This is a genomic window from Burkholderia sp. AU44665, assembly GCF_030504405.1.
GTDB classification, from domain to species: domain Bacteria; phylum Pseudomonadota; class Gammaproteobacteria; order Burkholderiales; family Burkholderiaceae; genus Burkholderia; species Burkholderia semiarida.
On record NZ_JAUJRI010000034.1, the window covers coordinates 1 to 50,790 of the forward strand.

48 protein-coding genes, 1 other RNA gene and 1 pseudogene are annotated in these 50,790 nt (G+C 67.3%); 23 read left to right on the forward strand and 27 right to left on the reverse strand.

The genetic code is table 11. From position 1 onward, the window contains the following. Both dnaX and ffs read right to left on the reverse strand, forming a co-directional pair. Positions 1–1,168, reverse strand: a 1,168-nt coding sequence (gene dnaX / locus QZM15_RS32280; RefSeq protein WP_302107934.1) for a DNA polymerase III subunit gamma/tau, incomplete at its 3' end; no start/stop codon positions are given. Positions 1,169–1,295: 127 nt separating this feature from the next. Further along, positions 1,296–1,394: signal recognition particle sRNA small type (gene ffs, locus QZM15_RS32285), an RNA gene on the reverse strand. Between the two features lie 389 nt (positions 1,395–1,783). Between ffs and trxA the strand changes: the two genes are divergently transcribed. From trxA to QZM15_RS32325, 8 genes are all read left to right on the forward strand, one after another. Next, positions 1,784–2,110 (forward strand): thioredoxin TrxA, encoded by a 327-nt coding sequence (gene trxA / locus QZM15_RS32290; RefSeq protein ID WP_006402348.1) that lies wholly within the window; start codon positions 1,784–1,786, stop codon positions 2,108–2,110. A 195-nt stretch (positions 2,111–2,305) separates the two neighbouring features. Further along, positions 2,306–3,568 carry a transcription termination factor Rho gene (gene rho, locus QZM15_RS32295; RefSeq protein WP_006753675.1) on the forward strand — a complete coding sequence of 421 codons (1,263 nt, stop codon included), beginning with the start codon at positions 2,306–2,308 and terminating at the stop codon, positions 3,566–3,568. 129 nt (positions 3,569–3,697) lie between these two features. Continuing rightward, positions 3,698–4,198 carry a MerR family transcriptional regulator gene (locus QZM15_RS32300; RefSeq protein ID WP_124861746.1) on the forward strand — a complete coding sequence of 167 codons (501 nt, stop codon included), beginning with the start codon at positions 3,698–3,700 and terminating at the stop codon, positions 4,196–4,198. Then, positions 4,195–5,751, forward strand: a complete 1,557-nt coding sequence (locus tag QZM15_RS32305; RefSeq protein WP_089464813.1) for an MFS transporter — start codon at positions 4,195–4,197, stop codon at positions 5,749–5,751. The genes QZM15_RS32300 and QZM15_RS32305 overlap by 4 nt, the downstream gene beginning before the upstream one ends. A 38-nt stretch (positions 5,752–5,789) precedes the next feature. Then, entirely contained in the window at positions 5,790–6,623 is an 834-nt protein-coding gene (locus tag QZM15_RS32310; RefSeq protein ID WP_059585298.1) for a zinc-dependent peptidase, read from the forward strand. Positions 6,624–6,780: 157 nt separating this feature from the next. Next, the gene (locus QZM15_RS32315) at positions 6,781–7,044 is read left to right on the forward strand and encodes a type B 50S ribosomal protein L31 (protein WP_040144297.1); all 264 of its coding nucleotides are present in this window, start codon (positions 6,781–6,783) and stop codon (positions 7,042–7,044) included. 145 nt (positions 7,045–7,189) lie between these two features. Then, positions 7,190–9,022, forward strand: coding sequence for a glycosyltransferase family 39 protein (locus QZM15_RS32320; protein ID WP_089464815.1), 1,833 nt, complete (start codon positions 7,190–7,192; stop codon positions 9,020–9,022). A gap of 2 nt (positions 9,023–9,024) precedes the next feature. After that, positions 9,025–10,377: an MATE family efflux transporter gene (locus QZM15_RS32325; RefSeq protein ID WP_302107935.1), complete on the forward strand. Its 1,353-nt coding sequence runs from the start codon at positions 9,025–9,027 to the stop codon at positions 10,375–10,377. 9 nt (positions 10,378–10,386) lie between these two features. Here the strand turns inward: QZM15_RS32325 and lipA are convergent, their stop codons facing one another. The 6 genes from lipA to QZM15_RS32355 all read right to left on the reverse strand — a co-directional run bounded on the left by lipA (position 10,387) and on the right by QZM15_RS32355 (position 16,488). Then, positions 10,387–11,352 carry a lipoyl synthase gene (lipA, locus tag QZM15_RS32330; protein ID WP_124861756.1) on the reverse strand — a complete coding sequence of 322 codons (966 nt, stop codon included), beginning with the start codon at positions 11,350–11,352 and terminating at the stop codon, positions 10,387–10,389. Positions 11,353–11,354: 2 nt separating this feature from the next. Then, the gene (locus tag QZM15_RS32335) at positions 11,355–12,470 is read right to left on the reverse strand and encodes an acetoin dehydrogenase dihydrolipoyllysine-residue acetyltransferase subunit (RefSeq protein ID WP_059585294.1); all 1,116 of its coding nucleotides are present in this window, start codon (positions 12,468–12,470) and stop codon (positions 11,355–11,357) included. Positions 12,471–12,474: 4 nt separating this feature from the next. Further along, positions 12,475–13,479, reverse strand: coding sequence for an alpha-ketoacid dehydrogenase subunit beta (locus QZM15_RS32340; RefSeq protein WP_059585293.1), 1,005 nt, complete (start codon positions 13,477–13,479; stop codon positions 12,475–12,477). A gap of 54 nt (positions 13,480–13,533) precedes the next feature. Further along, positions 13,534–14,517, reverse strand: a complete 984-nt coding sequence (locus tag QZM15_RS32345; protein ID WP_059585292.1) for a thiamine pyrophosphate-dependent dehydrogenase E1 component subunit alpha — start codon at positions 14,515–14,517, stop codon at positions 13,534–13,536. A gap of 77 nt (positions 14,518–14,594) precedes the next feature. Then, positions 14,595–15,371, reverse strand: coding sequence for an SDR family NAD(P)-dependent oxidoreductase (locus tag QZM15_RS32350; RefSeq protein ID WP_059585291.1), 777 nt, complete (start codon positions 15,369–15,371; stop codon positions 14,595–14,597). A 58-nt stretch (positions 15,372–15,429) separates the two neighbouring features. Beyond that, positions 15,430–16,488, reverse strand: a complete 1,059-nt coding sequence (locus tag QZM15_RS32355) for an ATP-NAD kinase family protein (protein WP_099316468.1) — start codon at positions 16,486–16,488, stop codon at positions 15,430–15,432. A 524-nt stretch (positions 16,489–17,012) separates the two neighbouring features. Here QZM15_RS32355 and QZM15_RS32360 point away from each other — a divergent pair. Beyond that, positions 17,013–18,947, forward strand: coding sequence for a sigma-54-dependent Fis family transcriptional regulator (locus tag QZM15_RS32360; RefSeq protein WP_060316466.1), 1,935 nt, complete (start codon positions 17,013–17,015; stop codon positions 18,945–18,947). Positions 18,948–18,956: 9 nt separating this feature from the next. Here the strand turns inward: QZM15_RS32360 and QZM15_RS32365 are convergent, their stop codons facing one another. After that, positions 18,957–19,391, reverse strand: a complete 435-nt coding sequence (locus QZM15_RS32365; RefSeq protein ID WP_302107936.1) for a carboxymuconolactone decarboxylase family protein — start codon at positions 19,389–19,391, stop codon at positions 18,957–18,959. Beyond that, entirely contained in the window at positions 19,375–19,836 is a 462-nt protein-coding gene (locus tag QZM15_RS32370; RefSeq protein ID WP_059645674.1) for a MerR family transcriptional regulator, read from the reverse strand. Before QZM15_RS32370 ends, QZM15_RS32365 begins: the two co-directional genes overlap by 17 nt. A gap of 286 nt (positions 19,837–20,122) precedes the next feature. On the opposite strand from QZM15_RS32370, the gene QZM15_RS32375 reads away from it, so the two are divergent. Both QZM15_RS32375 and QZM15_RS32380 read left to right on the forward strand, forming a co-directional pair. After that, positions 20,123–20,734 carry a helix-hairpin-helix domain-containing protein gene (locus tag QZM15_RS32375; RefSeq protein WP_124861762.1) on the forward strand — a complete coding sequence of 204 codons (612 nt, stop codon included), beginning with the start codon at positions 20,123–20,125 and terminating at the stop codon, positions 20,732–20,734. 88 nt (positions 20,735–20,822) lie between these two features. Beyond that, on the forward strand, positions 20,823–21,254 hold the full coding sequence (locus tag QZM15_RS32380) for a YidB family protein (protein ID WP_059585284.1): 432 nt from the start codon (positions 20,823–20,825) through the stop codon (positions 21,252–21,254). 119 nt (positions 21,255–21,373) lie between these two features. Here the strand turns inward: QZM15_RS32380 and clpB are convergent, their stop codons facing one another. Both clpB and QZM15_RS32390 read right to left on the reverse strand, forming a co-directional pair. Then, positions 21,374–23,971, reverse strand: coding sequence for an ATP-dependent chaperone ClpB (gene clpB / locus QZM15_RS32385; protein WP_059585283.1), 2,598 nt, complete (start codon positions 23,969–23,971; stop codon positions 21,374–21,376). A gap of 158 nt (positions 23,972–24,129) precedes the next feature. Continuing rightward, a complete protein-coding gene (locus tag QZM15_RS32390; RefSeq protein ID WP_302107937.1) occupies positions 24,130–24,648 on the reverse strand; it encodes an Rrf2 family transcriptional regulator in 519 nt (172 codons plus the stop codon). A gap of 252 nt (positions 24,649–24,900) precedes the next feature. Between QZM15_RS32390 and QZM15_RS32395 the strand changes: the two genes are divergently transcribed. Further along, positions 24,901–25,461 (forward strand): group III truncated hemoglobin, encoded by a 561-nt coding sequence (locus QZM15_RS32395; RefSeq protein ID WP_302107938.1) that lies wholly within the window; start codon positions 24,901–24,903, stop codon positions 25,459–25,461. Positions 25,462–25,523: 62 nt separating this feature from the next. On the opposite strand, the gene QZM15_RS32400 is transcribed toward QZM15_RS32395, so the two are convergent. The 6 genes from QZM15_RS32400 to QZM15_RS32425 form a co-directional block, all read right to left on the reverse strand. Next, positions 25,524–26,000: a molybdenum cofactor biosynthesis protein MoaE gene (locus QZM15_RS32400; protein ID WP_060316491.1), complete on the reverse strand. Its 477-nt coding sequence runs from the start codon at positions 25,998–26,000 to the stop codon at positions 25,524–25,526. An 11-nt stretch (positions 26,001–26,011) separates the two neighbouring features. Next, positions 26,012–26,269, reverse strand: a complete 258-nt coding sequence (gene moaD, locus QZM15_RS32405) for a molybdopterin converting factor subunit 1 (RefSeq protein ID WP_059585279.1) — start codon at positions 26,267–26,269, stop codon at positions 26,012–26,014. A 19-nt stretch (positions 26,270–26,288) separates the two neighbouring features. Then, on the reverse strand, positions 26,289–27,536 hold the full coding sequence (gene glp / locus QZM15_RS32410; RefSeq protein WP_059585278.1) for a gephyrin-like molybdotransferase Glp: 1,248 nt from the start codon (positions 27,534–27,536) through the stop codon (positions 26,289–26,291). 234 nt (positions 27,537–27,770) lie between these two features. Beyond that, positions 27,771–29,222, reverse strand: a complete 1,452-nt coding sequence (gene thrC / locus QZM15_RS32415; protein ID WP_302107939.1) for a threonine synthase — start codon at positions 29,220–29,222, stop codon at positions 27,771–27,773. A 14-nt stretch (positions 29,223–29,236) separates the two neighbouring features. Beyond that, positions 29,237–30,565 (reverse strand): homoserine dehydrogenase, encoded by a 1,329-nt coding sequence (locus tag QZM15_RS32420; RefSeq protein WP_302107940.1) that lies wholly within the window; start codon positions 30,563–30,565, stop codon positions 29,237–29,239. Between the two features lie 52 nt (positions 30,566–30,617). Further along, complete coding sequence (locus tag QZM15_RS32425) at positions 30,618–31,856, reverse strand: pyridoxal phosphate-dependent aminotransferase (protein WP_059585275.1); 1,239 nt, start codon at positions 31,854–31,856, stop codon at positions 30,618–30,620. Positions 31,857–32,171: 315 nt separating this feature from the next. Between QZM15_RS32425 and QZM15_RS32430 the strand changes: the two genes are divergently transcribed. The 9 genes from QZM15_RS32430 to QZM15_RS32470 all read left to right on the forward strand — a co-directional run bounded on the left by QZM15_RS32430 (position 32,172) and on the right by QZM15_RS32470 (position 40,551). Continuing rightward, a complete protein-coding gene (locus tag QZM15_RS32430) occupies positions 32,172–32,546 on the forward strand; it encodes an Mth938-like domain-containing protein (protein WP_059645648.1) in 375 nt (124 codons plus the stop codon). Between the two features lie 124 nt (positions 32,547–32,670). Beyond that, positions 32,671–34,347, forward strand: a complete 1,677-nt coding sequence (locus QZM15_RS32435) for a glycosyltransferase family 39 protein (protein WP_089464829.1) — start codon at positions 32,671–32,673, stop codon at positions 34,345–34,347. Positions 34,348–34,360: 13 nt separating this feature from the next. Beyond that, the gene (locus tag QZM15_RS32440) at positions 34,361–34,732 is read left to right on the forward strand and encodes an EamA family transporter (protein ID WP_059585272.1); all 372 of its coding nucleotides are present in this window, start codon (positions 34,361–34,363) and stop codon (positions 34,730–34,732) included. 130 nt (positions 34,733–34,862) lie between these two features. Beyond that, positions 34,863–36,014 carry a DegT/DnrJ/EryC1/StrS aminotransferase family protein gene (locus QZM15_RS32445; RefSeq protein WP_059585271.1) on the forward strand — a complete coding sequence of 384 codons (1,152 nt, stop codon included), beginning with the start codon at positions 34,863–34,865 and terminating at the stop codon, positions 36,012–36,014. A gap of 6 nt (positions 36,015–36,020) precedes the next feature. Next, positions 36,021–37,073, forward strand: coding sequence for a glycosyltransferase (locus QZM15_RS32450; RefSeq protein WP_059585270.1), 1,053 nt, complete (start codon positions 36,021–36,023; stop codon positions 37,071–37,073). Continuing rightward, positions 37,070–38,017 (forward strand): formyltransferase, encoded by a 948-nt coding sequence (locus QZM15_RS32455; RefSeq protein WP_302107941.1) that lies wholly within the window; start codon positions 37,070–37,072, stop codon positions 38,015–38,017. Before QZM15_RS32450 ends, QZM15_RS32455 begins: the two co-directional genes overlap by 4 nt. Then, positions 38,014–39,069, forward strand: coding sequence for a bifunctional UDP-4-keto-pentose/UDP-xylose synthase (locus QZM15_RS32460; protein ID WP_006478632.1), 1,056 nt, complete (start codon positions 38,014–38,016; stop codon positions 39,067–39,069). The genes QZM15_RS32455 and QZM15_RS32460 overlap by 4 nt, the downstream gene beginning before the upstream one ends. Positions 39,070–39,082: 13 nt before the next feature. Further along, positions 39,083–39,979 (forward strand): polysaccharide deacetylase family protein, encoded by an 897-nt coding sequence (locus QZM15_RS32465; RefSeq protein WP_059645627.1) that lies wholly within the window; start codon positions 39,083–39,085, stop codon positions 39,977–39,979. 110 nt (positions 39,980–40,089) lie between these two features. Then, positions 40,090–40,551 carry a peroxiredoxin gene (locus tag QZM15_RS32470; protein ID WP_059645625.1) on the forward strand — a complete coding sequence of 154 codons (462 nt, stop codon included), beginning with the start codon at positions 40,090–40,092 and terminating at the stop codon, positions 40,549–40,551. 213 nt (positions 40,552–40,764) lie between these two features. On the opposite strand, the pseudogene QZM15_RS32475 reads toward QZM15_RS32470, so the two are convergent. After that, positions 40,765–40,991: pseudogene (locus QZM15_RS32475) on the reverse strand (hypothetical protein); the annotation flags it as partial. Here QZM15_RS32475 and QZM15_RS32480 point away from each other — a divergent pair. Next, positions 40,887–42,698 carry a PhoH family protein gene (locus QZM15_RS32480; RefSeq protein ID WP_059645620.1) on the forward strand — a complete coding sequence of 604 codons (1,812 nt, stop codon included), beginning with the start codon at positions 40,887–40,889 and terminating at the stop codon, positions 42,696–42,698. The pseudogene QZM15_RS32475 and the gene QZM15_RS32480 overlap by 105 nt on opposite strands. Positions 42,699–42,932: 234 nt before the next feature. Next, positions 42,933–44,024, forward strand: coding sequence for a C40 family peptidase (locus tag QZM15_RS32485; RefSeq protein WP_302107942.1), 1,092 nt, complete (start codon positions 42,933–42,935; stop codon positions 44,022–44,024). 122 nt (positions 44,025–44,146) lie between these two features. On the opposite strand, the gene QZM15_RS32490 is transcribed toward QZM15_RS32485, so the two are convergent. The 8 genes from QZM15_RS32490 to QZM15_RS32525 form a co-directional block, all read right to left on the reverse strand. Next, positions 44,147–45,157 carry an inorganic phosphate transporter gene (locus tag QZM15_RS32490; protein WP_059585265.1) on the reverse strand — a complete coding sequence of 337 codons (1,011 nt, stop codon included), beginning with the start codon at positions 45,155–45,157 and terminating at the stop codon, positions 44,147–44,149. A 9-nt stretch (positions 45,158–45,166) separates the two neighbouring features. Then, on the reverse strand, positions 45,167–45,793 hold the full coding sequence (locus QZM15_RS32495) for a DUF47 domain-containing protein (RefSeq protein WP_059585264.1): 627 nt from the start codon (positions 45,791–45,793) through the stop codon (positions 45,167–45,169). Between the two features lie 138 nt (positions 45,794–45,931). Continuing rightward, positions 45,932–48,355: a replicative DNA helicase gene (gene dnaB / locus QZM15_RS32500; RefSeq protein WP_302107943.1), complete on the reverse strand. Its 2,424-nt coding sequence runs from the start codon at positions 48,353–48,355 to the stop codon at positions 45,932–45,934. A 140-nt stretch (positions 48,356–48,495) separates the two neighbouring features. Continuing rightward, positions 48,496–48,948, reverse strand: coding sequence for a 50S ribosomal protein L9 (gene rplI, locus QZM15_RS32505; protein WP_006486256.1), 453 nt, complete (start codon positions 48,946–48,948; stop codon positions 48,496–48,498). Between the two features lie 27 nt (positions 48,949–48,975). After that, positions 48,976–49,251 (reverse strand): 30S ribosomal protein S18, encoded by a 276-nt coding sequence (gene rpsR / locus QZM15_RS32510; protein WP_004193360.1) that lies wholly within the window; start codon positions 49,249–49,251, stop codon positions 48,976–48,978. Positions 49,252–49,255: 4 nt separating this feature from the next. Further along, on the reverse strand, positions 49,256–49,555 hold the full coding sequence (gene priB / locus QZM15_RS32515) for a primosomal replication protein N (RefSeq protein WP_302107944.1): 300 nt from the start codon (positions 49,553–49,555) through the stop codon (positions 49,256–49,258). A gap of 40 nt (positions 49,556–49,595) precedes the next feature. Then, the gene (gene rpsF / locus QZM15_RS32520; RefSeq protein ID WP_006486255.1) at positions 49,596–49,970 is read right to left on the reverse strand and encodes a 30S ribosomal protein S6; all 375 of its coding nucleotides are present in this window, start codon (positions 49,968–49,970) and stop codon (positions 49,596–49,598) included. A gap of 230 nt (positions 49,971–50,200) precedes the next feature. Then, positions 50,201–50,790: anti-sigma factor (locus QZM15_RS32525; protein ID WP_367883045.1), on the reverse strand; the 590-nt coding region annotated here is incomplete at its 5' end.

Consider the following 50,790-nt stretch of genomic DNA (forward strand, 5'->3'; position numbering starts at 1 on the left):
GTGCCGCGGCCGCGGCCGCGCGCGGGGCCGGCACGGCGCGCGGCGGCACGGACGGCTGGCCGCCCGGCGCACTGCCGGCGCCAACGGCCGGCTCGAACGCGAGCATCCGCAGCAGCGTCATCGTGAATCCGGCGTATTCGTCCGGCGCCAGGCCGAGCTCGGCGCGCCCGACCGTCGCGATCTGATAGAACAATTGGACTTGCTCGGGGCTCAGCGTCTGCGCAAAACGGCGCAGATCGGCCGCTTCCGGCCACTCGTCGAGCACCGAGCCCGGCGCGAACTGCGCCCACGCGATCCGGTGCAGCAGGCTCGCGAGATCCTGCAGCGCGGTCGAGAACGACAGGCTGCGCAGCGACATCTCGTCGGCAATCGCGAGGATTTCCGGGCCGCTGCCGGCCGCGAGCGCGTCGAGCAGGCGCACCATGTAGGTCTGGTCGAGCGCGCCGAGCATGCCCGACACCGCCGACTCGGTCACCTCGTTCGCCGAATAGGCGATCGCCTGGTCGGTCAGCGACAGCGCATCGCGCATGCTGCCTTGCGCGGCGCGCGCGAGCAGGCGCAGCGCCTGCGGCTCGAACGTGATCCGCTCTTCGCCGAGGATTTGCTCGAGATGCGACACGATGTGCCCGGCCGGCATCTGCTTCAGGTTGAACTGCAGACAGCGCGACAGCACGGTGACGGGGATTTTCTGCGGATCGGTCGTCGCGAGGATGAACTTGACGTGCGGCGGCGGCTCTTCGAGCGTCTTCAGCATCGCGTTGAACGCGTGGTTCGTCAGCATGTGCACTTCGTCGATCATGTAGACCTTGAAGCGCGCATCGACGGGCGCGTACACCGCGCGCTCGAGCAGCGCGGCCATTTCATCGACGCCGCGGTTGCTCGCCGCGTCCATCTCGACGTAATCGACGAAACGGCCCTCGTCGATCTCGCGACAGGCGCGACACACGCCGCACGGCTGCGACGTGACGCCGGTTTCACAGTTGAGCGCCTTCGCGAAGATCCGCGACAGCGTCGTCTTGCCGACACCGCGGGTTCCGGTAAACAGATAGGCGTGATGGAGACGCCCGCCGTCGAGCGCGTGCGTGAGCGCCCTGACGACGTGCTCCTGGCCGACGAGCGAAGCGAAATCCTTCGGACGCCACTTGCGTGCGAGAACTTGATAGGTCATCGGGAAATTGTATCAGTAACGCTGCGTCGCGCCGACACGCGAAACGGTGCGGAACACGGGCAACGCGCAGGTCGAACGGAGTGTGACGCGGAAATAAAAAACGCCCGGCGAACGGGGCGAGAAGGAAGGTGACGAGCCCAACCCTCGGCACTGGCGGAAAACGATTGTGGCTGCTTCGTTCCCGACCTGACCAGGTTCACCGCCCCACCATGCGAGGAGGCCCGTCACGGCATATTCTATCACCGCTTCCGGACGAATGCGACCGTTTGTTCGCATCAATGCGAATGTCGCCGGGCAAACCGGCGCGTCGTCCATTCGGATACGTTGCATGCGGCGCGCCCCTTGCAATTGGCGAACCGGCCTCCACCTGCGTGGCACGACGGTCGAACGTCGCGTCGTACCCCTACTCGCGTAGCGGCTACTATCGCCGCCCGCAGCAGATAGCAATTTAGGCTAATATGACGCCCGAACGACCCGCGAGCCGCGGATGCAGCGCTTACGCCCCTCCTTTCCGGAAAGGCGGAGTGACCTGCCGCGGCGGCCGGCAGCCTACGGCGGCCGGTTCGCCGCAACGCGCAAGCAGGCAGTCCCCGAACCGTAAGAGGTATTGACCCAATGAGCGAACAGATCAAACACATCAGCGACGCATCGTTCGAACAGGACGTCGTCAAGTCCGACAAGCCCGTACTCGTCGATTTCTGGGCCGAATGGTGCGGCCCGTGCAAGATGATCGCCCCGATCCTCGACGAAGTCGCGAAGGACTACGGCGACAAGCTGCAGATCGCGAAGATCAACGTCGACGACAACCAGGCCACGCCCGCGAAGTTCGGCGTGCGCGGCATCCCGACGCTGATCCTGTTCAAGAACGGCGCGGCTGCCGCGCAGAAGGTCGGCGCGCTGTCGAAGTCGCAGCTCACCGCATTCCTGGACAGCCACCTGTAATACCGGCAGATCCGCGGACGTGTTGTCAGTCGGCAACACGTCCGCCGCCAAGCCGCCGGTCGCTCGCTCAAGCGCGAATCGGCCTATGCTAGAATTAAAAAACGTCGGCAAGACGCATTTAAGTCTCTGAGCGCTTCCGCTCGCCCTCCTCCCTTATTTTCTTTCGTCGCTTCTCCTCCCTGGCGGGTTCTCCGTATGCATTTATCCGAGCTCAAGTCTCTGCACGTGTCCGAACTGATCGAAATGGCCAATGGCCTGGAGATCGAAAACGCGAACCGCCTGCGCAAGCAGGAGTTGATGTTTGCCATTCTCAAAAAGCGCGCCAAGACGGGAGAGACGATCTTCGGCGACGGTACGCTCGAAGTGCTGCCGGACGGCTTCGGCTTCCTGCGCTCGCCGGAAATGTCGTACCTCGCGAGCACCGACGACATCTATATCAGCCCGTCGCAGATCCGCCGCTTCAACCTGCACACCGGCGACACCATCGAAGGTGAAGTCCGCACGCCGAAGGACGGCGAGCGCTACTTCGCGCTGGTGAAGGTCGACAAAGTCAACGGGCAGCCGCCCGAGGCCTCGAAACACAAGATCATGTTCGAGAACCTCACGCCGCTGCACCCGAACAAGCCGCTGGCGCTCGAGCGCGAGATGCGCGGCGAGGAAAACGTCACGGGCCGCATCATCGACATGATCGCGCCGATCGGCAAGGGCCAGCGCGGCCTGCTGGTCGCGTCGCCGAAGTCGGGCAAGACGGTGATGCTCCAGCACATCGCGCACGCGATCAAGCAGAACCACCCGGACGTCGTCCTGTTCGTGCTGCTGATCGACGAACGCCCCGAAGAAGTGACCGAAATGCAGCGCTCGGTCGCCGGCGAAGTCATCGCGTCCACGTTCGACGAGCCGGCCACGCGTCACGTGCAGGTCGCCGAAATGGTGATCGAGAAGGCCAAGCGCCTCGTCGAAATGAAGCACGACGTCGTGATTCTGCTCGACTCGATCACGCGTCTCGCACGCGCTTACAACACCGTGATCCCGGCATCGGGCAAGGTGCTGACGGGCGGTGTCGACGCGAACGCGCTGCAGCGCCCGAAGCGCTTCTTCGGCGCGGCGCGCAACATCGAGGAAGGCGGCTCGCTGACGATCATCGGCACCGCGCTGATCGAGACCGGCAGCCGCATGGACGACGTGATCTACGAAGAGTTCAAGGGCACCGGCAACATGGAAGTGCACCTCGAGCGCCGCCTCGCGGAAAAGCGCGTCTATCCGTCGATCAACCTGAACAAGTCGGGCACGCGTCGCGAAGAAATGCTGATCAAGCCCGAGATCCTTCAGAAGATCTGGGTGCTGCGCAAGTTCATCCACGACATGGACGAAGTCGAGGCGATGGAATTCCTGCTCGACAAGATCCGCCAGACGAAGAGCAACTCCGAGTTCTTCGACCTGATGCGCCGCGGCGGCTGATCGCCCTCGCCGCACGACACGGCCGCCCGCGCATTCCGCCTGGCGGCCGTTTTTCGATCCCAACCTGTACGTGAACGTACACGTTGACCTATAATCGCGTCATCCTTCCGCCGAAATCCGCCACCTCCGATGCCGAACGACGCCTCCGCCCCGTTATTGACCGTCAGCGACGCCGCGTCGCGGCTCGGCGTCACGCCGCGCACGCTCAAATATTACGAGGAGCGCGGGCTCGTCACGCCGACGCGCAGCGAAGGCCGCTACCGCCTCTACGACGAAACCGACCTCGAGCGCTTCGCGCGCATCCTGCGGCTGCGCGCGCTCGGGTTCTCGCTGCACGGCATCACCGAAATGCTGAAGCGCCCGCTGGAAGAAACCGGCGACGGCCGGCGCCGCTATTCGGATGCATCGCTGCGCGACATCCGCGCCGGCCTCGCCGAGCAGATCGATACGCTCGACCGGCGGATCGCGGCCGTCCAGCGCGAGCTGAAGGAAGCCGTCGCGCTGCGCAAGGAACTGCAGCACGACATCGACTACGTCGAGCGGCGCCTCGCCGGCGAAAACGCCGATGCGCTGATCGCGCAGCGGCGGGCGGAAGCCGGCGCGCGGCGCGCCCGCAAGGATCGCGAATGAACGCGGTGCCCGGCCGATCGCCGCTGTGGAGCCGCGCGAACCTGCGCGCGGACTTGTTCCCATGGGCGCTCGCGCTCGTCACCGGCATCGACTACTTCGACAACGCGGTCTTCTCGTTCTTCGCGAGCTACATCGCGGGCGGCATCAACGCATCGCCCGACGAACTCGTGTGGTCGTCGAGCGCCTACGCGGTCACGGCCGTGCTCGGTATCCTGCAGCAGCAATGGTGGGTCGACCGGCTCGGCCATCGCCGCTACGTCGCGGGCTGCATGCTGATGTTCTCGTTCGGGGCGGTCGCGTCGGCGCTGGCCGACACGTCGCTGGCGCTCGCGTTCGCGCGCGGTTTCCAGGGTTATTTCATCGGCCCGATGATGGGCGCGTGCCGGATCCTGATCCAGATCAGTTTCAAGCCGCAGGAGCGGCCGCCCGCGACCCGCGCGTTCCTGATCATGATCCTGCTCGGCAGCGCGCTCGCGCCGATCGTCGGCGGGCTGCTGGTCGCGCATTCGACGTGGCGCGCGCTGTTCGCGTGCACGGCGCCGGCCGGCATCGCGTTCGCGATCCTCGCGCTGCTCACGCTGCCCGATTCGGGCCGCGCGCCGGACGACGAACGCGGTTCCGGCCACTTCTGGCCGTACGTCCTGTTCGCGCTCGCGCAAGGGGCACTGCAGATCGTGCTGCAGCAGGTGCATTACCAGCTCTACAGCGGCTCGCCGATGCTGATCGCGCTGACGATTGCCGGGCTCGGCGCGCTCGCGTGGTTCGCCTATCACCAGTGGCATCACCCAACGCCGCTCGTGCGGCTGCATGCGTTTCGCGAGCGGACGTTCCAGATCGGGCTGCTGCTCTACATGTTCTATTACTACGAGACGACGGGCTTCAGCTACCTGACGTCGCGGTTTCTCGAGGGCGGGCTCGGCTATCCGGTCGAGAACGCCGGGCGCCTGGTCGGCACGATGTCGCTGATCTCGGCCACCGCGCTGTTCGCCTATCTGCGCTACGCGAAATTCGTCACGCACAAGAAGTGGTTCGTCGTGCCGGGGTTCGCGATCGCGGTCACGGCCGCGCTGTGGATGACGCGGATGACGCCGCAGGTCGGCGAGGCGGCGCTGATCGTCCCGCTGCTGCTGCGCGGGTTGCTGCTGCTGTTCATCGTGCTGCCGGTCGCGAACCTCACGTTCCGCATCTTCGCGATCGACGAATACACGCACGGCTACCGGCTCAAGAACATCGTGCGGCAACTGACGATCTCGTTCGCGACGTCGTCGGTGATCATCGTCGAGCAGCACCGGCTGGCCGTGCACCAGACACGGCTCGTCGAGCGCGCGAACGTGTTCGACCCGCTGTTCCAGCAGACCGCCGATGCACTCACGCGCGGCTATGCGGCCGCCGGCCACGCGCTGAACGACGCGCACGGCCTCGCGATCGCGTCGATCGCGCGGATGGTGGCGCAACAGGCGTCGTTCCTCGCGTCGCTCGACGGTTTTTACTTCCTCGCGGGCGTGGCGCTCGTCGGCGGCCTCTTCGCGGCATGGCAAAAACAGATCGATTGAGTTAAAAGACAGGCTTTGGATTTTCGTCCGCAGCCTCCATGCTTTCGAAACTGACCCGCTGGTTCGACGACCGCCGCCGCGACCGCGCGCTGCGCAGCCATCCGATTCCCGACGCGCTATGGCGCGAAACCGTCGAGCGGCTGCCGTTCCTGGCCAATCTCCCGCCCGGCGCGCTCGTCCGGCTGCGCGAGATGACGAGCCTGTTCGTCGCGAAAAAATCGTTTTCGACCGCGCATGGGCTCGAGTTGACCGACGCGATGATCGTCGCGATCGCCGCGCAGGCCTGCCTGCCCGTGCTGAATCTCGACCTGTCGCTGTACGACGGCTGGGTCGGCGTCGTCGTGTATCCGGGCGAATTCGTGATCCGCAAGACGGTGCAGGACGAGGACGGCGTCGTACACGAAGTCGAGCAGGATGCGAGCGGCGAGGCATGGGAAGGCGGACCCGTGATCCTGTCGTGGGAAGACGCGCAGATGACGGACGGCCGGGATGCATACAACGTGGTGATCCACGAGTTCGCGCACAAGATCGACATGGTCAATGGCGCGGCCGACGGCTATCCGCCCCTTTTTCGCCGCTGGCATGCGCCGCACCTCGACGCGCAGGCGTGGGCCGACGTGTTCGAACATGCGTACGACCAGTTCTGCGCGCGCGTCGACGCAGTGCCGGAGCGCGCGTGGGCGCGCTTCGAGCGGGACTCGCTGATCGATCCCTATGCGGCCGACCACCCGTCGGAATTCTTCGCCGTATGCAGCGAGGCGCTGTTCGTGCGGCCGAAAGCGTTCGAGTCCGAATTTCCGGAGCTGTACCGGCTGCTCGCGCGCTACTACCGGCAGGATCCGGCCGGCACCGGCGCGCTCGACGCACCATGAAAATTATTCGTCAACCGTCTGATTTTCTGGCATAATCGCCGTTTTTCGACCTTAGGCAAGTGGCTCGCGCCGGGCTTGACGTCAGCCGAAACGCTCCCATCGGGGCGGCACGGCCGGCCAAGCGGCGGGTTGGCTACCGCTATCACCAAGGAAAATCATGAAACCTGGCATTCACCCGGACTACCGCGAAGTCGTCTTCCAAGACATGTCGAACGGCTTCAAGTTCATCACGCGCTCGACGATCCAGACGCGTGAAACCATCGAGCACGAAGGCAAGACCTACCCGCTCGCCAAGATCGAAGTGTCGTCGGAATCGCACTCGTTCTACACGGGTCAGCAAAAGATCATGGACACGGCAGGCCGTGTCGAGAAGTTCAAGAACAAGTTCGGCGCACGCGCCAGCGGCAAGGTCGCGAAGTAAGCTTCGCACCGCATCCGGTGGTTGCAACGCACCGGTACCGCACGAAAGGGCAGCCCAGGCTGCCCTTTTTTGTCTCTGCTCGCCCGGAAAGGCGCCGCCCGGCGCCCGGGCAACGACCTGACGCACAACAGCGGGCGCGACTACAATGCCGGATGCTCGAAACCGGCTCGACCGCGCGCAGCCGCGCCGGCCGCCCGCCCATAACAAATCGCTCATCTGCATGAAGCCTGTCGTCCGTCTCACCGCCTCCGCCACGCGTGCGCTGCCGCGCTGGCTGCTGCTCACGCTCTGCCTCGTCTACGCGGCGTTCGGCCTGTTCGGCCGCGACCCGTGGAAAAACGAGGACGCGGCGGGCTTCGGCGTGATGTGGACGATGGCCAAGGGCGGCTGGCACGACTGGCTGCTGCCGAACCTGGTCGGCAAGTTCATCACGACCGACGGGCCGCTCGGCTACTGGCTCGGCGCACTGTCGATCCGCGGCCTCGGCCCGTGGGTCGACGCAAGCAACGCGTCGCGCGTCGATACCGGCGTGCTGTTCTGCGCCGCGTGCGCGTTCGTCTGGTACGCGGCCTACCTGCTCGGCCGGCGCGCCGAGGTTCAACCGTTCAAATACGCATTCGGCGGCGAGCCCGAGCCGCGCGACTACGGCCGCACGCTCGCGGACGGCGCGCTGCTGGTGCTCGTCGCCTGCTTCGGCCTCGCGGAACGCGGGCATGAAACGACGCCGCAACTCGCGCAATTCGCGTGGATCGCGATGCTCGTGTACGGGATCGTGCGCGGCATCGACAAGCCGCTGCAAGGCGCACTGTGGTGGGGCCTCGCGATGGGCCTCGTCGCGCTGTCCGGCAACCCGGTGCTGGTCGTCGCGCTGCTCGCGGGCACGGCCGCGCTGTGGCTCGTCACGCCCGAGATGCGCAACCTGCGCCTGCCGCTGGTCGGCCTGCCGCTCGCGGCCGCGATTTTCGCGCTGTGGCCGATCGCCGCCTTCGTCGCGGCGCCGGACGACGCCGCATGGTTCTTCAACCAGTGGATCCACGGCAGCCTGATGCGCTTTTCGGGCCCGCCGACGGCCGTGCTCGGCTATGCGGCGAAGAACCTGCCTTTGTTCACGTGGCCCGCCTGGCCGCTCGCGATCTGGGCGTGGTGGAGCTGGGCCGGCATGCGCCGTCGCGCGCACATCGCGATTCCGCTGTCGGTGGCCGTGCCGCTCGTCGCGCTCGTGATCCTGCAAAGCCAGCAGTCGAACCGCATGTACATGCTGCTGCTGCCGCCGCTCGCGGTGCTGGCGACGTTTGCGCTGCCGACCCTCAAGCGCGGCGCGATCAACGCGATCGACTGGTTTGCCGTACTGAGCTTCACGATCCTCGGCACCTTCGTGTGGCTGGTGTGGCTCGCATCGCTCACCGGCTTCCCGCATCCGCTCGCGCGCAACCTCGCGCGTCTCGTGCCCGGCTACGAGCCGCATTTCAAGATCCTGTCGTTCATCTGCGCGGTGATCGTCACCGTGTGCTGGTGCTTCATCGTGCGGTGGCGCGTGTCGCGGCAGCCGAAGGTGCTGTGGCGCAGCGTCGTGCTGTCGGGCGCGGGCACGACGCTGATGTGGGTGCTGCTGATGACGCTGTGGCTGCCGATCGTCAACTACGGCCGGACCTATCGCGACGTCGCGCAACAGATCGCCGTGCACCTGCCGTCCGACTACGAATGCATCTCGCCGGTGCGGCTCGGCGACGCGCAGATCGCGACCTTCGCGTACTTCGGCGACATGCACTTCGATTTCTCCGGCGACTGCGACGTGATCCTGCGCCAGGACCGTGCCGACTTCGGCGAGCCGAGCGCGATGTCGCAATACGTGTGGCGTCTCGTCTGGGAAGGCCGCCGCGTCGCCGACCGCGACGAGCGCTTCCGCCTGTACGAGCGCATCGAACGGCCGAAGACGCCCGTCAAGCGGCGTCCGCCGCGCCGCCGGGCGGCCGATTGACGATGTTCGGCGACATCCGCCGGATCGTCGGTCTCGCGTGGCCGGTGCTGGTCGGCCAGCTCGCGATCATCGCGTTCGGCGTGATCGACACCGCGATGGTGGGCCGCTACTCGGCCGCCGATCTCGCCGCGCTCGGGCTCGGCTCGTCGATCTACGTATCGATCTATATCGGTCTAACCGGCATCCTGTCCGCGCTGCAGCCGATCACCGGGCAACTGTACGGCGCGCGGCGCTATGCGGAAATCGGCGAGGAAGTGCGCCAGGCGCTGTGGCTCGCGCTGCTGCTCGCGATTCCCGGCTTCCTGCTGCTGCATTTTCCCGAGCCGCTGTTGCGCATCGCGCATGCGCCGGCCGCGCTGCACGAGCGCACCGTCGACTACCTGCGCATCCTGTCGTACGGGCTGCCCGCGAGCCTCGTATTCCGCATCTACAACGCGCTGACCAACGCGGCCGGCAAGCCCCGGCTCGCGATGATCCTGCAGATCGGCGCGCTGCTGCTCAAGTTTCCGCTGAACGTCTGGTTCATCTTCGGCGGCTTCGGCGTGCCGGCGCTCGGCGGCCCCGGCTGCGGGCTCGCGAGCACGCTGATCAACTGGGCGCTCGCGCTGATCGGCTACACGCTGCTCGCGAAGCTCGACGTGTTCGCGCCGCTCGCGATCTTCTCCCGCTTCTGCTGGCCCGTCTGGGCGCGCCAGAAGGCAATCCTGAAGCTCGGCGTGCCGATGGGCCTGTCGTATCTGATCGAGGTCACGTCGTACACGTGCATGGCGCTGTTCATCGCGCAGTTCGGCACGACGACGCTCGCCGGCCACCAGATCGCCGGCAACATCGGCGCGGTGCTGTACATGACGCCGCTGTCGATCGGCGTGGCGGCGTCGACGCTGGTCGCGCGCGCGCTCGGCGCCGGGCACGCCGAGGAAGCCCGGCTGCTCGGCCGGCACAGCGTGATGTTCGCGTGCGGCGTGGCGGCTGCCTACGGCGTGCTCGTGTTCGCGCTGCGCCCGCTGATCATCGGCGGCTACACGCCGAACCCGGCCGTCGCCGCGGCCGCGATGCCGCTCGTCGCGATCGTCGCGTGCTACCACGTGTTCGATGCGCTGCAGGTCACGTCGGCGTTCGTGCTGCGCGCGTACAAGGTGGCGGTCGTGCCGACCGTGATCTATGCGGTCGCCCTGTGGGGCGTCGGACTCAGCGGCGGCTACCTGCTCGGCTTCGACGTCGGCGGGATCGCGCCCGCGTGGCTGACCGGCGCGCGCGGCTTCTGGTTCGCGAACACGGTCAGCCTGATGCTGGCGGGCGCGGGGCTCGTGCTTTACCTGCGCCGCATCGGCCGCGCGCACGCCGCCACAGCCTGACGCGACGCGCTACGCGCCCTCCAGCACGTCGGCTGCGTGATAGGAGGACCGCACGAGCGGGCCGGCGACCACTTCCCTGAAACCGAGCGCAAGCGCCTCGTCGCGCCACGCGGCGAACGCGTCCGGGCTCACGTGGCGCCGCACGGGCAAATGGTGCGCCGACGGCGCCAGATACTGGCCGAGCGTCAGCACGTCGACCTCGTGCGCGCGCAGGTCGCGCAGCGTGTCGCGCACCTCGTCGTCGTGCTCGCCGAGCCCGAGCATCAATCCCGATTTCGTCACGAGCGTCGGCCGCGCGGCCTTCGCCTGCGCGAGCAGTTCGAGCGAGCCGCGATAGTCGGCGCCCGGCCGCGCCGCCCGGTACAGCGACGGCACCGTCTCGATGTTGTGGTTGAACACGTCGGGCCACGCCGACGACAGCGCGTCGAGCGCGCGTGCCGTGCGGCCGCGGAAGTCCGGCGTCAGCACCTCGACGCCGATGCCCGGCACGCTCGCGCGCACCGCCGCGATGCACGCGGCGAAATGCGCGGCGCCGCCGTCGCGCAGATCGTCGCGGTCGACCGACGTGATCACCACGTAGCGCAACCCGAGCGCCGCCGCCGCGTCGGCCAGCCGCGCGGGCTCGTCGGGATCGAGCGGCTCGGGCCGGCCGTGCGCGACGTCGCAGAACGGGCAACGCCGCGTACACAGCCCCCCCATGATCATGAAGGTCGCGGTGCGCTGCGCGAAGCATTCGCCGATGTTCGGGCACATCGCCTCCTCGCAGACGGAATGCAGCCGATGCTCGCGCAGCACGGCGGCCATGTCGGCCACCGCCGCGCTCATCATCGGCCGCGCGCGCAGCCACGGCGGCTTCGGCAACGCCGCGCCGGCCGCGGGCTCGACGCGCACCGGAATGCGCGCGAGCTTGTCGCGACTTCTCGCGCCGGGCTGGCCGAGCGCCGTGAGGCTGGGTCGTTCGAGCGCGGCGGCCATCGTCAGTCTCCGAGGAACGCGACGATCAGGCGGTTCACGTCGGCGGCCGCCTCCATCTGCACCATGTGCCCGCCGCCGGCGATCACCTCGGCGCGCACGCCGTCCGGCAAGCCCTGCGCGTGCCGCGCGGGAATCACCTGGTCGCGCTCGCCCCAGATCACGAGCGTGCGCGGCGCAAGCGACGCGAGCCGGTCGCGGAATACGCGCCGCTGCGCGGCGCCGTCGAACGCGGCGTCCGCGATCTTCTCCAGCGCGGCCTGCACGCCTTCGAGCCGCTTGTACTTGACGAGATCCTCGACGAGCTGCCGCGTGACCAGCGCGTCGTCCGCGAACAGCGCGCCGAGGTGCGGCTTCAGCGTGTTGCGGCTGTTGCCGGCGACGAAGCCGTCGATGTATGCACGGTTGATGTCGGCGCCGAGCCCCGCGCTCGCGATCAGCGTGAGCGACGCCACGCGCGCCGGCGCGCTGTCGGCCAACGTCATCGCCACCGCGCCGCCCATCGAATGGCCGATCAGGTGCGCACGCTCGATGTGCTGCGCATCGAGCAGCGCAAGCACCGCGTCGGCCAGTTCGTCGAGACTGCCGGTCTCGACGGCCTTCTCCGACTCGCCGTGGCCGGGCAGATCGAGCGCCCACACCGGCCGGTGCGCGGCGAGTTCCGCATGGTTGAACAGCCAGTTGTTCAGGTCGCCGCCGAAGCCGTGGATCAGCACGGCCGGCGTGCCCGAACCGTCGCCGAGCTTCAGGAAGCGGATCGTGCGTCCGCCGATCCGCGCCTTCTCCGGCTGCGGGCCGGCCGCCTCGTCGGACGCCGCGCTCGGCACGAAATCGCGCTGGAAGTCGGCGATCGCCGCATCGATGTCGGCGTCGCTCGTGTCGGCGGCCGCGACCACGCCGAGCAGCGCGCCGACGGGCAACGTCTCGCCCTCCTGCGCGATCTGGCGGCGCAGCGTGCCGTCGAACGCGCATTCGACGCCCGACGAGATCTTGTCGGTCTCGACGTCGAGCACCTCGTCGCCCTTCGCCACGCGTTCGCCGATCGCCTTCAGCCAGCCATTGACCTGCCCCTGCTCCATCGACAGCCCCCACTTGGGCATCGTGATCATGTGAATCGACATCGTGTCAGCTCCTCGTCTTCAGGACCGCCCGCGCAATCGCATCGGCGGACGGGATATACAGGTCTTCCAGCACGCCGGCGAACGGCGCGGGCGTATGCGGCGCGGTGACGAGCTCGATCGGCGCCTTGAGCGAGCGGAACGCGCGCTGCGCGACGAGCGCGGCGATGTCGGTCGCGATCGAGCAGCGCGGGTTCGCTTCGTCGACCACCACCACGCGCCCCGTGCGCTCGGCGCTTTCGAGGATCGTTTCCTCGTCGAGCGGCGACGTCGTGCGCAGGTCGATCACGTCGCACTGGATGCCGTCCTTCGCGAGCGTCGCGGCCGCGTCCATCGCCAGATGCACCATCCGGCCGTACGTGACGATCGTCGCGTCGTCGCCGTCGCGCAGCACGTTCGCCTCGCCGAACGGAATCGCATAGGATTCCTCCGGTACGTCGCCCTCACGCGTATAGAGCAGCTTGTGTTCGAGGAAGATCACGGGATCGTTGTCGCGGATCGCCTGGATCAGGAGCCCCTTCGCGTCGTACGGCGTCGACGGGCACACGACCTTCAGCCCCGGGATGTGCGTGAACAGCGACGTGAGCATCTGCGAGTGCTGCGCGGCCGCGCGCAGGCCGGCGCCGTACATCGCGCGGATCACGACCGGCGTCACGGCCTTGCCGCCGAACATGTAGCGGAATTTCGCCGCCTGGTTGAAGATCTGGTCGAAACATACGCCCATGAAATCGATGAACATCAGTTCCGCGACGGGCCGCATCCCGCACGCGGCAGCGCCGACCGCCGCGCCGATGTAGCCGCCCTCCGACAGCGGCGTATCGAGCACGCGGCCCGGAAACTTGTGGAACAGCCCCTTCGTCACGCCGAGCACGCCACCCCATGCGTCGTCCTCGCCGGGCGCGCCCGCGCCGCCCGCGTTGTCCTCGCCCATCACGATCACGCTGTCGTCGCGCGCCATTTCCTGCGCGAGCGCCTCGTTGATCGCCTGCGAATAGGTAATCTTCCTTGCCATGTCTGTCTCCTGAAATGTTCGGTTCGCCGTGCCGGCTGCTCGGTCAGGCCGGGTTCACGGATACGACACGTAGACGTCGGCGAGCAGGTCGGCGGCATCCGGCAGCGGCGCCGCCTTCGCCTGCGCGACCGCGTCGTCGATCAGCGCCTTCACCTGGGCGTCCACCGCGCGCAGGTCGGCCGTCGTCAGCGCTTCGGCGCGCACGACGCGCGTTTCGAAATGCTTCAGGCAGTCCTTCTCGTCGCGCAGCTTCTGCACTTCGCCCGGCGCGCGATAGGTTTGCGCATCGCCCTCGAAGTGGCCGAAATAGCGCGTGAACTTCACCTCGACGAGCGTCGGGCCGCCGCCGTTGCGCGCGCGGTCGACGGCTTCGCCGAGCGCCTCGTGCACCGCGAAGAAGTCGAAGCCGTCGACGATCACGCCCGGCATCCCGAACCCGTTCGCCCGATCGGCGATGTTGTCGGTCGCGACCGACCAGCTCGACGACGTCGCTTCCGCATAGCCGTTGTTTTCGGCGACGAAGATCGCGGGCAGCCGCCACACCGACGCGAGGTTCATCGATTCGAAGATCACGCCCTGGTTCGACGCGCCGTCGCCGAAGAAGCACACGCCGACGCCGCCGGTTTTCTTGTGCTTGGCCGCGAGCGCCGCACCGCACACGAGCGGGCCGCCCGCGCCGACGATCCCGTTCGCGCCGAGCATCCCCATCGACAGGTCGGCGATGTGCATCGAGCCGCCCTTGCCGTGGCAGACGCCTGTCTTCTTGCCGTAGATCTCGGCCATCATCCCGTGCACGTCGACGCCCTTCGCGATGCAATGGCCGTGGCCGCGGTGCGTGGTGGCCACGTAGTCGTCGAGGCCGAGGTGCAGCATCGTGCCGACGGCGGACGCCTCCTCGCCCGCGTACAGGTGAACGAAGCCGGGTATCTCGCCGGTCGCGAATTCGACGTGCAGGCGTTCCTCGAATTCGCGGATCGTGCGCATCAGCCGATAGGCGTCCAGCAGCTTGTCCCTGCCGAGCTGTGTCGAAGCGGTCATGTGTGTCTCCTGGGTAGGTCTGACTGCGAATGCCGCCCCGGCCATGCCGTGGCGGCGGATTGCACGGCCTGCGGCCGTCAGTGAAACGTGAAGCCGCCGTCGACGTTCACGGCCTGGCCCGTCACGTTGTCCATCGTCGCGAAGAACAGCGCGAGCCGGCCCATGTCTTCCGGCGTCTGCGCGCGGCCCTGCGGAATCAGCGTCAACTGGTGCCGCTGCCACGACTCCTCGACCGATTCGCCGTCGGTCTTCCATTCGTCGGACAGCCGGTCCCACATGTAGGTACGGACGATGCCGGGGCAGATCGCGTTGACGGTCACGCCGTCGCGCGCGAGCTCCTTCGCCAGCGCGTTGGTGAAGCCGACGACCGCGAATTTCGATGCGCTGTAGTGCGCGAGATTCGGGAAGCCTTCCTTGCCCGCGATCGACGCGACGTTGATGATCCGGCCGCGCCGCTGCGCCTTCAGATGCGCGAGCGCCGCGCGGCAGCCGAGGAACGTGCCCTTTGCGTTCACGTCCATCACGAAATCCCAGTCGCGCTCGGTCAGTTCGGCAACCGGACGGATGCTGATCACGCCCGCGCAGTTCACGAGGATGTCGAGCCCGCCGAGGTCGCCGAGCGCCTGCGCGACCATCGCGTCGACCTGCGCGGCCTGCGTGACGTCGACTTTCGCGATCGCCGCGCGGCGGCCGAGCGCGCGCACCTCGCCGGCGGTCGCGTCGAGCGCGTCGTCGAGCAGGTCGGCCAGCAGGATGTCGGCACCGGCGCCGGCGAGCGTCAGCGCGATGCCGCGGCCGATGCCGCGCGCGCCGCCCGTGACGATGGCGACCTGTCCTTCGAGAGGGGCTGTCATGGCGATGTCTCCTTGATGATCGTGATGGATGTCGAAACGTCTTCGTGAAACCGGTGTATCAGTCGTGCCACGCACCGGCATCGCGCAGCAGTTGCCGTGACGACGCGTAGCGCAGCGTGCGGCCGACGTCGACCGTCAACGGTCCGCCCCAGTCGAGTGCGATCTCGTAGCGATCGCCGCGCGCGACCTCGATCTCGCGCTCGCCGTCGAACGCGAGCGTGCCGCGCTCGAACGGAATCGCGTGCCACGCGCCCGGCTCAAGCCGCTCGCAACTGCGCATCACGACGCGGTCGACGCGCCCCGGCGCGATCGGCGCGACGAGCGGCGTGCCGGCCGTCTTGCCGGCATCCGCGAAGCGCATCGCGAGCCCGTGCGGCGCGCTGCGTTCGAGCGGCGCCCACGCGCCGCCGAGCGCGGACAGGCCGATGCCGTCCGGTTCCGCGAACGTCAGATAGAGCGTGTCGATGTCGTCCGAGCCGGAGATCGCGCGCGCGCCGACGAAGCGCTGCCGCGCGGCGCACACATCGACGAGCGCGATCTCCTCGCGCCCGGGCTGCGCGCCCGCGACGCAGCGCACGACGAGCCGCTTGTTGCGCACGAACGCGACCTCGGCCGGCACGGCGCCGGTCGCGACGAGCCCCGCGGCGACGCCGGCGACGGTCGCCTCGCGATGTTCGGGAAACGCGTTGTTGGTGCCGGTGGACAGCGCGACGAGCGGCGTCGCGCCGCAATGCGCGGCCACCGCGCGATGGGTGCCGTCGCCGCCGAGCACGACGATCAGCGACACTTCCATCCGATGCAGATAGGCGGCGCCGGCCTGCGTGTCGGCGACGCTGTCGGTGATCGGCAGGTCGACGAATTCGACCTGGGGCCAGCGCTCGTGCGGCGCGACCGCGCGATGCGTGTCGATCGCGCGCAGCAGCAGCGTCGCGATGCCCGTGCGGTCGCGCAGCGTCAGCACGCGCTCGACGCCCATCGCGCCGAGGCCGGCCAGCAGGCGCACGATCATGTTCGCCTTCTCCGCGGTCGGGAACACGGATGCATGCGTCGTGAGGCGGCGGATGTCGCGCCCCGATGCGGGGTTCGCGATCACGCCGACGGTAACGGGCGTCGTCACGGGTTTGTCTCCATCCAGTCGGCAGGGCCGGCGTATTGCGCGCGCCGCCTCGCCTGTTTCGTCCGCTGCCATCGACGGGCGGCGGATCGTCGTCGCCGACGCGATCGCCGGCTTGCCCGTCATCTCTGCAAGCGGCGTGCCATCGTGCATGCGATGGCCGCGAAACCCGCGTCCGCGCTGGCGCGGCGGGCATGCGCGGGTTCGCAATGCGCGGTCGTGACGGCGCGGCGCGCGTCGAATTCGCCGGTACGTCTCATGCCGTCGATACGGCGACGCGATCGTCGCGGCGCGCGCGCATGCGCGGCGCTCCGCCCGCAAACCCTGCGTTCGCGCGGCGCCGCGCGCGCGACGCCCCGCCTGACGACCGTCGCGCCGCGCGCGGGCGGCCGTCTCAATCGCGCGAGACGCATCGGAAACCGGTGAGACGACCGTCTCACGCGCGCCGCGTGCTGCAATGCAGTGTGATCCGCCGGACCGGATGTGCTACAAGAACAGCGACATCCCCGCCGTACCCGGAGCCGACCATGCCCTACGCCGTCCCCCAGGCCCAGCACGCCGACCGCATACTCGGCGCGCTCGCCGGGCGCCTGCCCGCGCCGGCCGATTCCGCGCGCCTCGTGTCTTCGTGGCAGCGATCGCTGGAGCGCTATCGCCTCGACCCCGCTTCGTCGATCGGCCCGCGCGTGCTGACCGCGGCCGAGCTGCGCGAAGTGCGCGACAAGGAAGAGGCCTTCCTGCGTGCGTCGGGCCAGTGCCTGACGCGGCTGCACGACATGATCCGCGTCGCCGACTACTGCGTGATGCTGACCGACGCGCACGGCGTGACGATCGACTACCGGATCGACCGCGAGCGCCGCAACGACTTTCGTCATGCGGGGCTGCACATCGGCTCGTGCTGGTCGGAAAGCGAGGAAGGAACCTGCGGCGTCGCGAGCGTGCTGACCGATCTCGCGCCGATCACCGTGCACAAGACCGATCACTTTCGCGCGGCGTTCACGACGCTCACGTGCAGCGCGGCGCCGATCTTCTCGCCGGGCGGCGAGCTGATCGGCGTGCTCGACGCGTCGGCCGTGCATTCGCCCGACGGCCGCGACAGCCAGCGCCTCGTCTACCAGCTCGTGCGGCAAAGCGCGGCGCTGATCGAGGACGGCTACTTCGTGCACAGCACCGCGCAGCACTGGATATTGTTCGGGCATCCGAACCGTCATTACGTCGAAGCGCAGCCCGAGTGGCTGATCGCGTTCGACGAATGCGGCAACATCGTCGCCGCGAACCGGCACGCGCGCGACGCGCTGCCGGCGCTGCGCGAGCCGCGCCATATCGACGAGATCTTCGATGCGACCGAGATGCCGCTGCGCGACGCGGCGCGGCTCGACGCGATCGTCGCGCTGCGGCTGCGCGCGACCGGCGCCCCGCTCTACGCGCGGCTGCGCGCGCCGCTAAGGCGCGCCGGCCGCGAACCGGGCGCGGCACGAGCCGCCCACGCATCGCGCCGCCCGGGCACCGCCGCGCCGCGTCACGTCGGCGCGCTGACGCCGTTCCTGCACAGCAGCGACGCGCGCATCGCGCAACAGGCCGAACTCGCGCTGCGCGTCGCGAGCAAGCGGCTGCCGATCCTCGTGCTCGGCGAAACCGGCGCGGGCAAGGAAGTGTTCGCCCGCGCGATCCACGACGCCGGCGCGCGGCGCGCGCGGCCGTTCGTCGCCGTGAACTGCGGCGCGCTGCCGGAAGCGCTGATCGAGAGCGAACTGTTCGGCTATGCGGCCGGCGCGTTCACCGGCGCACGCAAGCACGGCGCGCGCGGCAAGATCGCGCTCGCCGACGGCGGCACGCTGTTTCTCGATGAAATCGGCGACATGCCGCTCGCGCTGCAGACGCGCCTGCTGCGCGTGCTGGCCGACGGCGAGGTCGTGCCGCTCGGCAGCGATACGCCGGTGCGCGTCGATCTCGACGTGATCTGCGCGACGCACCGCGATCTTGCGCGGATGGTGGCCGACGGCACGTTCCGCGAGGATCTATACTACCGGTTGAGCGGCGCGACGTTCGAGCTGCCGCCGCTGCGCGAACGCGCGGACGTGCGCGACGTGATCGCCGCCGTGTTCGCCGAGGAAGCGCAGGCGACCGGCCACGTGCTGACGCTCGATGCGACGCTCGCCGAACAGCTCGCGGCCTACCCGTGGCCGGGCAACGTGCGGCAACTGCGCAACGTGCTGCGCTATGCGTGCGCGGTGTGCGACGCCGCGCGCGTGACGCGGCACGACCTGCCGGCCGAGCTCGCCGCGCAACTCGGCGGCACCCCGGCGGGCGTGCTGCCCGACGACGAACGCGGGCGCATCGTCGCCGCGCTCACCGCGCATCGCTGGCGGCCCGACGCGGCCGCCCGCGCGCTCGGCATGTCGCGCGCGACGCTGTACCGGCGCATCGCGAAGCACCGGATCGTCGCGCCGCACCGCGCGTGACACGCGCCGTCATGCGGGCTGCCCGGCCGCTTCGTTCGTGTGGTCTGCCTCGCCGGCCGCTTCGTCGCGCCGCTTGAACACCTCGTGCGCGGCGAACAGCGCGTTGAGCGCGGCCGGCATCCCCGCATACACGGCCATCTGCATGAACACCTCGACGATCTCGTCGCGCGTGCAGCCGACGTTCAGCGCGGCCTCGATATGCACCTTCAGTTGCGGCTGCGCGTTGCCGAGCGCGGCCAGCGCGGCGATCGTCGCGATTTCGCGCGCCTTCAGGTCGAGCTGCGGCCGGCTGTAGATGTCGCCGAAGCTGAATTCGACCAGGAGCCGCGCGAAATCCGGCGCGATCGGCGCAAGCGCCGCGATCACGCGTTCGCCCGCTTCGCCGTCGATTTCCTTGAGCTTGTTCCAGCCGCGCGTGTAGCGATCCTCAACGAGTCGTTCCATCTTGTCCGTCCTGTTCCGATAAAGAGTGAGAAAGATTCGCCCGTCGTTCCGTTTCCCGTTCCTGCGCCTCGTAGTACGCGATCTTGGCGCCGATCGCATCGAGGCTCGCCTGCAGCTCCGCGATGTGCGCGCGCACCGCGTCGCGATGCGCGACCAGCAAGTCGCGCCGCGCGCGGAACGTCGACTCGCCCTGCTCGCGCAGCACCGCGAACGCCTGCATCTGCGCGATCGGCATGCCGGTCGCCTTCAGGCGCATCACGAAGGCCAGCCAGTCAAGGTCGGCCGGCGCATAGAGCCGGTGCCCGGCCGCCGTGCGCGAAATCGCGCGCAGCAGGCCGGCCTGCTCGTAATACCGCAACGTGTGCGTCGACACGCCCGTCAGTTCGGCGACTTGCCCGATCGTCAGCGGACCGGCGGCGGAGGGTTGGGATACGGTTTTCGACATGGCAGGAACAAGGTTAGGAGTTAGAGTTCACTCTAAGTCAAGCATTGTCTGACGGCCAGTGCGGCGTTCGCCCGCGATCCCCCTGCGACACCGTAAAGAATGGTCAAAATCGCCCGCCGCGACCGCTTTCGGCCTTTACAGCACCGCAAGCCTTCAGCAAGATGCGATCAGCCTGTCTCAAAAAGGGCACGCATTTGTCCTATGCTTAACGGCGACGCCCGGCCAGTTCGTGGGCCGCCGTCCGTTGCAACAACCATTCATCCGTCAGAACCAGGGAGCCCTTGCCATGCTGAAAAAGCTGCTGATGCTGTTCGTCGCGCTGTCGCTGTCGCTCGCCGCCGGCCTTGCCGCGGCCGTCGATGTCAACACGGCCGACCAGGCCGCGCTCGAATCCGTGAAGGGTCTCGGGCCCGTGAAGTCGAAGGCGATCATCGACGAACGCACCAAGAACGGCCCGTTCAAGGACGCCGACGATCTCGCGAACCGCGTGAAGGGTCTCGGCACGAAGTCGGTCGGGCATCTCGAGGAAAACGGCCTGACGATCGGCGGCTCGTCGACGCCGCCGAAGGGCGTGAAGCCGTCGAAGCCGGCCGCGACGACGTCGGCGACCCCATCGACCACGACCTCGGCAGGCACCGCATCGACGTCCACGACCGCGACGGCCGGCACGACGGCCACGGCCCCCGCGCCGGCGGCGAGCGCACCGGAAGCAGCCGCGAAGCCGGCCAAGACCAAGCGCGCATCGAAGAAGGAAAAGGCGGCAGCGGCGGCAGCGGCATCCGCCGACACGGGTGCGAGCGCACCGGCGGCCGCATCGTCCACGAAGGCGGCGAAGGGTTCGAAGAAGAAGAGCAAGAAGGACAAGGCAGCCTCCGCCGCCGCGGCGTCGGGCGCCTGATGTGCGCCGCGCGCGCGACGGCGTGCGCGCGGCATTCGTTCAACGGGCGCCGTCGTCACGGCGCCCTTTTCAGTGAAGGTGAAGAACCATGGGTCTCCTCGACATCGTCGGCGGTCTGATCGGCGGCCAGGCCGGCGGCAACTCGCAAAGCGCGCTCATCACGACCGCGCTCGAATTCATCAACAACCAGCCGGGCGGCCTGAACGGGCTGATCGAGAAGTTCAAGGCCGGCGGCGCCGGCGAGATCATCGGTTCGTGGGTCGGCACCGGCGAAAACCAGCCGATCTCGCCGGATACGCTGCAGAACGTGCTCGGCTCGGACGTCGTCGGCTCGCTCGCGAGCAAGGTCGGCATCGATCCCGCGCAGGCCTCGTCGATCCTCGCGCAGGTGCTGCCGCACGTCGTCAACGGCGCGACGCCGAACGGCGAAGTGCCGGCCAGCGGCCAGGTCGACACGTCGAACGTGCTCGGCACGCTCACGCAGCTCGCCGGCATGTTCGGCGGCAACAAGCAGGGCTGAGAGCCCGCGCCGCGACCGGGCGGCCCGTTCGGCCGCTCCATAAGCAAACACCCCGCCGAGGCGGGGTGTTCGTTTTTGCGCGCCCGGCGTGAGCCGGGCACGCGGCCGATGGCGGACGATCAGTGAACGACGCGGTCGAACACGAACTGGCCGTCGTTCACGTCGACCGGGATCACGTCCTTCGGACCGAAGCGGCCCGCGAGGATCAGCTTCGCGACCGGGTTCTCGATCTCCTGCTGGATCGCGCGCTTCAGCGGCCGCGCACCGAACACCGGATCGTAGCCGACCTTCGCGATCTGTTCGAGCGCCGCCGGCGACACGTCGAGCGCCATGTCGAGCTTCGCGAGCCGGTCATGCAGGCGCGCCAGCTGAATCTTCGCGATCGACTCGATGTTGCTGCGGTCGAGCGCGTGGAACACGACGACGTCGTCGATCCGGTTCAGGAACTCGGGGCGGAAATGCTGCTTCACCTCGAGCCACACGGCGTCCTTGATCTCGTCCTGCGGCGAGCCCGTCATCGCCTGGATCACCTGCGAGCCGAGGTTCGACGTCATCACGATGACCGTGTTCTTGAAGTCGACCGTACGCCCCTGCCCGTCCGTCATGCGGCCGTCGTCGAGCACCTGCAGCAGCACGTTGAACACGTCCGGATGCGCCTTCTCGATCTCGTCGAGCAGGATCACGCTGTACGGCTTGCGGCGCACGGCTTCCGTCAGGTAGCCGCCTTCCTCGTAGCCGACGTAGCCCGGCGGCGCGCCGATCAGCCGCGCGACGCTGTGCTTCTCCATGAACTCGCTCATGTCGATGCGGATCAGGTGCTCTTCCGAATCGAACAGGAACGACGCCAGCGCCTTGCACAGCTCGGTCTTGCCGACACCGGTCGGGCCGAGGAACAGGAACGAGCCGTACGGACGGTTCGGATCGGCGAGCCCCGCGCGCGACCGACGGATCGCATCGGCCACCGCGCTGATCGCCTCGTCCTGGCCGACCACGCGCTCGTGCAGCTTTTCCTCGATGTGCAGCAGCTTCTCGCGTTCGCCCTGCATCATCCGCGACACGGGGATGCCCGTCGCACGCGACACGACTTCCGCGATTTCCTCCGCACCGACCTGCGTGCGCAGCAGGCGCGGACGCGTCGGGTTGTGCTGCTCCTGCTCTTCGGCCTGCGTGACCTGCTTCAGTTGCGCCTCGAGTTGCGGCAGCTTGCCGTACTGCAGTTCGGCGACCTTCTCCAGCTTGCCTTCGCGCTGCAGCCGCGCGATGTCCGCCCGCACCTTCTCGATCTCTTCCTTGAGCTGCGCGCTGCCCTGCACCGCGGCCTTCTCGGCGGTCCAGATCTCTTCCAGGTCCGCATATTCGCGGCCGAGGCGATCGATCTCTTCCTCGATCAGTTGCAGGCGCTTCTGCGACGCTTCGTCCTGCTCCTTCTTCACCGCTTCGCGCTCGATCTTCAGCTGGATCAGACGACGGTCGAGCTTGTCCATCTCTTCCGGCTTCGAATCGATTTCCATCTTGATCTTCGAGGCGGCTTCGTCGATCAGGTCGATCGCCTTGTCGGGCAGGAAGCGGTCGGTGATGTAGCGATGCGACAGCTCGGCCGCGGCGACGATCGCCGGGTCGGTGATGTCGACGCCGTGGTGCAGCTCGTACTTCTCCTGCAGCCCGCGCAGGATCGCGATCGTCGCCTCGACGCTCGGCTCGTCGACGAGCACCTTCTGGAAGCGGCGTTCGAGCGCGGCGTCCTTCTCGATGTACTTGCGGTATTCGTCGAGCGTGGTCGCGCCGATGCAGTGCAGCTCGCCGCGCGACAGCGCCGGCTTCAGCATGTTGCCCGCGTCCAGCGCGCCTTCGGCCTTGCCCGCGCCGACCATCGTGTGAATTTCGTCGATGAAGACGATCGTCTGGCCTTCGTCCTTCGCGATGTCGTTGAGCACGGCCTTCAGGCGCTCCTCGAACTCGCCGCGATACTTCGCGCCGGCGAGCAGCGCGGCCATGTCGAGCGACAGCACGCGCTTGCCCTTCAGCGTCTCGGGCACCTCGCCGTTGACGATCCGCTGCGCGAGCCCTTCGACGATCGCGGTCTTGCCGACGCCCGGTTCGCCGATCAGCACCGGGTTGTTCTTCGTGCGGCGCTGCAGGATCTGGATCGAGCGGCGAATTTCGTCGTCGCGGCCGATCACCGGGTCGAGCTTGCCCGCGCGGGCGCGCTCGGTCAGGTCGACCGTGTATTTCTTCAGCGCCTCGCGCTGGCTTTCGGCGTCCTGGCTGTGCACCTGCGAGCCGCCGCGCACCGCGGCGATCGCGGCTTCGAGCGCCTTGCGCGTGAGACCGTGCTGGCGCGCGAGCTTGCCGGCGTCGCCCTTGTCGTCGGACACGGCGAGCAGGAACATCTCGCTCGCGATGAACGTGTCGTTGAGCTTCTGCGCTTCCTTGTCGGCCTGATTCAGCAGGCCGGCCAACTCACGGCCGATCTGGATGTCGCCGCCCGTGCCCGTTACTTGCGGCAGGCGCGAAATGGCTTCGTTCAGCGCGCCCTGGAGCGCCTGCACGTGCACGCCCGCGCGCGACATCAGCGAGCGGGCCGAGCCGTCGTGCTGCGCGACCAGCGCCGCGAGCACGTGAACGGGTTCGATGTATTGATTGTCGCGGCCTGCCGCGAGGCTTTGCGCGTCCGCGAGTGCTTCCTGGAACTTGGTGGTGAGCTTGTCGATTCTCATTTGGTTGAGACCTCCAATTTTCGATTAACACCAAGATGAGGATGGTTATGCGGCTTTCAAGCGAAATTCGGGTTGATTCAGCGCAAAAATTGCCGGATAACCTGAAAACGGTCCGGCGGCGCGATGGCGCGAGCGGGCAGCGGGCGGCGCCCCGCGCATCAGGGGGCCCTGGAGGACGTCTGTTCAACTGCCGGCGCTTCGTCCGGCACCGGCGCGGCACGCACGAGCGCGACCGGACGAATGCCGAGCAACGCCGCGAGCGGCGATGCGGGCACGGCCAGCTCGCCGAGCGTGTGACGATCGAGCTCCGCGAAGAACGCATCGCGCGCGGCCGCCAGCACGCTTTTCAGCCGGCACTGCGGCTCGATCACGCAGCCGCGCGGCTCGCTGCCGTCGGGCGAAAAGCAGCCGACCAGCGCGAAGTCGTTTTCGGTCGCCCGCACGACCTGGCCGACCGTCAGCCGCAGCGAATCGGCGAACAGCCGCAGCCCGCCGTTGCGGCCACGCACGGTGTCGACCCAGCCCAGTTCGCCGAGCCGCTGGACGACTTTCATCAGATGGTTCTTCGAGATGCCGTAGGCGTCCGAGATCTCCTGGATCGTCGCGAGCCCCTCGCCGCGCACGGCCAGATACAGCATCACGCGCAGCGAATAGTCGGTGTAGTCGGTGAGTCTCATGAGCGAATACAGAAAAGGTCGATCGTGCCCCGCTCGGATGAACCGGGCCGATCGCGAGGCGTGCAGGGCCGATAGACGGCGCCGTGGCGCGGCCCCGGGTTGCCGGGATCGCGTGCGCGCAATAAGATGCGGGATATCTACACGTTTTCCAGGGGTTATTGGACGCTATTTTGCGTCAAAATCCGACCGGCGTCCTGCCCGTCGCCGGCGCCGTCGCGCCGTCACCGCCCCGCTCTACCGGCCCTTTTCGTCATGACTGCCCAACCCGTCTCGCCCGATACCGTACCGGCCCGCCCCCGCGACGCCGAGCCGACCGAAGACAACATCCGCGATCTCGTCTACGCGTTCTACGACCGCGTACGCGCCGATCCGCTGCTGGGGCCCGTATTCGACGCGAAGCTGGCCGGCCGCTGGGACGACCATCTGCCGAAGATGGTGACGTTCTGGTCGAGCCTCGTGCTCGGCACCAAGGGCTATCGCGGCAACGTGCAGCAGGCGCACCAGCCGCTCGACGGGATCGAGCCGGCCCATTTCAGCCGCTGGCTGTCGCTGTTCCTGAACACCGTCGAAGCGCGCTACGCGCCGCCCGCGGCGGTTCGTTTCATGGAGCCCGCGCTGCGGATCGCGCAGAGCCTGCAGTTGAGCCGGTTCGGCTGGGACTACCGGATTCCGCCCGAGCAGCAGGCGCTGCTCGACGCGATCGCGCCGCGCCGCCGCGACGCGGGCGACGATTCGCACGCGTCGCCGTCGCGCGCCCGCGGCGAGCCTTTTCCGACGAAGATCATCGGGCGCGGCGTCGACCCGGACGCGTAACGCCCTTTACACGCGACGACGGCACCCACGCGGCACTTCGCTGCATCGCCCGCGTGCCGCGCTCAGCGCGGCGCGTTGCCCGACTCGACACCCCAGCGCGCGAGCGCGGCGTCGTCGGTGCTGCGCGCATCGACCCAGCGCTCGCCGTCCGGCGTCGTTTCCTTCTTCCAGAACGGCGCTTCGGTCTTCAGATAATCCATCACGAACTCGCACGACGCGAACGCGTCGCCGCGGTGCGACGCGACCGTCGCGACCATCACGATCTGGTCGAGCGGCAGCAGCCTGCCGACGCGGTGCACGATCGCGACGTCGACACCCGGCCAGCGCCGGCCGGCCTCGGCCGCGATCTTTTCGAGCGCCTTCTCGGTCATTCCGGGATAGTGCTCGAGCTCCATCGCGGCGACCGTATCGCCTTCGTTCAGGTCGCGCACCGTGCCGACGAAGCACGCGAGCGCGCCGATCTTCGGGTTGCGCGCCCGCAATGCCGCCACTTCGGCATTCAGATCGAAATCGTCGGTCTGGACTCGTACCGTTGCCATCGCCTCCCCCCTCAACCGCCCGTGACGGGCGGGAAGAACGCGACCTCGCAGCCTTCGGTGAGCCGCGTGTCGGGGTCGGTCATCTCGTGGTTGCACGCCATGCGCAACGCGCGCCCTTCGGCGAGCGTGTCGGCCCACGCGCCGCCGCGCGCGCGCAGCCACGCGCGCACGTCGCCGACGGTCGTCACGCCGTCCGGCACGTCGGCTTCTTCATCGGCCACGCCCAGCGCTTCGCGCACGCTTGCAAAAAATTTCAGTTGAATCTTCATGGTTCGGGGAGCCGCCGCGTCACGACAGCAGTTCGGAAAACGGAATGAAACGCACGGTCTCGCCTGCGCTGATCGCGTGCTGCGGCGGATTGTCGATCAGGCCGTCGCCCCAGACCGTCGACGTGAGCACGGCCGAGCTCTGGTTCGGGAACAGGTCGAGGCCGCCGGCCGCATTGACGCGCGCGCGCAGGAATTCGTTGCGCCGGTCGCCCTTGCTCTGCGAAAAATCGGCACGCAGCGACAACGCGCGCGGCGCGACGTCGCGCACGCCGGACAGGCGCAGCAGGAACGGCCGCACGAACAGCAGGAACGTGACGAAGCTCGAGACCGGGTTGCCGGGCAGCCCGATGAAATGCGCGTCGGCGCGCTCGTCGCCGCGGCGCACCGCGCCGTACGCGAGCGGCTTGCCGGGCTTCATCGCGATCTGCCACAGCGCGAGCCGGCCTTCGGCCTCCACGGCCGGCTTCACGTGATCCTCGTCGCCGACCGACACGCCGCCGCTCGTCAGGATCACGTCGTGATCGCGGGCGGCCTCGCGCAGCGTGTCGCGCGTCGCGGCCAGCGAGTCGGGCACGATTCCGTAGTCGGTCACGTGGCAGCCGAGCCGCTCGAGCAGCCCGCGCAACGTGAAGCGGTTCGAGTTGTAGATCGCGCCGGGCTTCAGCGGCTCGCCGGGCATCGTCAGTTCGTCGCCGGTGAAGAACACCGCGACGCGAATCCGCCGCGCGACCGCCAGTTGCGCGCAGCCGACCGACGCGGCGAGACCCAGCGCCTGTGGCGTGAGCCGCGTGCCGGCCGGCAGGATCACCGAACCCTGACGGATGTCCGCGCCCTGCGCGGTGATCCATTCGCCGGCCTTCGGCGTGTGCAGGATCTCGACCGCGTCGCCGTCGGCCGATGCCTGCTCCTGCATCACGACGGCATCGGCGCCCGGCGGCACCGTCGCGCCGGTGAAAATCCGCGCGGCCGTGCCGGCCGCGAGCGGCGCGGCCGGATGCCCGGCCGGAATGCGCTGCGACACCGGCAGGCGCCGGTCGCCGTGCAGCAGGTCGGCGACACGCACCGCATAGCCGTCCATCGCGCTCGTATGCATCGGCGGCACGTCGAGCGGCGAGCTGACGTCGGCCGCCAGCACGCGGCCGAGCGCGTCGAGCGTGGCGACGGTTTCGGCGCCGGGCAGCGGCTTCGCGGCGTCGAGCAGCGCGGCGAGCGCCTCGGCGGTCGACAGCATCGGCGCGCGCGGCGCCGCGGGATTCGGGTTCGACATCGATGGAATCGGGGATCGTTGGAATCAATACGTCATTGTAGCGACGACGCCACGCGGACGCGCGATATGGCGGGCATGCGAAAACTGTGATCGGCGCGAACGCGCGGGTCTGGCACCTGTTTCGCGCGGCGTATGATGCCCGCGCGCCAAACGAAACGGCCGGAACCCCGATCCGTTCGACGAATCGGCATTCCGGCCGTCCCGCGCGACCGGGCCCGCAGGCCCGGCCGTGCGTCATGCGCCCGTATGGGCGGCGATGAAGTCCTTCACCTGCTGCGCGTCGGCCTTCACGACCTCGAAGCGCTGCGGCAGCGCCTCGAGCCCGTCGAAAGCGGCCGGACGCTCGGCTTCGCGATCGAGCGCCTCGCGGATCGTCTCGCCGAACTTGATCGGCTGCGCCGTCTCGAGCACGACCATCGGCACGCCGGCCTCCAGATGCTCGCGCGCGACCTTCACGCCGTCGGCCGTATGCGTATCGATCATCGTGTCGTAGCGCGAGAACACGTCGCGGATCGTCGCGATGCGGTCGGCGTGGCTGCTGCGGCCGGACACGAAGCCGAATTCGGCCACACGCGCGAAATCGCCGCTCGCCGCGAGATCGAAGCCGCCCTTCTCCTCGACGTCGCGGAACAGTTGCATCACGCGCGCCGGATCGCGGCCGAGCAGGTCGAACACGAAGCGCTCGAAGTTCGACGCCTTCGAGATGTCCATGCTCGGGCTGCTCGTGTGATACGTGTTCTCGGCGCTGCGCACGCGGTACGCGCCGGTGCGGAAGAACTCGTCGAGCACGTCGTTCTCGTTGGTCGCGACCACCAGCTTCGCGATCGGCAGCCCCATCATCCGCGCGATGTGGCCCGCGCAGACGTTGCCGAAGTTGCCCGACGGCACCGTGAACGACACGCGCTCGTCGTTGGACTGCGTCGCCGCGAAATAGCCCTTGAAGTAGTACACGACCTGCGCGACGACGCGTGCCCAGTTGATCGAGTTGACGGTGCCGATCTTCTGCCGCGCCTTGAACGCGTGATCGTTCGACACGGCCTTCACGATGTCCTGGCAGTCGTCGAACACGCCTTCGACCGCGAGGTTGAAGATGTTCGGGTCCTGCAGGCTGAACATCTGCGCCGTCTGGAACGCGCTCATCTTCTTGTGCGGCGACAGCATGAACACGCGCACGCCGGCCTTGCCGCGCATCGCATACTCGGCCGCGCTGCCGGTGTCGCCCGACGTCGCGCCGAGGATGTTCAGCGTTTCGCCGTGCTTCGCGAGCGTGTACTCGAACAGGTTGCCGAGCAGCTGCATCGCCATGTCCTTGAACGCGAGCGTCGGGCCGTTCGACAGTTCGAGCAGCGACAGCGCCGCGCCGTTCTCGGTGCCGAGCGCCTTCAGCGGCGTGATGTCGGACGCGTTCTCGCCATGGCGCGTGTTGCTGTACACGGCGGCCGTGTACGTGCGGCGCGTGATCGCGCGCAGGTCGTCGGCCGGCACGTCGTCGCAGAACTTCGACAGGATCGCGAACGCGAGATCCGCGTACGACAGCGTGCGCCAGCGCGCGAGCTCGTCGGCGGACACCTTCGGATACTCGGCCGGCAGGTAGAGCCCGCCGTCCTTCGCGAGCCCGCCGAGCAGGATGTCGGAGAACGTATGGCGCTCGCCGATGCCGGCGCCGCGCGTGGAGATGTAGTTCATGTCGTTCCTGGTCCTCAGTTCAGCGCTTCCATGCGCAGCTTCGTTACCTTCGAGACCACCGTCGCGAGGCTCTCGATCTGCGCGATCGCCGCGTTGACGTTCTTCTCGACCGTCTCGTGCGTGATCAGGATGATGTCGGTCTCGCCGTTCGCGCCGTCGATCTGCTCCGATTCCTTCTGCAGCAGCGCGTCGATCGAGATGCCCGACTCGGCGAGGATGCGCGTGATGGCGGCCAGCACGCCGGTCTGGTCGGCGACGCGCAGGCGCAGGTAGTAGCCGCTCGTCACTTCCTCGATCGGCAGGATCGGCGTGTTCGACAGGCTGTCCGGCTGGAACGCGAGGTGCGGCACGCGGTGCTCGGGGTCGGCCGTGTGCAGGCGCGTGACGTCGACGAGATCCGCGACGACGGCCGATGCGGTCGGCTCCGCGCCCGCGCCCTTGCCGTAGTACAGCGTCGTGCCGACCGCATCGCCGTGCACGACGACCGCGTTCATCGCGCCCTCGACGTTCGCGAGCAGGCGCTTTTCCGGGATCAGCGTCGGGTGCACGCGCAGCTCGATGCCGTTTGCGGCGCGGCGCGCGATGCCGAGCAGCTTGATCCGGTAGCCGAGCTCTTCCGCGTAGCGGATGTCGGTCGCGTCGAGCTTGCTGATGCCCTCGACGTACGCGCGGTCGAACTGCACCGGCACGCCGAACGCGATCGCGCTCATGATCGTCGCCTTGTGCGCGGCGTCGACGCCTTCGATGTCGAAGGTCGGATCGGCTTCCGCGTAGCCGAGTTCCTGCGCGGCCTTCAGCGCGGTCGCGAAATCGAGGCCGCGGTCGCGCATTTCCGACAGGATGTAGTTCGTCGTGCCGTTGATGATGCCCGCGATGTACTGGATGCGGTTCGCGGTCAGGCCTTCGCGCAGCGCCTTGATGATCGGGATGCCGCCGGCCACGGCCGCCTCGAACGCGACCATCACGCCCTTCTCGCGCGCGGCTTCGAAGATCTCGGTGCCGTGCACCGCGAGCAGCGCCTTGTTCGCCGTGACGACGTGCTTGCCGTTCGCGATCGCGCGCAGCACGAGCTCGCGCGCGATGCCGGTGCCGCCGATCATCTCGGCGACGATCGCGATCGACGGATCGTCGACGACCGCGTTGAAGTCGTCGGTGATCTGCGCGGCCGCGGCGTCACCGCCGAGCGCGGCCTGCGCCTTGGCCGGGTTGCGCACGGCAATGCGCGCCACCTCGATGCCGCGCCCCGCGCGTCGCTTGATTTCTTCCTGGTTGCGGCGCAGCACCGTGAAGGTGCCGGTGCCGACGGTGCCGAAGCCCAACAGGCCAACTTTGATCGGTTCCATGCTGCGTGTGATCGATGAGTAAGAAGTAATGAGTCCGTGTGGCGCTGCCCGCTCAGACCGAATGGCGCTTGCGGTAGCCGTCGAGAAAGCGCGCGATCCGGTTGATCGAATCGGCCAGATCGTCGAGGTTCGGCAGGAAGACCACGCGGAAGTGGTCCGGCGTCGCCCAGTTGAACCCCGTGCCCTGTACCAGCAGCACGCGTTCCTCGAGCAACAGGTCGAGAATGAACTGCTGGTCGTTCTGGATCGGGTAGAGCTTCGGGTCGAGGCGCGGGAACATGTACAGCGCGGCCTGCGGTTTCACGCAGGTCACGCCCGGGATCGACGTCAGCATGTCATACGCGAGTTCGCGCTGCTTGTACAGGCGCCCGTTCGGCACGATCAGCTCGTTGATGCTCTGGTAGCCGCCGAGCGCCGTCTGGATCGCGAACTGGCCGGGCACGTTCGCGCACAGGCGCATCGACGACAGGATGCCGAGCCCTTCCAGGTAATCCTTCGCGCGCCGGCGATTGTCGCCGCCGAGGCCCGACACGGCCATCCAGCCCGCGCGATAGCCGCACGACCGATAGCTCTTCGACAGGCTGTTGAACGTGACGGTGATCACGTCCTCCGACAGCGCACCCAGCGCGGTGTGCTCGAGACCGTCGTAGACGATCTTGTCGTAAACCTCGTCGGCGAACACGATCAGCCCGTGCTGGCGCGCGATCTCGAGCAGCTCGAGCAGCAATTCGTCGGAATAAAGCGCGCCGGTCGGATTGTTCGGGTTGATCACGACGATCGCCTTCGTGTTCGGCGTGATCTTGCCGCGGATGTCGTCGAGGTCGGGCATCCACGCGTTCTGCTCGTCGCACACGTAGTGCACGGGCGTGCCGCCCGACAGGCTCACGGCCGCCGTCCACAGCGGGTAGTCGGGCGCGGGCAGCAACACTTCGTCGCCGTCGTTCAGGAGCGCCTGGGTCGCCATCACGATCAGCTCGGACGCGCCGTTGCCGATGTAGATGTCGTCGAGGCCGACGCCGACGACGCCCTTTTCCTGCGTGTAGTGCATCACGGCCTTGCGCGCCGAGAACACGCCCTTCGAATCCGAATAGCCGGACGACGCCGGCAGGTTGCGGATCATGTCCTGGATGATTTCGTCCGGCGCGTCGAAACCGAACGGCGCGAGGTTGCCGATGTTCAGCTTGATGATGCGGTGGCCTTCTTCCTCGAGGCGCTTGGCGTGCTCGAGCACCGGGCCACGGATGTCGTAGCAGACGTTGAGCAGCTTGTTCGACTTCTGAATCGGTTTCACGACGACACGGTTCCTGGGTTGGCCTTGCGGCCGGGGGGACGGGATCAAAACTGGAAAGCGGCCGGTCTGTGCGCGCTGTCTAGGCTGGGAAAAAGCGGCGGCCGGACGCGGCTTGTGGCGACGCACGACGCAAGTGGCGCCCGGGGGCGACCAAAAAGTTATAATTTAGCGGATTTTGGCCGACTTTCGCAATGCACCATAGCCGCGCCGGGCCCGCGCCGTCGGGCGTCCGCGCGTGCCGGAGCGCGCGAAACCGGCCCGCCGGGCCCCACGGCCCTGCCAATCCATTCCCCTACGGAACCGCGGAATACCGATTTGAAACTGCACCAGGACACGAGCGGCGCGCTCAACACCGTCACCGGCTACGGCCCCGATTATGTCGACGTCAATCTCGAACGCCACGAAACGAGCGTCATCGTCCTGCCCGGCGCGCCGGTCCAGGCCTGGCCCGTGGCGTCGTTCGACGCGCTCGCGCCCGAGCATTTCGCGATGCTGCTCGACCCCACGCCCGAACTCGTGATCTTCGGCAGCGGCGCGCGGCTGCGCTTTCCGCACCCGCGGCTCGTCGCGGCGCTCACCGCGAAACGGATCGGCGTCGAGACGATGGATTTCCAGGCCGCCTGCCGCACCTACAACATCCTGATGGCCGAGGGCCGCAAAGTCGCCGCCGCGCTCTTGATTGAACGTTAATCCCCGATGCGGTAAAACACGGGCCGGCGCAGCGGGTCGATCCCCGGATCGCCCCCGGCCAGGCCGCCCGCCCCCGGCGCACCGCGCCGGCGGCCCGTCACAACAACCAACAGGCTGAAAACCCATGAACGATACGCCGTCGAGGCTACCGCTCAATCGCATCACGCTCGTCCTCCTCGTCGTCGCGCTCGCGATCGTCTGGTTCGCGCCGCTCGGGCTGCGCCACCTGATCCCGAGCGACGAAGGCCGCTACGCGGAGATGGCGCGCGAGATGTTCGTCACCGGCGACTGGATCACGCCGCGCTACAACGGCTACAAGTACTTCGAGAAGCCGCCGCTGCAGACCTGGCTGAACGCGCTCACCTTCGCGTGGTTCGGCATCGGCGAATGGCAGGCGCGCCTCTATACCGCCGTCGCGAGCTTCGCCGGCGTGCTGCTCGTCGGCTACACCGGCGCGCGCCTGTTCAACCCGCTGTCGGGCTTGCTCGCGGCCGTCGTGCTGGCCAGCTCCCCGTACTGGAACCTGATGGGCCACTTCAACGCGCTCGACATGGGGCTCGCGTTCTGGATGGCGCTGTCGCTCTGCTCGCTGCTGCTCGCGCAGCGGCCGGGGCTGCGCCCGGCCGCGGTACGCGGCTGGATGTGGGCGTGCTGGGCCGCGATGGCGTTGGCGGTGCTGTCGAAGGGCCTCGTCGGCCTGATCCTGCCGGGCGCCGTGCTCGTGCTGTATACGCTGGTCGCGCGCGACTGGGCGCTGTGGAAGCGCCTGTACCTCGTCAGCGGCCTCGTGATCTTCTTCGCGATCGTCACGCCGTGGTTCGTGCTCGTCCAGCAGCGCAACCCCGAGTTCTTCAACTTCTTCTTCGTCGTCCAGCAGTTCCGCCGGTATCTGACCCCGGAACAGAACCGCCCGGGCCCGCTGTACTACTTCGTGCCCGTGCTGCTGGTCGGCTTCCTGCCGTGGCTGTCGGTCGCGTGGCAGAGCATCCGCCATGCGCTGCGCATGCCGCGCCAGCCGAACGGCTTCTCGCCGATGCTCGTGCTGCTGATCTGGAGCGCGTTCATCTTCCTGTTCTTCAGCGCGTCGCATTCGAAACTGATCTCGTACGTGCTGCCGGTCGCGCCGGCGCTCGCGCTGATCATCGGCGCGTACCTGCCGCTGATGACGGCCGAGCGCTTCCGCCGCCACCTGCTCGGCTATCTCGTGTTCTTCGTCGCCGCGGCGTTCGGGATCATCTTCCTCGCGTACCAGGGCGACGCCCGCACGCCGAACGCGCTGTACCGCGCGTTCCAGATGTGGCTGTACGCCGGCCTCGCGGTCTCGGCCGCGCTGACGCTCGCGGCCGCGTGGCTGAACCGCCGGGCGGGCGCGGCCGCCGCGCTCGCCGCGTTCGGCGCCGCGTGGCTCGCGTTCGGCACGATCGGCGGCACCGGGCACGACGAGTTCGGCCGCTACAGCTCGGGCGCGCTGCTCGCGCCGGCCGTGCGCGCCGAGCTGGCGAAGCTGCCGCCCGACACGCCGTTCTACTCGATCGAAATGCTCGACCACACGTTCCCGTTCTACGTGGGCCACACGACGATCATGGTCCAGCGCCAGGACGAACTCGCGTTCGGCATCTCGGTCGAGCCGAACAAGTGGATCCCGACCGTCGGCGAATGGATCACGCGCTGGAAGCAGGACACCCATGCGCTCGCGATCATGCCGCCCGGCCAGTACGACGCGCTGGTCAAGGAAGGCGTGCCGATGCGCGTGATCGCGCGCGACAACCGCCGCGTGATCGTCGAGAAACCGCAATCGTAAGGACGTCCCCCGCATGAATCCCGTTTCGTTCGTCTGCATCGTCACCGGCGTGATGCTCAACGCCTGTGCGCAACTTTTGCTGAAAGCCGGCGTCAACGCCGTTGGACACTTCGAATTCAGCCGTGCGAACATCATTCCGGTCGGATTCAAGATCGCGACCCAATTGCCGATCATCGGCGGCCTCGGCTGCTACGTGCTGAGCGTCGTCGTATGGATCGTCGGGCTGTCGCGCGTCGACGTGTCGATCGCGTACCCGATGCTGTCGCTCGGCTACGTCGTCAATGCGTTCGCGGCGTGGTACCTGTTCGGCGAAGTCCTGTCGATGCAGCGGCTCGTCGGCATCGGCATCATCCTGATCGGCGTGCTCGTGCTCGCGCGCAGCTGAGCACGGCGCGCGGCGTTAAGCGTCCGCCTACAAAAAATCACGGTACGAATCGGCCAACCGGTGTTTAATGCCGGTTTCGGACGGATCGCCCGACCCTTTTATTACACGCCATTACAGGCCCAACGCGTTCATGAGCCAGACTACCGCTCCGTTTCTGCCGTTCACCCGCCCCGAGATCGACGAGGAAACCATCCAGGGCGTCGTCGACGTGCTGCGCTCGGGCTGGATCACGACCGGCCCGCAGTGCCAGAAATTCGAAGCCGCGCTGTCGGAGTACTGCGGCGGCCGCCCGGTCCGCGCGTTCAATTCGGGTACCTGCACGCTCGAGATCGGCCTGCGCATCGCGGGCGTCGGCCCCGGCGACGAGGTGATCACGACGCCGGCGTCGTGGGTCTCGACCAGCAACGTGATCATCGAAACGGGCGCGACGCCCGTATTCGCGGACATCGATCCCGTCACGCGCAACATCGATCTCGACAAGCTCGAGCAGGCGATCACGCCGCGCACGAAGGCGATCGTCCCCGTGTTCCTGTCCGGCCTGCCGGTCGACATGGACCGCCTGTACGCGATCGCCCGCGCGCACAAGCTACGCGTGATCGAGGATGCCGCGCAGGCATTCGGCTCGACGTGGAACGGCAAGCGCATCGGCGCGTTCGGCGACCTCGTGTCGTTCAGCTTCCACGCGAACAAGAACCTGACGACGATCGAAGGCGGCGCGCTCGTGCTGAACGACGAGGACGAAGCCGTGCTCGCGCAGAAGTACCGGCTGCAGGGCATCACGCGCACCGGCTTCGACGGGATGGACTGCGACGTGCTCGGCGGCAAGTACAACCTGACCGACGTCGCCGCGCGCGTCGGCCTCGGCCAGTTGCCGCACCTCGAGCGCTTCACCGCGCAGCGCCGCGCGCTCGCCCGCGCGTATTTCGCCGCGTTCGACGGCGGCGCGGCCGTGAAGCTCGGCCTCGGCCTGCCGGTCGCCGAATTCGAGAACGGCAACTGGCACATGTTCCTCGTCACGCTGCCGCTCGAGCGGCTGACGATCACGCGCGCCGAATTCATGGCGCAGATGAAGGAACGCGGCATCGGCACCGGCATCCACTACCCGGCGATCCATCTTTTCACGCTGTACCGTGCGCGCGGTTTCAAGGAGGGCATGTTCCCCCACGCCGAACGGTACGGCGCGTCGACCGTCACGCTGCCGCTGTTTACGCAGATGACGGAAGGCGACGTGCGTCGCGTGGTCGACGCCGTCAATCAGATTTGCGAACAATACGGAAAATAAGCGTACATGAGTCACCTTGAAGCACGCGCCGGGCATCCGGGCGCCGGGCACCCGGGCGCCGCGCATCCGGACGCCGGCCGGCCCGAAGTCTCGGTCATCATCCCCGTGTACAACGAGGAAGACGGCCTCGCCGCGCTGTTCGCGCGACTGTATCCGGCGCTCGACGCACTCGACACGCCGTACGAAGTGATCCTGATCAACGACGGCAGCCGCGACCGCTCGGCCGCGATGCTCGCCGATCAGTTCCACGTACGGCCGGACACGACACGCGTCGTGCTGCTCAACGGCAACTACGGCCAGCACATGGCGATCCTCGCGGGCTTCGCGCAGTCGCGCGGCGAGATCGTCATCACGCTCGACGCCGACCTGCAGAATCCGCCCGAGGAAATCGGCAAGCTGATCGCGAAGATGCGCGAGGGCTACGACTACGTCGGCTCGATCCGCAAGCAGCGCCAGGACAGCCTGTGGCGGCGCAAGGCGTCGCAGATGATGAACCGGCTGCGCGAGCGCATCACGCGCATCAAGATGACCGACCAGGGCTGCATGCTGCGCGCGTACAGCCGCCGCATCATCGACACGATCAACGTATGCGGCGAAGTCAACACGTTCATCCCCGCGCTCGCGTACACGTTCGCGCAGAACCCGACCGAAATCGAGGTCGCGCACGAGGAACGCTTCGCGGGCCAGTCGAAGTATTCGCTGTACAGCCTGATCCGGCTGAACTTCGACCTCGTGACGGGCTTCTCGGTCGTGCCGCTGCAGTGGCTGTCGTTCATCGGCGTGATCCTGTCGCTCGGCTCCGCCGCGCTGTTCGTGCTGCTGCTCGTGCGCCGCTTCATCGTCGGCGCGGAAGTGCAAGGCGTGTTCACGCTGTTCGCGATCACGTTCTTCCTGCTCGGCGTGATCATCTTCGCGCTCGGCCTGCTCGGCGAATACGTCGGCCGCATCTACCAGCAGGTGCGCGCGCGGCCGCGCTACCTGATCCAGGCCGTGCTCGAGCAGCACGATGGCGTGCCGCCGGTGCCGGCCGGCGCGAACCATCCGGGAGCCGTGCAATGAAGCCGCGCGCGGTCGTCTTCGCGTATCACAACGTCGGCGTGCGGTGCCTGCAGGTGCTGCTCGCGCGCGGCGTCGACGTCGCGCTGGTCGTCACGCACGAGGACAATCCGAACGAGAACATCTGGTTCGGCAGCGTCGCGTCCGTCGCGGCCGAGCACGGCATTCCGGTGCTCACGCCGGCCGATCCCGCCGATCCGGCGCTGCGCCGCGCGGTGTCCGACGCGCGGCCCGATTTCATCTTCTCGTTCTACTACCGCCACATGCTGCCGGTGGACCTGCTCGCGATCGCGCCGCGCGGCGCGTACAACATGCACGGTTCGCTGCTGCCGAAATACCGGGGTCGGGTTCCGACCAACTGGGCCGTGCTGAACGGCGAGACCGAGACCGGCGCGACGCTGCACGAGATGGCCGCCAAGCCCGACGCGGGTGCGATCGTCGGCCAGACCGCGGTGCCGATCCTGCCGGACGACACGGCCGCGCAGGTATTCGACAAGGTCACCGTGGCCGCCGAGCAGACGCTGTGGCGCGTGCTGCCCGCGCTGCTCGCGGGCGAGGCGCCGCACCTGCCGAACGATCTCGCGACCGGCAGCTACTACGGCGGGCGCAAGCCCGAGGACGGCCGCGTCGACTGGTCGAAGCCGGCCGCGCAGGTCTACAACCTGGTGCGCGCGGTCGCGCCCCCGTATCCGGGTGCATTCACGGACGTCCACGGCGCGCGCTTCGTGATCGCACGCGCGCGCCTCGCGGCGCCCGGCAGCGCGATGGCGGCGGCCGCCGCGGATTTGCCGCCCGGCCTGCACGTAAGCGATAATGCGCTATTCGGTGTCTGCGGCGACAGCCGCGCCCTATCCATTCTCGAGCTCCGGCAACAGCGCGACGGCGGCGAAACCGTCGTGACGCCCGCGGAATTCGCGCAGTTCATTCATTCTTCCCGTCATTCATGAAAGCAAAAAAAGTCCTGATCCTGGGTGTGAACGGCTTCATCGGCCATCACCTGTCGAAGCGCATTCTTGAGACCACCGATTGGGAAGTGTTCGGCATGGACATGCAGACCGACCGGCTGGGCGACCTCGTCAACCACGAGCGGATGCATTTCTTCGAAGGCGACATCACGATCAACAAGGAGTGGGTCGAGTATCACGTGAAGAAGTGCGACGTGATCCTGCCGCTCGTCGCGATCGCGACGCCGGCCACCTACGTCCAGCAGCCGCTGCGCGTGTTCGAGCTCGACTTCGAGGCGAACCTGCCGATCGTGCGCTCGGCCGTCAAGTACGGCAAGCACCTCGTGTTCCCGTCGACCTCCGAGGTCTACGGCATGTGCTCGGACGAGCAGTTCGACCCGGATGCCTCCGCGCTCACCTACGGCCCGATCAACAAGCCGCGCTGGATCTACGCGTGCTCGAAGCAGCTGATGGACCGCGTGATCTGGGGCTACGGGATGGAAGGCCTGAACTTCACGCTGTTCCGCCCGTTCAACTGGATCGGCCCGGGCCTCGACTCGATCTACACGCCGAAGGAAGGCAGCTCGCGCGTGGTCACGCAGTTCCTCGGCCACATCGTGCGCGGCGAGAACATCAGCCTCGTCGACGGCGGCTCGCAGAAGCGCGCGTTCACCGACATCGGCGACGGCATCAGCGCGCTGATGAAGATCATCGAGAACAAGGGCGGCGTCGCGTCGGGCAAGATCTACAACATCGGCAATCCGAAGAACAACTTCTCGGTTCGCGAGCTCGCGCACAAGATGCTCGAACTGGCCGCGGAATTCCCCGAGTACGCCGATTCGGCCAAGCAGGTGAAGCTCGTCGAAACGACGTCCGGCGCCTACTACGGCAACGGCTACCAGGACGTGCAGAACCGCGTGCCGAAGATCGACAACACGATGCAGGAGCTCGGCTGGGCGCCGCAAGCGACGTTCGACGACGCGCTGCGCAACATCTTCGAAGCGTATCGCGGCCACGTCGCCGACGCGCGCGCGCTCGTCGAACAGCAAGGCTGAGCGGGACGTTCGCTTGGCTCGCATCGTCCTCAAGATCGACGTCGACACGCTGCGCGGCACGCGCGAAGGCGTGCCGAACCTCGCGCGCATCTTCGATCGCTTCAATGCGCGCGCGACCTTCCTCTTCAGCCTCGGGCCCGATCACACGGGCTGGGCGCTGCGGCGCGTGTTCCGCCCGGGCTTCCTGAAGAAGGTGTCGCGCACGTCGGTCGTCGAACACTACGGCGTGAAGCAGCTGATGTACGGCGTGCTGCTGCCCGGCCCCGACATCGGCCGCCGCGCGATCGCCGACATGCGCGCGATTCACGAGGCCGGCTTCGAATGCGGGATCCACACGTGGGATCACGTGGTCTGGCAGGACAACGTGCGCGTGCGCGATCGTGACTGGACCGCGCGTGAAATGCAGAAGAGCCACGCGCGCTTCATCGAGATCTTCGGCGCGCCGCCCGTCACGCACGGCGCGGCCGGCTGGCAGATGAACGATTCCGCGTTCGAGCAGATCGACGCGTGGGGGATGCGCTACGCATCCGACGGTCGCGGCCACTCGCCGTACCTGCCCGTCGTCGGCGGCCGCACGCTGTCGCACGTGCAGATGCCGACCACGCTGCCGACGCTCGACGAAGTGCTCGGCGTCGACGGCATCGACACGCACAACGTCGCCGCGCACATCCTCAAGTTCACCGAAGCCAATCCGCACGACCAGGTGTTCACGCTGCATGCGGAACTGGAAGGCCAGAAGCTCGCGCCCGTGTTCGAGCAACTGCTCGCCGGCTGGCGTGCGCAAGGCCACACGTTTGCGACGATGGGCGACTACCACGCGACGCTGGACCGCGACTCGCTGCCATCGTACCCTGTCGCGTGGGGCGAAATCCCCGGCCGCTCCGGCGAACTGATCGTCCAGCCCGACTGAGTTCGCGCGCGAGCCGGCGTCGCCGCTCCCGCCCTCGCGGCGCGTTGCCGCGACGCCCCGCCGAACCGCGCCGCCGCAGCGGCGCCCTTCCATAACAACAGGAGAAACACGTGTCTGTCGAAGTTGACCGTCAAGTTCCCGATTTCACCGCACCGGCCACGGGCGGCGACATTTCGCTGTCCGACCTGAAGGGCAAGAAGCTCGTGCTGTACTTCTATCCGAAGGACAACACGCCGGGCTGCACGACCGAAGGGCTGCAGTTCCGCGATCTCTATCCGAAGTTCAAGAAAGCCGGTGCGGAAGTCATCGGCGTGTCGCGCGACAGCCTGCGCTCGCACGACAACTTCAAGGCCAAGCTCGAACTGCCGTTCCCGCTGATCTCCGATGCCGACGAAGCGCTGTGCGCGTTGTTCGATGTCATCAAGATGAAGAAAATGTATGGCAAGGAAGTGCGCGGAATCGAGCGCTCGACGTTCCTGATCGACGCGGACGGCGTGCTTCGCCACGCATGGCGCGGCATCAAGGTACCGGGTCACGTGGACGACGTGCTAAAGGCTGTACAAGCGCTTTGAGGCGCGTTATATTGGGCCGCAATGAATGCCAGTTCGCCCCATATTTCTCGTAGCTGCGCCGGTGCCCGTTGCGATGCTTGCCGGCACCTGACGCGCATCACGACGGCATCAGCCGAGCCGCATGTCCCTGTCGACGGGGCAGCGGCTTTTTTTATGGAACGCGCGCCGGCCCTCCCCGGTCCGGCCCTTACCGCATCGAGGAGCTGATCGACACTTAGGCGAACCGGCTAGACGAAATTCCTGTGCGCCACCGCGCGCAAACTGCATGCGTCTACGTCACGCAGGATGCGATCAGCGGCGCACGCCATGCGACACGATTCCTCCCGAGGGACACCATGCCTTTGCCTACTCCCCCCAGCAAGCTCGGCAGCCTGCTGCCGCCCGACGAATACAAGGCGAAAGCGCGGCCCGCGAAAGCCGCGAAGAAATCCGCCGAAGGGGACGCATCCACAGCCGGTGACTATGGTCCGGCCAGCGTGGCCCAACCGATGATCGAAGCCGCGAACACGGCCGCGCCGCTGCGCGCCGTCGCGTCTTCGGCGCCCGATGCCCCGAGCGCGCCCGCGCGCGGCCGCAAGACCAGGCAGACGGCCGCGCTGCTGCAGCCGATGCCGGCGCCCGCCGAACCCGCGGCGCCCGTCGTGGCACGCAACGACAAGCCGGCCGCCGACAAGTCTGGCGGAGCGGCCGCGGCACCCGCGCGCGATGCCGGCGCCGCGACGAAGTCGCGCAGCCGCAAGCCCGCCGACGCCGAACTGCAGAAACTGTTCGTGCTCGACACCAACGTGCTGATGCACGACCCGAGCAGCCTCTTCCGCTTCGAGGAACACGACGTCTATCTGCCGATGATGACGCTCGAGGAACTCGACAACCACAAGAAGGGGATGTCCGAAGTCGCACGCAACGCGCGCCAGGTCAGCCGCACGCTCGACGCGCTCGTCGCCGACGGCGGCCCGATCTCGGCCGGCATCCCGCTGTCGCGCCTCGGCAGCCGCGACGCGCTCGGCCGCCTGTACTTCCAGACGAAGCTGGCCGATATCGCGCCGGTGGAAGGTTTGCCCGAAGGCAAGGCCGACAATCAGATCCTCGGCGTCGTGCGCGCGCTGCAGCGCGACCGGCCCGACCGCCAGGTCGTGCTGGTGTCGAAAGACATCAACATGCGGATCAAGGCGCACGCGCTCGGCCTGCCCGCGGAAGACTACTTCAACGACCAGGTGCTCGAGGATTCGGATCTCCTGTACAACGGCGTGCGCGAACTGCCGCAGGACTTCTGGACCAAGCATGCGAAGGGCATGGAGAGCTGGCAGGACACGAAGACGGGCACCACGTACTACCGCGTGACCGGCCCGCTCGTCGCGTCGATGCTCGTCAACGAGTTCGTCTATCTCGAGCCGCAGAACGGCGAGCCGACGTTCCACGCGATCGTCCGCGAGCTGAACGGCAAGACGGCGCTGCTGCAGACGCTGCGCGACTACAGCCACCACAAGAACAACGTGTGGGGCATCACCGCGCGCAATCGCGAGCAGAACTTCGCGCTGAACCTGCTGATGAACCCCGAGATCGACTTCGTCACGCTGCTCGGCCAGGCCGGCACCGGCAAGACGCTCGTCGCGCTCGCGGCCGGCCTCGCGCAGGTGCTCGACGACAAGCGCTACAACGAGATCATCGTGACGCGCGCGACCGTGCCCGTCGGCGAGGACATCGGTTTCCTGCCCGGCACCGAGGAAGAAAAGATGCAGCCGTGGATGGGCGCATTCGACGACAACCTCGAAGTGCTGCAGAAGACCGACGACGCGGCCGGCGAATGGGGCCGTGCGGCGACGCAGGAGCTGATCCGTTCGCGCCTGAAGGTGAAGAGCATGAACTTCATGCGCGGCCGCACGTTCGTCGACAAGTACCTGATCATCGACGAGGCGCAGAACCTGACGCCGAAGCAGATGAAGACGCTCGTCACGCGCGCGGGCCCCGGCACGAAGATCGTGTGCCTCGGCAACATCGCGCAGATCGACACGCCCTATCTGACCGAGGGCAGCTCGGGCCTGACCTACGTCGTCGACCGCTTCAAGGGCTGGGGCCACAGCGGCCACGTGACGCTCGCGCGCGGCGAACGCTCGCGGCTCGCCGACTACGCGTCGGACATTCTGTAACGCGCTGGCCGGCCGATCGGCCGGCTGTCGACGCCACGCGGCGCTCCGTTTCCGGAGCGCCGTTTTTATTTGGGGTCGAAGACAAAAGTAACGCGTCGTCACGCAACCATGCAGTTTACGCGCGAAACTTCAAGTAAATTCTCAAGAATGGTTGCTTAAGCCCCGCCGGTGCGTCTACCATCGGGTCTGTCTGTTGTCATACGATTCGCGAGTGCACCGCTCGCCCGCCTTGCCATGCTTCGAATCTGGGTTCCCGTCGCCGTCGTCTCCCTGCTTGCGGCCTGCTCCAGCGTGCCGCCGCAATCGGCATCGCGTTCCGCGTCGGGCATGAAGATCACGACGCCGCGTGCGTTCCCGGCGCCGGCCAATTTCCCGAAATTCGTCGACCACAGCGTCGGCCAGGAAGAAATCTCGATCCAGGCGATGAGCCTCGTCGGCGTCCCGTATCGCTGGGGCGGCAACACGCCGGCGAGCGGCTTCGACTGCAGCGGGCTCGTGCGCTACGTGATCGGCCGCGCGGCCGACGTGAACCTGCCGCGCACGACCGCCGACATGAGCAGCCGCGGCGTGTCGATCGAGCCCGACGAGATCGCGCCGGGCGACCTGATCTTCTTCAATACGACCGGGCGGCCGCATTCGCACGTCGGCATCTATGTCGGCAAGCTGCGCTTCGTCAACGCACCGTCGACGGGCGGCACCGTGCGGCTCGATTACCTGACGAACCCGTACTGGGCGAAGCGCTTCGACGGCATTCGCCGCGTCGCGCCGCCGCGCTCCGCACCGACGCCGTTCGATGCGCCGACCTACGAGGCCAAGCGCGACGAGCCGCGCAATCCGCCGGCGCTCGCGGCTGCTCCGGCGGTCGTGACGGCTGCCGCCGCGCCGCGACAGCCGGCGGCGTATGCGTCTTCACGAGCAAGAGCGACGCAGGCGCCGGCTCCAGCTTCGGCCATCCCGACCGCGCCGGTCGTGACGGCCACCGCAACCGCACCGGCAGCACCGGCCGCCGATCCGTATGAACCGCCGCCACCGCGGATGCAGGCGGCCCAGCAGCAAGCCACGTCGGTGAACGACGGCGCGACTGCGATGACCGCCAACGCAGCACCGACCGCCCCGGCGGAAGTCGGCACGCAGATTCCGACGACCGCCCTGACGGCCGCCGAGGCCGCCGCCTTCGATGCCGAGCCGCCGCCCGCCCCCGGCACGCCGCCGCGCACCATCGAGCCCGTGCAGGTGTTGCGTGCGTCGACGCAATCCGCGCCCATCAGCCCGCGCACCAGTACGGCAGACGATCCGATCGCACGGTTCGCGAACGGCAGCTACTGAGCCGTTGCTCGAACCGCGACCGTCGACGACGTCGACAACATGCTCCGCTGGCCTCCAAAAGAAAATGCGCCGCGGCCTTTCGGCTTGCGGCGCATTTCGCGTCGATCAGGAAGTGTCGGCGATCAGAAGATCTGATGCCCGAGCCACCAGCCGCCAGCCGCGAACAGCGCGGCCGCCGGCAACGTCAGCACCCACGCCCACACGATGTTGCCGGCGACGCCCCAGCGCACGGCCGACAGCTTCTGCGTCGCGCCGACACCGACGATCGCACCGGTAATCGTGTGCGTGGTCGACACGGGAATGCCGAGAAACGATGCGACGAACAGCGTGATTGCCCCACCGCTTTCCGCGCAGAAGCCGCCGACCGGCTTGAGCTTCGTGATCTTCTGGCCCATCGTGCGCACGATGCGCCAGCCGCCGAACAGCGTGCCGAGGCCCATCGACAGGTAGCACGCGCCGATCACCCACGCCGGCGGCGCATCGGCGGTGGCCGACGCGTAGCCGCTCGCGATCAGCAGCATCCAGATGATACCGATCGTCTTCTGTGCGTCGTTGCCGCCGTGGCCCAGGCTGTACAGCCCCGCCGACAGCAGCTGCAGCCGGCGGAAACGCCGGTCGACCTTGCTGGGCGCAGTACGGAAATACAGCCACGACACGCCGAGCATGAACAGCGAACCGAGGATGAAACCGAGCAGCGGCGAAATGAAGATGAACGCGATCGTCTTCAGCAGCCCGTCGATGTTCAGCGAGCTCCAGCCCGACTTCGCGAGCGCCGCGCCGACGAGGCCGCCGATCAGCGCGTGCGACGAGCTCGACGGAATCCCGTAGTACCACGTGATCACGTTCCAGCCGATCGCGCCGACCAGCGCGCCGAACACGACGTAGTGGTCGACGATCTCGGGATCGATCGTGCCTTTACCGACGGTCTGCGCGACTTTCAGGTGGAAGATGAAATACGCGATCACGTTGAACGCGGCCGCGAACACCACGGCCTGCTGGGGCTTCAGCACCCCGGTCGACACGACCGTGGCGATCGAGTTCGCCGCGTCGTGAAAGCCGTTCATGAAGTCGAATACGAGCGCGACGAGCACGAGCGTCGCGACCATCCATAGGGCGAGTTGTATCGAATGCATGTGGTCCGCTCAGGCGTTTTCCAGCACGATGCCTTCGATGATGTTCGCGACGTCCTCGCACTTGTCGGTGATCTCTTCCAGCAGCTCGTAGATCGCCTTCAGCTTGATGAGCGTCTTCACGTCGTCTTCCTCGCGGAACAGCTTCGACATCGCCGCGCGCAGCACGCGGTCGGCTTCCGACTCCCAGCGATCGATTTCCTCGCACTGCTTGAGGATCTGCGCCGACTGCTTCATGTCGGACAGCAGGCCGACGGCCTGCTGCACGTGTTGCGCCGACTGCGTGACGATATGCGCGAGCTGGCTCGCCTCGGACGTGACGGACTGCACGTCGTACAGCGACACGGCCGTCGCGACGTCCTCCATCAGGTCGAGGATGTCGTCCATCGTCGTAATCAGCTTGTGGATCTCGTCACGATCGAGCGGCGTGATGAAGGTCTTGTGCAGCAGATCGATCGCCTCGTGCGTCAGCTTGTCGGCGGCCTTCTCGGCGATTTGCACGTTTTGCTTGTGAATCTCGGCGTCGACGAGATTGTCGATCAGCAGTTCGAGCTCGCGGCCACCGGAAACGATGTGCTTCGCGTGCGAGTTGAAGAGTTCAAAGAACTTGCCCTCGGTGGGCATGAATCGACCGAACATGGGATTCCTGAGAGATTGTCAAACTACTGTCACGAAAACGGGCGACATTGTACCGGTTCCGGTCGCGACGCGACGTGCGCATATGCGCACGCCGGGATTGGATACAACATTTGGCGAAATAGGTGTTTACAACCGGCTTTACTCGCCGTAGAAAGTCTGCGCCCCGGCAAAATTGTCGAACTTCGTGTATTGCCCCAGGAACGTGAGCCGAACGGGCCCGATCGGACCGTTACGCTGCTTGCCGATGATGATTTCGGCCGTCCCCTTGTCAGGGCTGTCGGGATTGTAGACCTCATCTCGATAAATGAACAGGATCACGTCCGCATCCTGTTCGATTGCGCCCGATTCGCGCAAATCCGACATCACCGGCCGCTTGTTCGGGCGCTGCTCGAGGCCGCGGTTCAGCTGCGACAGCGCGATCACCGGCACGTCGAGCTCCTTCGCGAGGCTCTTCAGCGATCGCGAGATTTCCGAAATTTCGGTCGCGCGGTTCTCGCCCTGCGACGAACCCGACATCAGCTGCAGGTAGTCGACGATGATCAGGCCGAGCTTGCCGCATTGTCGCGCGAGGCGCCGCGCGCGCGAGCGCAATTCCATCGGATTCAGGCCGCCCGTCTCGTCGATGAAGAGCTGCGCCTCGCTCATCTTCTGCACCGCGTGCGTCAGCTTCGGCCAATCCTCGTCCGTCAGGCGGCCGGTACGCATCCGGTGCTGGTCGAGCCGGCCGATCGAGCCGAGCATACGCATCACGAGCTGGGTGCCCGGCATTTCCATCGAGAACACCGCGACCGGCAACCCGTACTCGACCGCGACGTATTCGCCGATGTTCATGGAGAAGGCCGTATTGTGGGTCACGACGTAATCGTCGGTCACGTACAGCCGCGACGGATGCGAGACCGAAATGCATTGCGTGGCCGTCCGGCGCGTCGGCTCGATGCCGACGATAACCGGCATCTTGCGGCGCACACGCCCGCCCGTCAGCCGGTCGCGCTTGCCCTGGAACAGGAACAGGCTCTGCGGATCCGGATGACTGATCGTGCAAACGTAAGCCGTCGCACCGGCCTTGCGTTCGCCGTCGACCGTGAAGCTCGTCGCCTTTTCGGCAATCTGGCACCATGCACCGAGCGAACGCGCCAGTTCGCGCACATCGCTCGCCAACTGCGCACTGGCGGTCGAATAACGCACCGCCCCCCACGATTCGACCCAGCCGTCCGTGTCGAGCAGCCCGCGCAACAAATCCAGCCGCGCGTCCTTGTCCGCATCGAGGTAGAGGCGCGGGATGAACTTGTCGTAGCTCGTTCTCCCCCACACACCGAGCTGCTCGAGAGCAGCCATGAGCGGGTTGGCGGACGACCGGGCTTCCACGGCCGTCGACGGCCGGCGCTTGATCCGCCAGTCGTACTGGCCCGCGTATTCGAGCTCGAGCGACGCGTCGACACGCGCGCGCATCCGGTTCAACGTTTCCTCGGCCTTCACGCTGAAACGCACGGCAGTCCCGCCGAGCGCACCGTCGCCCAGCAGCGCGCCGAGCACCCACGGATCGATCGGCAGCGCCTCGCGATGACCGAACTCGCCGCTCGGCATGTCGATCCACAGCCGGTTCCGGTAGCGTTCGCGCGTCAGCAACGTGCGAATCTCCGCGGTCGACAGTACGCGCGGCTTTTCCCACTCACGGAAATGGACGCACCACAGGTGCTCGTCGCAGCATTCGGCCGAACGCCCGTCCGAAAAGCGGACCCGATACACCTGGCGCTCGCCCTGCGGGTAGATCCCGGTCACGATCGACGATGCGCCGTCGACCGAAGCAAGTGCATCACCGACCGCCAGCTCGCCCATCGGCTTCCAGCCCGTCAGCGTCCTGACGCGCGCGTCGAGCGGCTGGGCCTTACCCATCGACGGGCGCCCTGCCACGATGATCAGCTCGCCGCCGTGCATCCCGGACGTCATCCGGTCGAGGTCGACGAAGCCGGTCGGCGTGCCGGTGACGTCGCTCGGGTTAGCGGTGTGGTACAGCGTGTCGATGCGCTCGACCACCTGGGTAAGCAGCGGGCCGATCTCGAGGAAACCCTGGTTGCCGCGCGCGCCCTCCTCGGCGATCGAGAAGACCTTCGATTCGGCTTCGTCGAGCAGTTGGCGGACTTCCTTGCCCTGCGGATTGAAGGCGTCGGCCGAGATCTCGTCGGCGACCGACACCAGCCGGCGCAGCACCGCGCGATCACGCACGATTTCCGCGTAGCGGCGGATGTTCGCCGCGCTCGGCGTGTTCTGCGCGAGGGCGTTCAGGTACGCGAGCCCGCCGACGTCGTCGGCCTTGCCGGACGTGGTCAGCGCTTCGTACACGGTCACGACGTCGGCCGGGCGCGTCGACGCGATCAGGCGGCCGATGTGCTCGTAGATGATCCGGTGGTCGTAGCGGTAGAAGTCGCCCTGCGACAGGAAATCGGCAATCCGGTCCCATGCCGCGTTGTCGAGCAACAGGCCGCCGAGCACCGACTGCTCGGCTTCGACCGAATGCGGCGGGACTTTCAGCGATTCGATTTGGGGATCTTGCGGCGCGTTCATGGGTTGGGATTATCGCGAATAGATGGCGGCAGCGCTACCACCGCTTGCCGGCGATCGGGCAATAAAAAAGGCAGGCCCCGGTTGCCCGGGCGCCTGCCCTTGTCCGGACGACGGAAGCCGCCCGGCAAGCTTGCATACGCTTACGCGTGGTCGCCGATCACGTTGATCGTGACGTCGACGACGACGTCCGTGTGCAGCGCGACCTGGACGTTGTGCTCGCCGATCATCTTCAGCGGGCCTTCCGGCATGCGCACTTGCAGCTTCTCGACTTCGTAGCCTGCCTTCTTCAGCAGTTCCGCGACGTCGCCGTTCGTGACCGAGCCGAACAGACGGCCGTCGACGCCCGACTTCTGCGTGATTTCGAACGACTGGCCGTTCAGCTTCTCGCCGACTGCCTGCGATGCTGCCAGCTTTTCAGCGGCGATCTTTTCGAGTTCAGCGCGGCGCACTTCGAATTCGGCGATCGCTTCCTTCGTTGCACGGCGAGCCTTGCGGTTCGGGATCAGGAAGTTGCGAGCGTAACCGTCCTTGACCTTGACGATATCGCCGAGGTTGCCCAGATTGGCGACTTTTTCCAACAGAATGATTTGCATTCGAATTCTCCTTATTGCGTCGCCTGATTACGCCTTGTGCTGATCGGTGTACGGCAGCAGCGCGAGGAAACGCGCACGCTTGATGGCCGTATCCAGCTGACGCTGATAGTGCGCCTTCGTACCCGTCAGACGAGCCGGCGTGATCTTGCCGTTTTCGCCGATGAAGTCCTTCAGCGTTTCCGTGTCCTTGTAGTCGATCTGCTCGACGCCTGCAGCCGTGAAACGGCAGAACTTCTTGCGCTTGAAGAGCGGGTTTTGTTGCTGACGACGCTTGTCGAATTTCTTACCAGTCGGGCGGGCCATGATTTCAGTCCTTTCCTGTGTCCTGCAATGCAGTGATGTGAAACACCAAGGTTCTCGCGTTGCGGCTTTTCTTGGCCAGAAAGCCCGTGAACAGCGTTTCGACGCCCATTTCACGACTTTCCAGCTTGCCGCTCGCCTCACCGGCCGCCACCGCCTCGATCGTCATTTCGACCTGACGGGGAATGCCTGCTTCGACGACTTCCGTGCAGTGATGCAACGTGGCGCTTGCGATCGGAACACCGGCCGGCGTATATCGCACCGGTGCGCGTTCGACGACGCTCGCCGTCAATTGCAACCTGTTCACGTGAGTGGCGCGCTCCTTGATGGCTTAATAAGTGACGAACTTAAGCCTGCGCTTCGGCCGGCTGAGCTGCAGCCGCCTTCTTGGCTTCTTCGCGCTGAACTTCCTTCATCATCGGCGACGGGCCGGTTTCGGCCTTCTTCATCTTGACGATGAGGTGACGCAGCACGGCGTCGTTGAACTTGAACGCGTGTTCGAGTTCGTCGAGCGTCGTCTGGTCGCACTCGATGTTCATGCAGACGTAGTGAGCCTTCGCGAGTTTCTCGATCATGTAGGCCAGCTGGCGACGGCCCCAGTCTTCGACACGGTGGATCTGGCCGCCGTGCGACGTGATCGTGGACTTGTAGCGCTCGATCATCGCGGGCACTTGCTCGCTTTGATCCGGGTGCACGATGAATACGATTTCGTAATGACGCATTACACACTCCTTGTGGATTAAAGCCACCCGGGCGTCTGAACCGGTGTGGCAAGTGAGAAGCCGAAGATTCTAACCCGGTTACGGGGCGCATGCAAGGCCAATCGACGATCGGCAGACGGATTCGGCCGTGTTTTCAAAGACTTGAACAGGCATGCGGGCGGCCGCGGCCGACATCCGGCCCTTCCACGGCCGGGGCCGGAACACGCGTGCGCCGCCCCTCGGCCGCGCCGTCATTCGCTGCGCGCGCCGGCAAGCCGCGCGCCGAGGGCCGTCCGGAACGCCGCGAGCGCCGACGGCTCGGCGTCGGTCACGGCCCACCACGTCATCCCGGCCGCGTTCCAGCGGTCGAGCGCATAGCCCTGCGACACGGTCGTGTACGGGGCCGCCGGCCGTTCGCCGGCCGGCTGCACGTAGACGTCGACCACGTGCTGCTGGTGGCGATAGACGAGCACCGCGACGCGGCGACGCCCGACGTAGTCGAGCCGGCCGCCGACCAGCGCGAAGCCGTTCTTGGCGAGATCCTCGACCGGCGGCGCGTAGTCGAGCCGGCCGTTGAACCACGGCTTGACCGTGTGCTGGTCGGTCGAGATCACGTCGATGGCGCGCGCCGACAGGTCGGCCCGTACATGGCTCGCGACGAGTTCGTCGACCGTTCGCTCGGTGTCGGCGTGGCGGGCCGACCACGCCATTCCGCCCGCCGCCGCGAGCGCCATCAACAGCGCGACGCCCCAGCCGAGGCCCGGCAACGCGGCCGCGCGCGGGCCGATGCCGGCCGGCCCCGGGCGCGCCGGCCCGCCACGCCCGCTCAGCCAGGAAAACC

Bases quoted from the DNA above. Each gene is read 5' to 3' on its own strand.
- trxA (WP_006402348.1), top strand. From the start codon at position 1,784: ATGAGCGAACAGATCAAACACATCAGCGACGCATCGTTCGAACAGGAC.
- rho (WP_006753675.1), top strand. From the start codon at position 2,306: ATGCATTTATCCGAGCTCAAGTCTCTGCACGTGTCCGAACTGATCGAA.
- QZM15_RS32300 (WP_124861746.1), top strand. From the start codon at position 3,698: ATGCCGAACGACGCCTCCGCCCCGTTATTGACCGTCAGCGACGCCGCG.
- QZM15_RS32305 (WP_089464813.1), top strand. From the start codon at position 4,195: ATGAACGCGGTGCCCGGCCGATCGCCGCTGTGGAGCCGCGCGAACCTG.
- QZM15_RS32310 (WP_059585298.1), top strand. From the start codon at position 5,790: ATGCTTTCGAAACTGACCCGCTGGTTCGACGACCGCCGCCGCGACCGC.
- QZM15_RS32315 (WP_040144297.1), top strand. From the start codon at position 6,781: ATGAAACCTGGCATTCACCCGGACTACCGCGAAGTCGTCTTCCAAGAC.
- QZM15_RS32320 (WP_089464815.1), top strand. From the start codon at position 7,190: ATGCCGGATGCTCGAAACCGGCTCGACCGCGCGCAGCCGCGCCGGCCG.
- QZM15_RS32325 (WP_302107935.1), top strand. From the start codon at position 9,025: ATGTTCGGCGACATCCGCCGGATCGTCGGTCTCGCGTGGCCGGTGCTG.
- lipA (WP_124861756.1), bottom strand. From the start codon at position 11,352: ATGGCCGCCGCGCTCGAACGACCCAGCCTCACGGCGCTCGGCCAGCCC.
- QZM15_RS32335 (WP_059585294.1), bottom strand. From the start codon at position 12,470: ATGTCGATTCACATGATCACGATGCCCAAGTGGGGGCTGTCGATGGAG.
- QZM15_RS32340 (WP_059585293.1), bottom strand. From the start codon at position 13,479: ATGGCAAGGAAGATTACCTATTCGCAGGCGATCAACGAGGCGCTCGCG.
- QZM15_RS32345 (WP_059585292.1), bottom strand. From the start codon at position 14,517: ATGACCGCTTCGACACAGCTCGGCAGGGACAAGCTGCTGGACGCCTAT.
- QZM15_RS32350 (WP_059585291.1), bottom strand. From the start codon at position 15,371: ATGACAGCCCCTCTCGAAGGACAGGTCGCCATCGTCACGGGCGGCGCG.
- QZM15_RS32360 (WP_060316466.1), top strand. From the start codon at position 17,013: ATGCCCTACGCCGTCCCCCAGGCCCAGCACGCCGACCGCATACTCGGC.
- QZM15_RS32365 (WP_302107936.1), bottom strand. From the start codon at position 19,391: ATGGAACGACTCGTTGAGGATCGCTACACGCGCGGCTGGAACAAGCTC.
- QZM15_RS32370 (WP_059645674.1), bottom strand. From the start codon at position 19,836: ATGTCGAAAACCGTATCCCAACCCTCCGCCGCCGGTCCGCTGACGATC.
- QZM15_RS32375 (WP_124861762.1), top strand. From the start codon at position 20,123: ATGCTGAAAAAGCTGCTGATGCTGTTCGTCGCGCTGTCGCTGTCGCTC.
- QZM15_RS32380 (WP_059585284.1), top strand. From the start codon at position 20,823: ATGGGTCTCCTCGACATCGTCGGCGGTCTGATCGGCGGCCAGGCCGGC.
- clpB (WP_059585283.1), bottom strand. From the start codon at position 23,971: ATGAGAATCGACAAGCTCACCACCAAGTTCCAGGAAGCACTCGCGGAC.
- QZM15_RS32390 (WP_302107937.1), bottom strand. From the start codon at position 24,648: ATGAGACTCACCGACTACACCGACTATTCGCTGCGCGTGATGCTGTAT.
- QZM15_RS32395 (WP_302107938.1), top strand. From the start codon at position 24,901: ATGACTGCCCAACCCGTCTCGCCCGATACCGTACCGGCCCGCCCCCGC.
- QZM15_RS32400 (WP_060316491.1), bottom strand. From the start codon at position 26,000: ATGGCAACGGTACGAGTCCAGACCGACGATTTCGATCTGAATGCCGAA.
- moaD (WP_059585279.1), bottom strand. From the start codon at position 26,269: ATGAAGATTCAACTGAAATTTTTTGCAAGCGTGCGCGAAGCGCTGGGC.
- glp (WP_059585278.1), bottom strand. From the start codon at position 27,536: ATGTCGAACCCGAATCCCGCGGCGCCGCGCGCGCCGATGCTGTCGACC.
- thrC (WP_302107939.1), bottom strand. From the start codon at position 29,222: ATGAACTACATCTCCACGCGCGGCGCCGGCATCGGCGAGCGCCATACG.
- QZM15_RS32420 (WP_302107940.1), bottom strand. From the start codon at position 30,565: ATGGAACCGATCAAAGTTGGCCTGTTGGGCTTCGGCACCGTCGGCACC.
- QZM15_RS32435 (WP_089464829.1), top strand. From the start codon at position 32,671: ATGAACGATACGCCGTCGAGGCTACCGCTCAATCGCATCACGCTCGTC.
- QZM15_RS32440 (WP_059585272.1), top strand. From the start codon at position 34,361: ATGAATCCCGTTTCGTTCGTCTGCATCGTCACCGGCGTGATGCTCAAC.
- QZM15_RS32445 (WP_059585271.1), top strand. From the start codon at position 34,863: ATGAGCCAGACTACCGCTCCGTTTCTGCCGTTCACCCGCCCCGAGATC.
- QZM15_RS32450 (WP_059585270.1), top strand. From the start codon at position 36,021: ATGAGTCACCTTGAAGCACGCGCCGGGCATCCGGGCGCCGGGCACCCG.
- QZM15_RS32455 (WP_302107941.1), top strand. From the start codon at position 37,070: ATGAAGCCGCGCGCGGTCGTCTTCGCGTATCACAACGTCGGCGTGCGG.
- QZM15_RS32460 (WP_006478632.1), top strand. From the start codon at position 38,014: ATGAAAGCAAAAAAAGTCCTGATCCTGGGTGTGAACGGCTTCATCGGC.
- QZM15_RS32480 (WP_059645620.1), top strand. From the start codon at position 40,887: ATGCCTTTGCCTACTCCCCCCAGCAAGCTCGGCAGCCTGCTGCCGCCC.
- QZM15_RS32485 (WP_302107942.1), top strand. From the start codon at position 42,933: ATGCTTCGAATCTGGGTTCCCGTCGCCGTCGTCTCCCTGCTTGCGGCC.
- QZM15_RS32490 (WP_059585265.1), bottom strand. From the start codon at position 45,157: ATGCATTCGATACAACTCGCCCTATGGATGGTCGCGACGCTCGTGCTC.
- QZM15_RS32495 (WP_059585264.1), bottom strand. From the start codon at position 45,793: ATGTTCGGTCGATTCATGCCCACCGAGGGCAAGTTCTTTGAACTCTTC.
- dnaB (WP_302107943.1), bottom strand. From the start codon at position 48,355: ATGAACGCGCCGCAAGATCCCCAAATCGAATCGCTGAAAGTCCCGCCG.
- rplI (WP_006486256.1), bottom strand. From the start codon at position 48,948: ATGCAAATCATTCTGTTGGAAAAAGTCGCCAATCTGGGCAACCTCGGC.
- rpsR (WP_004193360.1), bottom strand. From the start codon at position 49,251: ATGGCCCGCCCGACTGGTAAGAAATTCGACAAGCGTCGTCAGCAACAA.
- rpsF (WP_006486255.1), bottom strand. From the start codon at position 49,970: ATGCGTCATTACGAAATCGTATTCATCGTGCACCCGGATCAAAGCGAG.